The 54577-nt window shown below is 71.7% G+C and carries 51 protein-coding genes, 2 tRNA genes and 1 pseudogene (2 of these 54 only partly in view); 28 read left to right on the top strand and 26 right to left on the bottom strand.

Annotated elements, in window-relative coordinates; translation table 11 throughout:
• Positions 1-1692, top strand: the 3' portion of a protein-coding gene (locus tag RISW2_RS04550; protein ID WP_051491798.1) for an endonuclease. Its footprint begins 477 nt before the window's first position; 1692 of the gene's 2169 nt are visible here — the last part of the coding sequence; its start codon lies beyond the left edge, outside the window; the stop codon is at positions 1690-1692.
• A 3-nt stretch (positions 1693-1695) separates the two neighbouring features.
• On the opposite strand, the gene RISW2_RS04545 is transcribed toward RISW2_RS04550, so the two are convergent.
• The 8 genes from RISW2_RS04545 to paaG all read right to left on the bottom strand — a co-directional run bounded on the left by RISW2_RS04545 (position 1696) and on the right by paaG (position 10132).
• On the bottom strand, positions 1696-2169 hold the full coding sequence (locus tag RISW2_RS04545) for a CYTH domain-containing protein (protein WP_043767218.1): 474 nt from the start codon (positions 2167-2169) through the stop codon (positions 1696-1698).
• Positions 2169-2912 carry a ParA family protein gene (locus tag RISW2_RS04540; RefSeq protein ID WP_043767216.1) on the bottom strand — a complete coding sequence of 248 codons (744 nt, stop codon included), beginning with the start codon at positions 2910-2912 and terminating at the stop codon, positions 2169-2171. Before RISW2_RS04540 ends, RISW2_RS04545 begins: the two co-directional genes overlap by 1 nt.
• Complete coding sequence (locus RISW2_RS04535) at positions 2909-4408, bottom strand: CHAD domain-containing protein (RefSeq protein ID WP_051491797.1); 1500 nt, start codon at positions 4406-4408, stop codon at positions 2909-2911. The genes RISW2_RS04540 and RISW2_RS04535 overlap by 4 nt, the downstream gene beginning before the upstream one ends.
• Positions 4409-4547: 139 nt before the next feature.
• On the bottom strand, positions 4548-6890 hold the full coding sequence (locus tag RISW2_RS04530; protein ID WP_043767214.1) for a Tex family protein: 2343 nt from the start codon (positions 6888-6890) through the stop codon (positions 4548-4550).
• A 67-nt stretch (positions 6891-6957) separates the two neighbouring features.
• Positions 6958-7557 (bottom strand): TetR/AcrR family transcriptional regulator, encoded by a 600-nt coding sequence (locus RISW2_RS04525; RefSeq protein WP_043767212.1) that lies wholly within the window; start codon positions 7555-7557, stop codon positions 6958-6960.
• Between the two features lie 6 nt (positions 7558-7563).
• Entirely contained in the window at positions 7564-8871 is a 1308-nt protein-coding gene (paaK, locus tag RISW2_RS04520; protein WP_043767210.1) for a phenylacetate--CoA ligase PaaK, read from the bottom strand.
• A gap of 26 nt (positions 8872-8897) precedes the next feature.
• A complete protein-coding gene (paaI, locus tag RISW2_RS04515; protein WP_051491796.1) occupies positions 8898-9287 on the bottom strand; it encodes a hydroxyphenylacetyl-CoA thioesterase PaaI in 390 nt (129 codons plus the stop codon).
• A 56-nt stretch (positions 9288-9343) separates the two neighbouring features.
• Positions 9344-10132 carry a 2-(1,2-epoxy-1,2-dihydrophenyl)acetyl-CoA isomerase PaaG gene (paaG, locus tag RISW2_RS04510; protein ID WP_043767206.1) on the bottom strand — a complete coding sequence of 263 codons (789 nt, stop codon included), beginning with the start codon at positions 10130-10132 and terminating at the stop codon, positions 9344-9346.
• A gap of 170 nt (positions 10133-10302) precedes the next feature.
• On the opposite strand from paaG, the gene RISW2_RS04505 reads away from it, so the two are divergent.
• The gene (locus tag RISW2_RS04505; RefSeq protein ID WP_043767205.1) at positions 10303-11976 is read left to right on the top strand and encodes a thiamine pyrophosphate-dependent enzyme; all 1674 of its coding nucleotides are present in this window, start codon (positions 10303-10305) and stop codon (positions 11974-11976) included.
• Here RISW2_RS04505 and RISW2_RS04500 read toward each other — a convergent pair.
• Positions 11973-12692 (bottom strand): Hint domain-containing protein, encoded by a 720-nt coding sequence (locus tag RISW2_RS04500; protein WP_162164310.1) that lies wholly within the window; start codon positions 12690-12692, stop codon positions 11973-11975. The two genes, RISW2_RS04505 and RISW2_RS04500, sit on opposite strands and share 4 nt — an antisense overlap.
• Positions 12693-13030: 338 nt before the next feature.
• On the opposite strand from RISW2_RS04500, the gene RISW2_RS04495 reads away from it, so the two are divergent.
• Entirely contained in the window at positions 13031-14995 is a 1965-nt protein-coding gene (locus tag RISW2_RS04495; RefSeq protein WP_043767203.1) for a bifunctional 2',3'-cyclic-nucleotide 2'-phosphodiesterase/3'-nucleotidase, read from the top strand.
• A gap of 65 nt (positions 14996-15060) precedes the next feature.
• Positions 15061-15137, top strand: a tRNA-Arg gene (locus RISW2_RS04490).
• A gap of 473 nt (positions 15138-15610) precedes the next feature.
• Here the strand turns inward: RISW2_RS04490 and RISW2_RS25605 are convergent.
• Both RISW2_RS25605 and RISW2_RS04475 read right to left on the bottom strand, forming a co-directional pair.
• Positions 15611-15724: pseudogene (locus RISW2_RS25605) on the bottom strand (winged helix-turn-helix transcriptional regulator); the annotation flags it as partial.
• A 411-nt stretch (positions 15725-16135) separates the two neighbouring features.
• A complete protein-coding gene (locus RISW2_RS04475; protein WP_043767199.1) occupies positions 16136-17014 on the bottom strand; it encodes a LysR family transcriptional regulator in 879 nt (292 codons plus the stop codon).
• 241 nt (positions 17015-17255) lie between these two features.
• Between RISW2_RS04475 and bla the strand changes: the two genes are divergently transcribed.
• A complete protein-coding gene (bla, locus tag RISW2_RS04470; RefSeq protein WP_244437507.1) occupies positions 17256-18086 on the top strand; it encodes a class A beta-lactamase in 831 nt (276 codons plus the stop codon).
• A gap of 9 nt (positions 18087-18095) precedes the next feature.
• Here the strand turns inward: bla and RISW2_RS04465 are convergent, their stop codons facing one another.
• Positions 18096-18299 (bottom strand): SlyX family protein, encoded by a 204-nt coding sequence (locus RISW2_RS04465; RefSeq protein ID WP_043767195.1) that lies wholly within the window; start codon positions 18297-18299, stop codon positions 18096-18098.
• A gap of 132 nt (positions 18300-18431) precedes the next feature.
• On the opposite strand from RISW2_RS04465, the gene hisS reads away from it, so the two are divergent.
• The 3 genes from hisS to hisG are packed head-to-tail and all read left to right on the top strand — an operon-like array spanning position 18432 to position 21687.
• Complete coding sequence (gene hisS, locus RISW2_RS04460; protein WP_043767193.1) at positions 18432-19916, top strand: histidine--tRNA ligase; 1485 nt, start codon at positions 18432-18434, stop codon at positions 19914-19916.
• Entirely contained in the window at positions 19913-20998 is a 1086-nt protein-coding gene (locus tag RISW2_RS04455) for an ATP phosphoribosyltransferase regulatory subunit (protein ID WP_043767190.1), read from the top strand. The genes hisS and RISW2_RS04455 overlap by 4 nt, the downstream gene beginning before the upstream one ends.
• Complete coding sequence (gene hisG, locus RISW2_RS04450; RefSeq protein ID WP_043767188.1) at positions 20995-21687, top strand: ATP phosphoribosyltransferase; 693 nt, start codon at positions 20995-20997, stop codon at positions 21685-21687. Before RISW2_RS04455 ends, hisG begins: the two co-directional genes overlap by 4 nt.
• Before the next feature lie 10 nt (positions 21688-21697).
• Here hisG and RISW2_RS04445 read toward each other — a convergent pair whose 3' ends face one another.
• On the bottom strand, positions 21698-22564 hold the full coding sequence (locus RISW2_RS04445; RefSeq protein WP_043767187.1) for a glutathione S-transferase: 867 nt from the start codon (positions 22562-22564) through the stop codon (positions 21698-21700).
• A gap of 227 nt (positions 22565-22791) precedes the next feature.
• Here RISW2_RS04445 and RISW2_RS04440 point away from each other — a divergent pair, with 227 nt between their 5' ends.
• The 6 genes from RISW2_RS04440 to RISW2_RS04415 all read left to right on the top strand — a co-directional run bounded on the left by RISW2_RS04440 (position 22792) and on the right by RISW2_RS04415 (position 29378).
• A complete protein-coding gene (locus RISW2_RS04440) occupies positions 22792-23670 on the top strand; it encodes an RNA polymerase factor sigma-32 (protein WP_043767185.1) in 879 nt (292 codons plus the stop codon).
• 80 nt (positions 23671-23750) lie between these two features.
• Complete coding sequence (locus RISW2_RS04435; protein WP_084615249.1) at positions 23751-24482, top strand: ChaN family lipoprotein; 732 nt, start codon at positions 23751-23753, stop codon at positions 24480-24482.
• 92 nt (positions 24483-24574) lie between these two features.
• Positions 24575-25774, top strand: coding sequence for a bifunctional phosphopantothenoylcysteine decarboxylase/phosphopantothenate--cysteine ligase CoaBC (gene coaBC, locus RISW2_RS04430; RefSeq protein WP_043767183.1), 1200 nt, complete (start codon positions 24575-24577; stop codon positions 25772-25774).
• The gene (gene dut, locus RISW2_RS04425) at positions 25771-26232 is read left to right on the top strand and encodes a dUTP diphosphatase (protein WP_043767182.1); all 462 of its coding nucleotides are present in this window, start codon (positions 25771-25773) and stop codon (positions 26230-26232) included. Before coaBC ends, dut begins: the two co-directional genes overlap by 4 nt.
• Before the next feature lie 18 nt (positions 26233-26250).
• Entirely contained in the window at positions 26251-27342 is a 1092-nt protein-coding gene (locus tag RISW2_RS04420; RefSeq protein ID WP_043767180.1) for a HesA/MoeB/ThiF family protein, read from the top strand.
• A gap of 14 nt (positions 27343-27356) precedes the next feature.
• Positions 27357-29378, top strand: coding sequence for a M3 family metallopeptidase (locus RISW2_RS04415; RefSeq protein ID WP_043767394.1), 2022 nt, complete (start codon positions 27357-27359; stop codon positions 29376-29378).
• Between the two features lie 10 nt (positions 29379-29388).
• On the opposite strand, the gene RISW2_RS04410 is transcribed toward RISW2_RS04415, so the two are convergent.
• Positions 29389-30372 carry a TraB/GumN family protein gene (locus tag RISW2_RS04410; protein WP_043767178.1) on the bottom strand — a complete coding sequence of 328 codons (984 nt, stop codon included), beginning with the start codon at positions 30370-30372 and terminating at the stop codon, positions 29389-29391.
• 87 nt (positions 30373-30459) lie between these two features.
• Between RISW2_RS04410 and RISW2_RS04405 the strand changes: the two genes are divergently transcribed.
• The 6 genes from RISW2_RS04405 (at position 30460) to RISW2_RS04380 (ending at position 35972) form a co-directional block, all read left to right on the top strand.
• Positions 30460-31131: a DUF2161 domain-containing phosphodiesterase gene (locus RISW2_RS04405; RefSeq protein WP_043767177.1), complete on the top strand. Its 672-nt coding sequence runs from the start codon at positions 30460-30462 to the stop codon at positions 31129-31131.
• A gap of 208 nt (positions 31132-31339) precedes the next feature.
• Positions 31340-31651, top strand: coding sequence for a co-chaperone GroES (locus tag RISW2_RS04400; RefSeq protein ID WP_043767175.1), 312 nt, complete (start codon positions 31340-31342; stop codon positions 31649-31651).
• A gap of 57 nt (positions 31652-31708) precedes the next feature.
• A complete protein-coding gene (groL, locus tag RISW2_RS04395; RefSeq protein ID WP_043767173.1) occupies positions 31709-33346 on the top strand; it encodes a chaperonin GroEL in 1638 nt (545 codons plus the stop codon).
• Between the two features lie 153 nt (positions 33347-33499).
• Entirely contained in the window at positions 33500-33982 is a 483-nt protein-coding gene (locus RISW2_RS04390; RefSeq protein WP_043767172.1) for a GNAT family N-acetyltransferase, read from the top strand.
• A complete protein-coding gene (locus tag RISW2_RS04385) occupies positions 33982-34833 on the top strand; it encodes a DMT family transporter (RefSeq protein WP_043767170.1) in 852 nt (283 codons plus the stop codon). Before RISW2_RS04390 ends, RISW2_RS04385 begins: the two co-directional genes overlap by 1 nt.
• On the top strand, positions 34830-35972 hold the full coding sequence (locus RISW2_RS04380; protein WP_043767168.1) for an alpha-D-ribose 1-methylphosphonate 5-triphosphate diphosphatase: 1143 nt from the start codon (positions 34830-34832) through the stop codon (positions 35970-35972). The genes RISW2_RS04385 and RISW2_RS04380 overlap by 4 nt, the downstream gene beginning before the upstream one ends.
• An 8-nt stretch (positions 35973-35980) precedes the next feature.
• Here RISW2_RS04380 and RISW2_RS04375 read toward each other — a convergent pair whose 3' ends face one another.
• The 3 genes from RISW2_RS04375 to RISW2_RS04365 form a co-directional block, all read right to left on the bottom strand.
• Positions 35981-37048 carry a 5-(carboxyamino)imidazole ribonucleotide synthase gene (locus RISW2_RS04375; protein WP_043767166.1) on the bottom strand — a complete coding sequence of 356 codons (1068 nt, stop codon included), beginning with the start codon at positions 37046-37048 and terminating at the stop codon, positions 35981-35983.
• A 50-nt stretch (positions 37049-37098) separates the two neighbouring features.
• Positions 37099-37596, bottom strand: coding sequence for a 5-(carboxyamino)imidazole ribonucleotide mutase (gene purE, locus RISW2_RS04370; RefSeq protein ID WP_043767164.1), 498 nt, complete (start codon positions 37594-37596; stop codon positions 37099-37101).
• A 75-nt stretch (positions 37597-37671) separates the two neighbouring features.
• Positions 37672-37896, bottom strand: coding sequence for a YdcH family protein (locus RISW2_RS04365; RefSeq protein WP_043767162.1), 225 nt, complete (start codon positions 37894-37896; stop codon positions 37672-37674).
• Positions 37897-38063: 167 nt separating this feature from the next.
• Between RISW2_RS04365 and RISW2_RS04360 the strand changes: the two genes are divergently transcribed.
• Both RISW2_RS04360 and RISW2_RS04355 read left to right on the top strand, forming a co-directional pair.
• Positions 38064-38477 (top strand): Hsp20 family protein, encoded by a 414-nt coding sequence (locus RISW2_RS04360; protein ID WP_043767160.1) that lies wholly within the window; start codon positions 38064-38066, stop codon positions 38475-38477.
• Positions 38478-38482: 5 nt separating this feature from the next.
• On the top strand, positions 38483-38710 hold the full coding sequence (locus RISW2_RS04355) for a DUF1150 family protein (protein ID WP_043767159.1): 228 nt from the start codon (positions 38483-38485) through the stop codon (positions 38708-38710).
• Between the two features lie 158 nt (positions 38711-38868).
• Here the strand turns inward: RISW2_RS04355 and RISW2_RS04350 are convergent, their stop codons facing one another.
• A complete protein-coding gene (locus tag RISW2_RS04350; protein WP_043767157.1) occupies positions 38869-40584 on the bottom strand; it encodes a bifunctional sulfate adenylyltransferase/adenylylsulfate kinase in 1716 nt (571 codons plus the stop codon).
• 179 nt (positions 40585-40763) lie between these two features.
• Entirely contained in the window at positions 40764-41771 is a 1008-nt protein-coding gene (gene trxB, locus RISW2_RS04345; RefSeq protein ID WP_043767155.1) for a thioredoxin-disulfide reductase, read from the bottom strand.
• A gap of 221 nt (positions 41772-41992) precedes the next feature.
• Between trxB and RISW2_RS04340 the strand changes: the two genes are divergently transcribed.
• Positions 41993-42493 carry an Lrp/AsnC family transcriptional regulator gene (locus RISW2_RS04340; RefSeq protein WP_043767153.1) on the top strand — a complete coding sequence of 167 codons (501 nt, stop codon included), beginning with the start codon at positions 41993-41995 and terminating at the stop codon, positions 42491-42493.
• A 15-nt stretch (positions 42494-42508) separates the two neighbouring features.
• Here RISW2_RS04340 and RISW2_RS04335 read toward each other — a convergent pair whose 3' ends face one another.
• The 4 genes from RISW2_RS04335 to lgt all read right to left on the bottom strand — a co-directional run bounded on the left by RISW2_RS04335 (position 42509) and on the right by lgt (position 46301).
• Positions 42509-43189 carry a Hint domain-containing protein gene (locus RISW2_RS04335; RefSeq protein ID WP_043767151.1) on the bottom strand — a complete coding sequence of 227 codons (681 nt, stop codon included), beginning with the start codon at positions 43187-43189 and terminating at the stop codon, positions 42509-42511.
• A 396-nt stretch (positions 43190-43585) separates the two neighbouring features.
• Positions 43586-44341: a peptidoglycan editing factor PgeF gene (pgeF, locus tag RISW2_RS04330; protein WP_043767149.1), complete on the bottom strand. Its 756-nt coding sequence runs from the start codon at positions 44339-44341 to the stop codon at positions 43586-43588.
• Complete coding sequence (locus tag RISW2_RS04325) at positions 44338-45402, bottom strand: class I SAM-dependent methyltransferase (protein WP_043767147.1); 1065 nt, start codon at positions 45400-45402, stop codon at positions 44338-44340. Before RISW2_RS04325 ends, pgeF begins: the two co-directional genes overlap by 4 nt.
• A complete protein-coding gene (gene lgt / locus RISW2_RS04320) occupies positions 45399-46301 on the bottom strand; it encodes a prolipoprotein diacylglyceryl transferase (RefSeq protein WP_043767392.1) in 903 nt (300 codons plus the stop codon). Before lgt ends, RISW2_RS04325 begins: the two co-directional genes overlap by 4 nt.
• Before the next feature lie 95 nt (positions 46302-46396).
• On the opposite strand from lgt, the gene RISW2_RS04315 reads away from it, so the two are divergent.
• Positions 46397-46642, top strand: coding sequence for an accessory factor UbiK family protein (locus RISW2_RS04315; protein WP_043767145.1), 246 nt, complete (start codon positions 46397-46399; stop codon positions 46640-46642).
• A gap of 77 nt (positions 46643-46719) precedes the next feature.
• Here RISW2_RS04315 and RISW2_RS04310 read toward each other — a convergent pair whose 3' ends face one another.
• On the bottom strand, positions 46720-47820 hold the full coding sequence (locus RISW2_RS04310; RefSeq protein ID WP_043767143.1) for an AbrB family transcriptional regulator: 1101 nt from the start codon (positions 47818-47820) through the stop codon (positions 46720-46722).
• 84 nt (positions 47821-47904) lie between these two features.
• Here RISW2_RS04310 and RISW2_RS04305 point away from each other — a divergent pair, with 84 nt between their 5' ends.
• Positions 47905-49023 (top strand): acetoin utilization protein AcuC, encoded by a 1119-nt coding sequence (locus RISW2_RS04305; RefSeq protein WP_043767141.1) that lies wholly within the window; start codon positions 47905-47907, stop codon positions 49021-49023.
• Between the two features lie 5 nt (positions 49024-49028).
• On the opposite strand, the gene RISW2_RS04300 is transcribed toward RISW2_RS04305, so the two are convergent.
• The gene (locus tag RISW2_RS04300; protein ID WP_051491794.1) at positions 49029-49649 is read right to left on the bottom strand and encodes a hypothetical protein; all 621 of its coding nucleotides are present in this window, start codon (positions 49647-49649) and stop codon (positions 49029-49031) included.
• 192 nt (positions 49650-49841) lie between these two features.
• Here RISW2_RS04300 and RISW2_RS25445 point away from each other — a divergent pair, with 192 nt between their 5' ends.
• Positions 49842-51755 carry a hypothetical protein gene (locus RISW2_RS25445; protein ID WP_043767139.1) on the top strand — a complete coding sequence of 638 codons (1914 nt, stop codon included), beginning with the start codon at positions 49842-49844 and terminating at the stop codon, positions 51753-51755.
• Positions 51756-51765: 10 nt separating this feature from the next.
• On the opposite strand, the gene RISW2_RS04290 is transcribed toward RISW2_RS25445, so the two are convergent.
• Positions 51766-51839, bottom strand: a tRNA-Gly gene (locus RISW2_RS04290).
• 150 nt (positions 51840-51989) lie between these two features.
• Between RISW2_RS04290 and RISW2_RS04285 the strand changes: the two genes are divergently transcribed.
• A complete protein-coding gene (locus tag RISW2_RS04285; RefSeq protein WP_043767137.1) occupies positions 51990-52205 on the top strand; it encodes a hypothetical protein in 216 nt (71 codons plus the stop codon).
• Between the two features lie 137 nt (positions 52206-52342).
• On the top strand, positions 52343-54577 hold the 5' portion of the coding sequence (locus tag RISW2_RS04280) for a transglutaminase family protein (protein WP_043767136.1). It continues 1104 nt past the right edge of the window; 2235 of the gene's 3339 nt are visible here — the first part of the coding sequence; the start codon lies at positions 52343-52345; its stop codon lies beyond the right edge, outside the window.

Below are 54577 nucleotides of genomic sequence, written 5' to 3'. Positions count from 1 at the left end.
CTGGGTCTCGACGGCCAGCCGATGCCGAGCCTGCGGTTCCGGTTCCAGCCCGGGCGGTTCTTCGAGACGGCCAGAACGCTCGATTTCACGCTCGTCGCGGTCGAGCCGGTGAACGATGACGGCGTCGCGCTAGCCTCGCGCGGGTGGATCCACCTCATCGCGGAATCGGGCAAGGCGATCGTCGGCGAGCCCATCAACATCATCCAGCATCCGGGCGGCGAGCGGCAGCAGATCGCCATCCGCGAGAACCGCGTGGTGCGGGCCGAGGACGATTTCCTGGTCTACTCGACCGACACGCGGCGTGGATCGTCCGGGGCGCCCGCGCTCAACGACCAGTGGCAGCTTGCCGCGCTGCACCATGCCGGCGTGGCCGAGATGCGCGACGGCGTCGAGGTGCGCCGCGACGGGCAGCTCTACCGCGAGGGCATCGACGATCCCGAGTCCATCCGCTACGTCGCCAACCGCGGCATCCGCGTCAGCAGGATCGTCGCAGAGATGGAGGCGCGCGACCTTCCGGCCGGACACCGCGCCATGTTCGAGGCGGCCAAGCGCCCCGCTCCGCTCGCCGAGCTCCTGTCGGGCGTGCTGGGCGGCGTCGCGCCGGCGTCGCTGTCGGGTGTCCCCGCGGGCGGCCTCGCGCCGGTCGTGGGCGGGTCACCCGCGATCGGCCCCGACGGTGCCGTGCGCTGGACGCTGGAAGTGCGCCTCGGCCCCGCGTCCGGCGTCCCCGCCGCGCCGTTGCCGCCCGCGCGCGCGCCGGAGCCATCCGCGGAGAGCCTGTTCGATCCGCGCGGCCCCTACCTCGACGAGGGGGCCGACGCCGCGGCGGCTGCGGCCTACTATGCCGGCATCGATCCCGAGGCGGGCCCGTCCGCGCTGTTCGCGGCGCTGCACGACCGGCTGCGGCAGACGCACACCCACGTCCTGTCCTACGCCGCGGCGCGACATGACCACCTCTACCCGTGGATCGACCGGCACGAGGACCGGGCGTTGCGTTCGGTCTATTCCGACGCGCCGATGCCCGAGGAGCTGTTCGTGGCCGAGCGCATGGCGCTGCGCGCGGCGCTTGTCCGCACGGCACGGGCGGAAGGCACGCAGGTCGAGGCGCTGGGCGCAGCCTCGCTCGAGGCCGCGGATGCCGCGCTCGAGGCGACGATGACCTTCAACGCCGAACACGTGGTGCCGCAATCGTGGTTCGAGGGCGCCGCCGAGGCGCGGGCGCAGAAATCCGACCTGCACCACCTCTTCGCCTGCGAGCCCGAGTGCAACAGCTTCCGCTCGAACATCCCCTATTCCGAGTTCACCGAGGAAGAGGAGCGCAGGATCGCCACCTCGGCCGCGGGGGCCCTCGAGGCGCTGCGCGATCCGACCGTCGAGGCCGTCCGCCCGATGTGCGGACTGAGGGACGGGCGGAGGTTCGAGCCTGCGGCGGGCAAGGGCGCGGTGGCGCGCGCGACACTCTACTTCGTGCTGCGCTATCCGGGCATCGTCGGCGACGTGAAGTCCGGCAGCCGGCGGGAATTCCTGAAATCCGACCTGCCGATCCTGCTCGACTGGGCGCGGGCCGAGCCGCCCTCGCGGCACGAGCGGCACCGGAACTTCTGGATCGCCGAGGTGCAGGGCAACCGCAACCCGCTGATCGACCGGCCGGACTGGCTCGACCGGATCGCGTTCGCGGACGGCTTCGCCTGACGTTCAGCCCTGCGGCGGGCCGTCGAGCGCCATGACGCGGTTGCCGTAGGCCGCGTCCTCGGTGACGTCGGCGCCGAACCAGTCGGGCGGGACGAAGGCGCGCGCGGCGTCGAGGTCGTCGAACTCGACCTCGACCAGCACGAGCGGTGCGTGACGGCCCTCGAACACGTCGAGCTCGAAGGTCGTCCCGCAGGGCAGCGTGCCGGTCCAGCGCGTCTTCTCGATCCGCCGGCCCTCGGTCGCGGGCCAGAGCGTGTCGAAGGCCTGCGCGTCGATCAGGGTCTCGCGTTCCTCGCGGGCGAGCCCCGCGCCGCCGCGCTTCAGCGTCAGGAGCCGCTTGTCGCCCTTGGCCCTGAGCCTCAGGTCGACCGAATCCGTGGGCAGCGTCAGGTAGCCCTGCCGGATCGGCACCGCTCTCGCGCCGGAGAGGTCGGGCATCCGGGCCACGCGGAACTTGCGCTCGATCTCCACGGCCATCAGAGCCGCTCCGCCACCGCGCGCCAGAGCGCGTCGTAGGCCTCGGTCGCGGGCGAGGACTTGGCGAAGGTCGCCACCGGGGCGCGGTGCACGCCCATCTTCTCGACCTCGGTCGAGAACGGCACCGTGACGTCGACGAAGCGCTTGGGATGCGCCTTGCGCAGCCGTTCCGCGGTCTCGGCGTGCAGCTTCTTGGTCGCCTGCGCCATGGAGAAGAAGGCGACGATCTTCTTGCGCGGCAGCTTCTCGTCGCGGAAGAAGTCGACGAGCTGCTCGAAGGTGCGCTCGGACAGGGTCGTCGGGATCACCGGCACGACGACGGCATCCGAGGCGCGGAACACGTTCTCTGACAGCGCCGAGATGTTGGGCGGGCAGTCGAGCAGGACGACGTCGTAATCGCCCTGCGCCGCCTTCAGCGCCTTCTTGAGGCGCGAGCGCGAGTTCTTCATCCGCGACAGGAAGATGTCGAAGTCGCGGAAGCTCATGTTCGCGGGCAGGATGTCGAGGCCGTCGAAATCGCTGCCCCGGATCGCGTCGGTGAAGCGTTTCACGTCGGTGAAGAAGCGGTCGTCGCCGAGCTTCTTCGACGGCTTCACGCGGAAGTAGAAGCCCGACGCGCCTTGGGGGTCGAGGTCGCACAGGAGCACCCGCCGCCCGGCGCGCGCCAGCGCGTGCGCGAGGTTGACCGAGGTCGCCGTCTTGCCGACGCCGCCCTTGTTCGAATAGCAGGCCACGATCTTCATGCTGCTTCCTTTCCGCGGTGGAACAGGTCGGCAAAGCCCGCCCGGGTCTCGGGGCTGTCGAAGGCGGCGAAACTCGACGCGACGCGCGCGCGCCCTTCGGCCTGACGCTGGGCGAGGACGGTCAGAAGCGCGCCGATGCTGGTCGCGATCTCGATCCGCGCCGCGCCGCGGCGGGGAAGCCTCTCGAGGACCGCCCGCAGCGCGTCCTGCTGGACCGCGGCGTCGTTGAAGGCGCCGAGCGTGTCCTGCAGCCCCTTCAGCGCCTTGACCAGCGGCTTGACCTCGGACGGGCCGAAGACGGGCGCGAAGAATTCCATGAGGTAGCGCAGCTTCTTGCAGTGGATGCGCAGCGCGTGCACCTCTTCGTCCGGCGTCGCGTCGTCGATGCGCGCGGCGCGCTTGCAGACCTTGCGGTAGCGGCTCCAGATCAGGTCCTGCGCGAAGGGCGCGACGGGCACATCTGCCGCCGGGCCGGGCTTCAGCCGCTTCGCGCTCGCGAGGAGCGCCTCGAGCGCCGCCGCCTCGCGCGCGTAGTCGTCGCTCTCGAGGTGGCGGGCGAGCGCCGCCTGCGCCGCCGCGCGTTCCTTGGCGAAGTCGTCGAAGAGCGCGACGATCCCCGGGCGCAGCGCCTCGGGCACCATCTCCATGTACCGGTCGCGGTCGAGGAGGTGCACGTCCAGGTCCCTGAGCGGGCCCGTCGGCGCCATCAGGGCGCGGAAGCGGTCCTTGAGCCGCGTGGTGTCCTTCTCGGACCAGACGCCCGTGAAGAGCGACACGACCGAGCGGACCTTGCGCAGGTTCACCCGGTAATCGTGCAGGAACTCGGTGTCATGGTCGGCCACGATGCCGCGCTCGTTGGCGCGGGCCACGGACAGGTGGGTGCGGGCGAGAAGCGTCGCCGCCTTGCGCGCGGGCATGTCGGCGGCGATGTCGACCGGAGGCTTGGCGGTGTAGCGCATCGCGGGAGGCCGCAGCGCCGTCAGCGCCGCCTCGGGATCGCCCAGAGGGTCGAGTGCCGCGCGCAGCCGGGCATGGGGGCGGTCGTAGCCGCGCAGCGGCGACAGCGTCAGGACGGTCGCGCTGCCATGCCCGGTGGAGACGGCGCAGACCGCGACGCGGACCAGCGTCTTTCCCTCGTCGTCGATCAGCGCCATGGCCTGCCGCGCGAGCGTCGCGTCGGCCACTGGGATCAGCCGGCGCAGTGCCGGCACCCGGGGTCTGAGCGCGGCGGTGACCGGACCCTCGTTCATGTCCTGCACGAAGCCCGGCTCCGCGTCCGCCTGGTGCACCGGCCCTTCGGGCAGGCCCACGAGCCAGAGCCCGTCGCCGGCTGCGACGAGCAGGAGGCCGGCCGCCGCCAGCGCCCCGTCAAACGTGTCGTGCAGCGTGGCCGGCGCGCGCTCCTCGTCGCCGCGCGGCACCACCCGCGCCTTGCCGACGCCGACGCGGCGGAGCGCCGCGCCCCCGGCGCCATCGGTGATGAACGTCTCGCTCATGTGGCGATCCCGTGAAACATGTCCCGCGTGGTCCCTTGCCCGGAATCCGCGCTCCGACGGAGGCGGTTCAGAACGCCGCAAAATTCCAGAAAACGCCGCAAAGTGCAACGGTTCCGCAGCGAAACGTCCCGCGAGAGGCTCAGCGCCGGCGTTCCATCGCCGCCCGCAGGGCGTCCGCCATGGCGCCGCCGCCGGTGTCGTCCTTCTTCGGGGTGCGCCCGGGCGTGCCGCCGCCCTTGGGGCCATTCGGCGGCGGGCGGGTGTCCTTGCCGGGCGCCGCGCGGGCGCCGGCCTCGCGCGGGGCGGACTGCGCCGCGCCCCCGTCCTTGCGCATGCTGAGCCCGATGCGCTTGCGCGGCACGTCGACTTCGGTCACGCGGACGCGCACCACGTCGCCGGCCTTCACCACCTCGTGGGGGTCCTTCACGAAGCGGTCGGCGAGCTGGCTGATGTGCACGAGCCCGTCCTGGTGCACGCCGATGTCGACGAAGGCGCCGAAGGCCGCGACGTTCGTCACCGTGCCCTCGAGCGACATGCCGGGTCGCAGGTCCTTGATGTCCTCGACCCCGTCCGAGAACTTCGCGGTGACGAAGTCGGGCCGCGGGTCGCGGCCGGGCTTTTCCAGTTCCGACAGGATGTCGCGCACGGTGGGCAGGCCGAACGTGTCGTCGACGAAGTCCTCGGCCGAAAGGCCGCGCAACGCCTCGGGGGCTCCCATGAGGGCGCGGATGTCGCGCCCGCAGGCCGACACGATGCGGCGCGCCAGCCCGTAGGCCTCGGGGTGCACCGCCGAGGCGTCGAGCGGTTCCGACCCGTCGCGGATGCGCAGGAAGCCCGCGCACTGCTCGAATGCCTTGGGACCGAGCCCCGGCACCTTGAGCAGCGCCTTGCGCGTGGCATAGGCGCCCGCGGCGTCGCGGTGGGTCACGATGGCCTGCGCGAGCGCTGGCCCGAGCCCCGCCACGTGCGCCAGAAGCGGCGCCGAGGCGGTGTTGAGGTCGACGCCCACGGCGTTCACCGCGTCCTCGACCACGCCCTCGAGCGCCTTGGCGAGCCGCTTCTGGTCGACGTCGTGCTGGTACTGGCCGACGCCGATGGACTTGGGCTCGATCTTCACCAGCTCGGCGAGCGGGTCCTGCAGGCGGCGCGCGATCGAGACGGCTCCGCGCAGGCTCACGTCGAGGTCGGGGAACTCCCGCGCGGCCAGTTCGGAGGCGGAATAGACCGAGGCGCCGGCCTCGGACACGATGACCTTGGTCGGCGTCGTCGCCGAGGCCGGCAGCCGTTTCAGCGCCTCGGCGACGAAGCGCTCGGTCTCGCGGCTCGCCGTGCCGTTGCCGATGGCGATAAGCGTGACGTCGTGGCGCGTGATCAGGTGCAGGAGCGCGGCCTCCGCCCCCTGCACGTCGCGCCGCGGCGGGAAGGGGTAGAGCGTGTCGGTGGCGACCAGCTTGCCGGTGGCGTCGACGACTGCGGCCTTCACGCCCGTGCGCAGTCCCGGATCGAGGCCGAGCGTCGCCTTGGCCCCGGCGGGCGCGGCCAGAAGCAGGTCGCGCAGGTTCCGGGCGAAGACCTTGATCGCCTCCTCGTGGGCGCGGGCCCGCAGCTCGGACATGAGATCGACATACATGCTGAGCGACAGCTTGACCCGCCAGGTCCAGCTTGCCACGTCGCGCAGCCACCTGTCGCCCGGCGCGTCGCCGGTCGCGCCGAGCGCCGCGCGCACCATGCCCTCGGCCTGCGGCGCGCCGGTCTCGGGATCGGGCGCGATGTCGATGGTCACGACCTCTTCCTTGGAGGCGCGCAGGATGGCGAGCGCGCGGTGCGCGGGCATGTCCTTCCACGCCTCGCGGTGGTCGAAATAGTCAGAGAACTTAGCGCCCGCCTCCTCCTTGCCGGGCGCCACGCGCGCGGTCACGAAGGCCTCGCGCTGCATGAAGCCGCGCAGCCGGCCGAGGAGGTCCGCATTCTCGGCCAGTTCCTCGGCCAGGATGTCGCGGGCGCCGTCGAGTGCTTCCTTCGTGCCCGGAACCGCCGCGCCGACATAGGCCTCGGCCAGCCGCGCGGGCTCGGCGGACCGGTCGGCGAGGATCGCGCGCGCGAGCGGCTCGAGACCGTTCTCGCGCGCGATGGTCGCCTTGGTGCGGCGCTTGGGCTTGTAGGGCAGGTAGATGTCCTCGAGCGTCGCCTTGGTCTCGGCGCCCGCGATGGCCCGCTCGAGTTCGGGCGTCAGCCGGTCCTGGTCGCGGATCGACTTGAGGATCGCGGCGCGGCGCGCCTCGAGCTCCCGCAGGTAGCCCAGCCGGTCGGCGAGCGTGCGCAGCTGCGTGTCGTCGAGCCCGCCCGTCACCTCCTTGCGGTAGCGCGCCACGAAGGGAACCGTGGCGCCGCCGTCGAGGAGCTCGGTCGCGGCGGTGACCTGCCGGGGCGTCGCCGCGATCTCTGCGGCGATGGTGCGGGCGATCCTCTGTTCGGTGTCCAAGCGCGCGTCTCCTTCTGTCCCGGAGACGCCGTGATAACGCCCGCCGCGCCATGCGCCAAGGGGGCGGTCAGCCGACGCCGCCCACCCCGTCGAGGATGAGCGCGGTGGCGAGGTCGGCATAGTCCTCGCGGCTGACCGGGCCGTCGTCGCGGAACCACATGTAGACCCAGTTCAGCATGCCGAACAGCGACATGGTCACGGGCATCAGGAGGTGCCGGCTGTCCGCGCCGAGTGCCGGCCGGATCGTGCCGATGCAGTCGGCGAAGCGGCGCACGATGCGCCGCTCGATCGCGGTCAGCGCGGCCTGCTGGGCGTCGGTCAGCGCGGTCCCGGCGTTCAGCTGGACCTTGTGCTGGTCGTCGGCTCCCCGGTACGCGTCGAGCACGGTCATGACGAGCGCCCGCAGCCGCTGCCGCGGCGGCAGGTCCGGGTCGTCGGCCCGCACCAGCGCGGTGTCTAGCGCCTCGAGATGGGTCGCGATGACCGCGTAGATCAGCGCGTCCTTCGACGGGTAGTAGTGGTAGAGAAGCGACTTCGACACGCCCGCCGCCGCCGCGATCTGGGACATGGACGCCTTGTCCATGCCTTGCGTGGCAAAGACGCGGGCCGCATCGAGCAGGAGCCCGTGGCGCTTTGTCTCGAAATCCGAGGCGCGGGTGCGGGCCATGGGCCGTCAGCTGCCGCGGTTGTCGACGACGCGCCTGGCCTTGCCCTCGGACCGCGCGACTCCGCCCGGGTCGTGAACCACCACGCGCGTCGTGACGCCCACCACGGATTTCACGTGGTGCGCGAGCTCGCGCGCAGACGCCGCACGGGCATCCTCCGCGCCGTGCGTCCCAAGGCACTCGACATGCACGCACATCGCGTCCATGCGGCCCTCGCGCGTGAGCTCGATCTGGAAATGCGGCGCCAGTCCCGCGCATTTCAGCAGCTGCTCCTCGATCTGGGTCGGAAAGACGTTCACGCCGCGCAGGATGATCATGTCGTCCGACCGCCCGGTGACCTTCTCCATCCGCCGCATGGAGCGTGCGGTGCCCGGATGCAGGCGCGTCAGGTCGCGGGTGCGGTAACGCACGACCGGCATGCCTTCCTTGGTGAGCGTGGTGAACACGAGCTCGCCCAGTTCGCCGTCGGGCAGCACGGCGCCGGTCTCGGGGTCGATCACCTCGGGGTAGAAGTGGTCTTCCCAGATGTGCAGGCCGTCCTTCGTCTCGACGCATTCGTTGGCGACGCCGGGGCCCATGACCTCGGACAGGCCGTAGATGTCGACCGCGTGCATGTCGAAGGCCTGCTCGATCTCGGACCGCATGGCGTTGGTCCAGGGCTCGGCGCCGAAAATGCCGACCTTCAGCGAGCTGGCGCGCGGGTTGCGGCCCTGTCGGCGGTACTCGTCGAGGATCGACAGCATGTAGGAGGGCGTCACCATGATGATGTCGGGGCGGAAGTCCTCGATCAGGGTGACCTGCCGCTCGGTCATGCCGCCCGAGACCGGCACCACGGTGCAGCCGAGCTTCTCGGCGCCGTAATGCGCGCCGAGCCCCCCGGTGAAGAGCCCGTAGCCGTAGGAGACGTGCACGATGTCGCCGGGGCGACCGCCGCTCGCGCGGATCGAGCGCGCGACCATGCTCGCCCACATCTCGACATCGGCGGCGGTGTAGCCCACGACCGTCGGCTTGCCGGTCGTGCCGGACGAGGCATGGATCCGCGCGATGCGCTCGCGCGGGACCGCGAACATGCCGAACGGATAACTGTCGCGCAGGTCCTGCTTGGTGGTGAAGGGGAACTTCGCGAGATCTGACAGCGTCGTCAGGTGGTCCGGGTGCACGCCCGCCGCGTCGAAGCTGTCGCGGTAGAACGGCACGTTGTCGTAGGCGTGGCGCAGCGAGCGCTGCATGCGCTCGAGCTGCAGCGCCGCGATCTCGTCCCGGCTCGCGACCTCGATCGGGTCGAGGCTGTCGCGCGGCGGCGTCAGGTCCTTCATGCTGTCTCCTCCCTTGCGAACCCGGCTCAGCCTCCGGGCAGGATGTCCTTGTCGAGGCTGCGCGACTGCCCGCGGAACTCCGCCAGCGGGGTTCCGTCCTCCCGGGAGACGCGCACGTCGTAGAGGCCCGACCGGCCCGCGCGCGCGACCTCGCGCGCCGTCGCCGTCAGGATGTCGCCCACCGCACCGGGGCGCAGGTAGGTGATGCTGTTCGACTGCGCGACCGTCACCTTGCCGTAGGTGTTGCAGGCGAACGCGAAGGCCGAATCGGCCAGCGTGAAGATGTATCCGCCGTGGCACATGCCGTGCCCGTTCGCCATGTCGGGCCCGACCGCCATGGTCAGCACCGCCTGACCGGGCGTCACCGAAACGAGGGCCATCCCGAGCGCGCGGCTGGCGCGGTCGTCGGCCCACATGGCGGCGGCGCACGCCTCGGCCAGCGCCTGAGGGTCGTCTGCCGGCCGGTCCACGCTCAGCGCCCGACAAAGCGCGCCGGGCGCTTCTCGAGGAAGGCGGTCACGCCCTCGGCATAGTCGGCGCTGCGCCCGGCGCGCGCCTGCGCGTCCCGCTCGGCGTCGAGCTGCGCCTCTAGGCTGCGGCCCGGTGCCTCCTGGATCAGTTTCTTGGTCAGGCCGAGCCCGAGCGTCGGGCCGGCGGCGAGCCGCGCGGCGAGCGCGCGCGCCTCGTCCATGAGCGCGTCGTCGTCCACGACCTTCCAGATCAGGCCCCACCGGGCCGCATCCTCGGCCGAGATCGGCTCGCCCGTCAGCGCCAGCGCCTTGGCGCGCGCCTCGCCCACGAGGTGGGGCAGCGTCCAGGTGCCGCCCGCGTCGGGCACGAGGCCGATCTTGGCGAACGCCTCGATGAACCGCGCCGACCGCGCCGCGAGCACGAGGTCGCAGGCGATGGCGACGTTGGCGCCCGCACCGGCGGCCACTCCGTTCACCGCGCAGATGACGGGCTTCGCCAGGCCGCGGATGCGTTTCAGGAGCGGGTTGTAGTAGGTGTCGAGTGTCCGGCCGAGGTTCGGCGGCTCGGTCCACTTTCGCGGGTCGCGGTTGCCGAGGTCCTGCCCGGCACAGAAGCCGCGCCCGGCGCCGGTCACCAGGACCGCGCGCACGCCGTCGTCGGTGGCCGCGCGGTCGAACCCGGCACGCAGCGCGACGTGCATGTCCTCGTCGAAGGCGTTGAGCTTTTCGGGGCGGTTGAGCGTCAGCGTCAGGACGCCGTCCGCGAACGCGCATAGAACCGTGTCGGTCATTGTCTCCTCCCGTTCCGGTGCCGGAACGGGAATTGGATCGCATAGACCGTCCGGTCGGTCAATGAATTTGCAACCTTTGCGCGTCCGCCCGCGCAGGACAGGTTCCTGTCCGGCGGCGGAGCGTCTAGGCTGGCGCGGCACTGCGCAGGACAGAGACGGGAGCGATCGAGATGGACGGATCGAAGACGGCGGCGACCAGAAGCGGCGGACGCATCCTCGTGGACCAGCTGCTGGTCCATGGCGCGCGCTGCGGCTACTGCGTGCCGGGCGAGAGCTATCTCGAGGTGCTCGACGCGCTCTACGACGTCTCGGACCGCTTCCGGCTCTACAACGCGCGGCACGAGGCGGGTGCCGCCGACATGGCCGAGGCCTACGGCAAGCTGACCGGGCAGCCCGGCATCGCCTTCGTCACGCGGGGGCCCGGGGCCTGCCATGCGGCCATCGGCGTGCACATCGCGCAGCAGGATTCGACGCCCATGATCCTCTTCGTGGGGCAGGTCGGGCGCGACACCCGCGACCGCGAGAGCTTTCAGGAGATCGACTACCGGGCGATGTTCGGGTCCATCGCCAAGTGGGTGGCCGAGATCGACGATGCGCGGCGCGTCCCCGAATACATCGCGCGGGCGTTCCGCGTCGCCATGTCGGGCCGGCCGGGCCCGGTGGTGCTGGCGCTGCCCGAGGACATGCTGACCGACCGCGTGGCGGTGGCCGACGCGGCGCCGGCGGTTCCCGCGCGGCCCGCCATGGATGCGGCGCAGGCCAAGGCCGTCGCGGCGGCGCTGCGCGACGCCCGGCGCCCGCTCGTCATCGCGGGCGGGCCCGGCTGGGCGGATGCCGACGCCGAGGCGCTGCGCGCGCTGGCCGAGGCGAACGGCCTGCCGGTGGCGGTGTCGTTCCGGCGGCAGGACGCGATGGACCACCGGTCGGACAGTTACGTGGGCGAGTTCGGCACCGGCGTCGCGCCCTCGCTCGTGGCCGCGGTGGCCGAGGCCGACGTGCTGCTGGTCCTCGGCGCGCGGCTGGGCGAGATCACGACGCGCACCTACACGACCCTCTCGGCGCCGACGCCCGCCCAGCGGATCGTGCACGTGCACGCCGACGCCGACGAGATCGGCCGCGTCTACGCGCCGGCGCTGGGCGTCGCGGCACATGCGCCGTCGGCGGTGGCGGCGCTGTCGGCGCACCGGCTCGCCCCCGATGCCGAGCCCGACTGGTGCGCCCGGCTGCGCGACGCGCATCTCGAGGACATCCGCCCGCCCGAGCATGATTTCCCGCTCGACATGGGCGCCGCGATGGCGTGGCTGCGCGAGGCGCTGCCGCGCGACGCGGTGGTGACGCTCGATGCCGGCAACCATACCGGCTGGCCACAGCGCTTCCTCGCCTTCGGGCGGCCGGGTCGGCAGCTCGGCTCGACCTGCGGGGCCATGGGCTACGCGGTGCCGGCGGCGGTCGCGGCCTCGCTCGAGGACCCCGCGCGCACCGTCATCGCCTGCGTGGGCGACGGCGGCTTCATGATGAGCGGGGCGGAGCTCGCCACCGCGGCGCAACACGGCGCGCGGCCCATCGTGCTCGTCTTCAACAACGCGACCTACGGCACGATCCGCATGCACCAGGAGCGCGAGCACCCTGGCCGCGTCTCGGGCACCGCCCTGCGCAACCCGGATTTCGGCGCGCTCGCCGCGGGCTACGGGGCGGCCTATGCGCGGGTCGCCGCGACGGCGGAGTTCGCGCCGGCCCTCGAGGCGGCGATGGCCGAGGATCGCCCGACGCTGATCGAGCTCGTCACCGACCCCGAGCGGATCTCGACGCGCGCGACCATCGCGAAGCTGCGCGGCGGCAGCTAGGCGCGGGCACCGGGCGCGGCGAGCAGCCGCGCCTCGTGCCGCCGCAGCGTGGGCCGCGCGCTGGCATGCGCGGCGCGGCCCGCCGCTGTGGCAAGCTCGGGAAAGATCGCGAGGAGCTCGCGCCGCTGCGCATCCGCGAGCGCGCCGAGCGCGCGGTCGCCCGGCTGGAAGCTCTCGGTCCAGAGGTCGTCGCTCATCACCACCTCGTGGCGCTCGAACATGAAGTGCACGTAGCGCACCGGCCCGGCGGGCGCGCGGCTCACGCCCCGCCGGCCGACGAGGTGCAGCGCCGGCACCAGCATCTCGGTCTCGCCGAAGAGGAGCTGCGTGTCCGCGCCGCCGACGAGCACCCGGTGCTGCGGCGAGACCTGCATGTCGCGGCTGGGCCTTCCCGGGCCGAAGGCGTCGCGGGCGATGTGCACGGGGCGGAGATCCGGCTCGGCCACCGTCGCGGCGGCATCGAGACGGCGCGCGCCCGTCCATCGCACCGCCTGGAAGCCGTGGTCGCGGGTCAGGACGCGGTCGTCCGCGGCGATGTCCTCGACCGGGACCGTGCCGCGCGCGGTCTTGATGCCCGTGCCGGGGGTGAAGCACATGATCCGCGTGCGCGGTGCCACGCCGCGCGTGGCTGTCCCCTCGGCCGTCGTCTCGGTGAACGTGATCGCGGACCCGTCGCGGGCGACCTCGCCCCCGGACCCGGCCGGCCGGTCGTCCATCCCGTCAAGTTCCTGCGCCGCACACATCGGCATCCCCCGAACACACACCACGCGCGGCCCAGTTCCGGACCGTCACGCACCCGGGTGACACCCACGAGGAAGGCGTCCGCCCCTTGCACCCACTGGCGGCTCCGGTCCCACATGGCCGGCCGCCCGTCCGCACACCATCGCGGACGCCGTCATCCTCGCGCGTCAGCGCGGCCGATCTGGGGTGTCTCCGTGGTGGAACTGCGGCGTTTCGCGGCCGCGAACGGTCGATGCCCGGGGCAGGGGGAACCGCGGCGTTGACACCGCCCGGCGGGCGGTATCGGAATGGCCCCACCACAAGGAGGTCCGAGATGTCCCGGTTCACCCGACGCACGTTCCTTGGCACCGGCGCAGGCACGGCGGCGCTTGCCCTGCTGCATCCCTATTCGGCCCGCGCGCAGGCCGGGCAGGTGCACCTGCGCCTGATGGAGACCACGGACCTGCACGTGCACGTCTACCCCTACGACTACTACGCCGACCGGCCGCTCGACACGGTGGGTCTCGCGCGGACGGCGGCGCACGTGGCGGCGATCCGGTCCGAGGCGACGAACGCGCTGCTCTTCGACAACGGCGATTTCCTGCAGGGCAACCCGATGGGCGACTACATCGCCTACGAGCGGGGGATGGACACCGGCGAGATGCACCCGGTCGTCGCGGCCATGAACGCCGTGGGCTACGACGCGGGCACGCTCGGCAACCACGAGTTCAACTACGGGCTCGACTTCCTCGAGCGCACGCTGGCCGGCGCGGAGTTCCCGGTCGTGTCGGCCAATGTGGTGACCGACAGGGGCGCCGATCCCACCGCCGACACGACCCTGGTGCCGCCCTACGTGATCCTCGAGCGCGACCTGACCGACGGCGCGGGCGAGACGCACCGGATCCGAATCGGCGTCATCGGCTTCGTGCCGCCGCAGATCATGAACTGGGACCGTCAGCACCTCGAGGGCCGGGTCGTGACGCGCGACATCCTCAAGGCCGCGCGCGCCCTCGTGCCGCAGATGCGCGCCGAGGGCGCCGACATCGTCCTCGCGCTGTCCCATTCAGGCATCGGCGCGGCCGGGCACGAGGAGGGGATGGAGAACGCCTCCGTCCCGCTCGCGGGTCTCGACGGGATCGACGCGATCATGACCGGGCACAGCCACCTCGTCTTTCCCTCGGCCGATTTCGAGGGGTTACAGGGCGTCGATGTCGCGGCCGGCACGCTGCTCGGCACGCCGGCGGTCATGGCAGGCTTCTGGGGCAGCCATCTGGGCGTCATCGACCTGATGCTCGAGCGCGACGGCGAGGGATGGCGCGTGGCCTCGAGCGAGAGCAGCGTGCGCCCGATCTACGAGCGCGGCGAGGACCGGGCCGTGACACCGCTCGTCGACGGCGTGCCGGAGGTGCTGGTAAGCGCCGAGGAGGCGCACGCGGCGACGCTCGCCTATGTGCGCCGGCCGGTGGGGCAGAGCACCGCGCCGCTCCATTCCTATTTCGCGCTGGTGGCGGACGACCCCTCGGTGCAGATCGTGGCGAACGCGCAGCGCTGGTACATCGACCGGATGATGCAGGGCACGGAACATGCGGGCCTGCCGATCCTGTCGGCGGCGGCCCCGTTCAAGGCCGGCGGCCGCGGCGGCCCGGACTACTACACCGACGTGCCCGCGGGGGACGTGGCGATCCGCAACGTCGCAGACCTCTACCTCTATCCCAACACGGTGCGGGCGGTGCGCATCACCGGCGCGCAGGTGCGCGAGTGGCTCGAACGGTCGGCCGGCATGTTCAACCGCATCGCGCCCGGCGCGGTGGACGCGACGCTCGTCAACCCGGACTTCCCGTCCTACAATTTCGACGTGATGGACGGCGTCGCCTACCGCATCGACCTGTCGCAGGCCGCCCGCTACGATTCGGACGGCGCGCTGGTCGCGCCCGAGGCGCACCGGATCGTCGACCTCACCTTCGACGGCGCGCCGATCGATCCCGCGCAGGACTTCGTCGTGGCCACCAACAACTACCGCGCGGGCGGCGGCGGCAGCTTTCCCGGCGCGTCGCCCGAGACCACGATCTTCGAGGCGCCGGACACCAACCGCGACGTGATCGTGCGCTACATCGTCGAGCAGGGGACGATCACGCCCTCGGCCGACGCGAACTGGCGCTTCGCCCCGATGCCGGACACCACCGTCCTCTTCGACACCGGCCCCGCCGCGGCGGGCTACCTTTCCGACGTGAAGGGCGTCGACATCGAGGAGACCGGCGAGACGATCGACGGCTTCGCCCGCTTCCGCATCCGGCTCTGAGCGGGACCCGCGCGGGCGATTTTCCCGAGACATCCCCGCGCGGCTTTGCTAGGACCCGGCTCGGCGGCCCCGTGGCTCAACTGGATAGAGCAGCCCCCTCCTAAGGGGCAGGTTGCAGGTTCGAATCCTGCCGGGGTCACCATTTCCTGCGCAGCATCCCCGTTCGACCCTAGGCCTCGTGCTTTTCCGGAAGGTGGAAGAGGCCAAGGAAGGTGCGGAGCGCCTGGTGCTCGCCGGTGACGCGCACGCCTGCGGCCTCCGGCTCGGCGCCGCCGTAGAGCAGGGCGGCGAGCGGCGGAGCGCACGGGGCGTCGAAGGCGAGGTCCGGGGCCTCGGGGGGATGCCGCGCGTGACGGTGAGGACGCCGTCGGAAACGCCTGCGGCGAAGCGTGCGGTGCCGATGGCGAAGGCCGCGTCGCAGCGCAGGGCGCGTGTCCCTGCGGCGTCGAGCATCGTGCGCAGGGACAGCATGAACGAGACCGCCGACAGCGGCAGCGTCGGGTCGTGGCGTGGTAACGCGGCCGCCCAGCGGCCGATCTCGAGGGGATGGGTTCGGCCGCGTAGCCCCCACTCCGTCAGCCCGTAGAGCTGCGCGAGCGCGGGCTCCGGCGCGGTCGAGCGGTGCACCACGCCGCGCGCCTCGAGAACGCCGAGCCGCTCGGTCAGCAACTTCGCGCTGATCCCGGGCAGGCTCGTGCGGATTTCGGAGAAGCGGCGCGGCCCGAACATCAGCTCGCGCACGACCAGCAGCGACCAGCGCTCGCCCACGACCTCGAGGCCGGCGTGTCGTGGTCCGCGCTGCGCCTGCCCGCCGTCGAGGCGCGGGTCGCCGAGGCGTCGGCGCGTCTGGGGGATGCCGAGTGGTTCACCGGCAGCTTCACCGCGGGCGACCTGATGATGATCTCGGTCCTGCTGGCGATCGAGGGGTCGGCACTGCTCGCCGCGCATCCGAACCTCGTATCCTGCGTGTCCTACGTCTCCCGCGGGACGGCGCGCCCGGCATTCCGGCAGGCGCTCGCCGACCAGATGGCGGGTTTCACTGGGCATCCGCCGCCGGGCGTCGCGGTCGCGGCGGCGGGGGCGGGCGAGGTCCGGGACGGGACCGCACGCCTATCGTGAGCCCGACTTGCCGCGGGGGTCTCACGCCGCGGCGGCGGCCACCCTGAGCCAGTCCAGGAAATCCGCCTGGGCGGACGTCGGCGGCCGGTCCGCGGGCCAGGTCGCGTGGTAGCCGCCCGCGTCGACCGCGGTGTCGAAGGGCGCGACCAGCCGGCCCGCGCGGATCCGCGATCCGAACATGGCGACGGGCAGGAGCGCCACGCCGAGGCCGTCCGCCGCGACCTCGGCCAGCGCGATCGAGGAATCGAAGACCGGACCGGCGAGGCGCGGGCAGGCGGCGCCGGCCTCCGCGAACCAGCGCGGCCACTCGTCCGAGCGGTAGCTGCGCAGGAGCTCCTCGCCCGCGAGGTCGTCGGGGCGTCCGAGCCGCGCCGCGACAGACGGTGCGCAGAGCGGGGCCAGCGGCGCCTCGGTCAGCGGTTCCGAGGCGAGCCCGTCCCAGCGGCCGCGCCCGAACCGGATCGCCATGTCGAGCCCCTCGCGCAGGATCTCGACCCGGTTGTTGTTGGTCGAGATCCGGAGGTCGACCAGGGGGAACCGGCGGCGGAAATCGTCGAGGCGCGGCAGCAGCCAGCCCACGGCGAAGGTCGTGACGACGCCCACGTGCAGGACCTCGACCTGCCGGCGGCCGGTCACCGCGTCGAGCGTGCGCGCCATCGCGTCGAAGCCCGCCTCGAGCACCGGGAAGAGCGCCTTGCCCTCGTCGGTGGGCACGAGCCCGCCCGAGGTCCTGAGGAACAGCTTCGTGCCGAGCAGGTCCTCGAGCCGGCCGATCTGGTGGCTGACCGCGGCCTGCGTGACGCGCAGCTCGATCGCCGCGCGGGTGAAGCTGCCCTGCCGCATGGCGACCTCGAAGACACGCAGCGCGTTCAAGGGGATGTCCGGTCGATCCACGCTCATTACCCTGGCTGATGGCCCGCCTGAGGATTTCTCGTTTGTGCGGCCCGCGTCCAGTATCTAGGTCTCTGGGGCGCATCCTCCGATGCGTGTCCCGCAGGAAATCGCCGGGCCGGCCAGGGTCCGCGGCGGCGCAGACGGCGCCGCCCGGCCCGTGCCGTGCCGCGCGCCCAAGACCGAGGTATCCCGAATGCTTTTCCACCTGTCCGTCCTGCCGCGTGTCGCGGCAGGTCTCGCCCTTTGCATGCTTGCGATCACCCCCGCCCGCGCCGACGACGCCGCCGACCGGCTCGCCCTGACGGTCCGGCAGATCGAGGACAGGCTCGATGCGCGCGTGGGCGTGGTCGTCCGCGACAGTGCCACCGGCTGGTCCTGGGGCCACAGGGCGGACGAGCGGTTCCTGATGAACAGCACGTTCAAGGCGCCGCTCTGCGGGGCGCTCCTCGCCCGCGTGGATGCGGGCGAGACGACGCTCGACACGGCGCTGCCGGTGACGGCCGCGGACATGGTCGACCACGCGCCCGTCACCGAGACGCGGATCGGCGCGACCATGACGCTCGACGCCCTCTGCCGCGCGGCGGTGGACATGAGCGACAACCCGGCCGCGAACATCGTGCTCGACCACGTCGGCGGGCCGGAGGGCTTCACGTCCTTCCTGCGCGGCATCGGTGACGGCACCACCCGGCTCGACCGGACCGAGCCCGGGCTGAACACCTATGCCGCGGGAGATCCGCGCGACACCACGACGCCCGCGGCGATGGTCGCAACGCTGGAGCGGCTGCTGCTGGGCGATGCGCTGTCCGCCGCCGCGCGGGCGCGCCTGACCGGGTGGATGACACCCGGCAGCGTGACCGGGGCCCTGCTGCGCGCGCACACGCCCGAGGGATGGCACGTGGCCGACAAGTCCGGCGCCGGCCGCGTGACGCGCAACATCGTCGGGATGGTCACGCCGCCGGGGGCCGCGCCCCACCTCGTCGCGATCTACCTGTCCGAGGCGGAGGTCGACTTCGCCACCCGCAACGCCGCGTTGTCCGAGCTTTCCGCCGCGGTCGTTGCGGTCATCGCGGCGCGCTGAGGCGCGTGCCTAGTAGTGGGGCGGGCGTTCGTCGCCGTAGACGTGGCCGCCCGACCCATCAGCCTCGCGTTCGGCCTCCCGCTGCATCAGACGGGCGACCCGTGCGGTCAGGCGCGCGATCTCGGTGTCCTGCCGCGCGACCACGTCCGACAGGTCGTCGACCTGGCGGATCAGGTGCGCGAGGCGTTCCTCGAGGTCGGGGGTGTCGGGCATGGGCGGGCTCCCGCGGCTGGGTCGTTCCGGCTTACCGCGGGGGCGGGGCGCACGCAACGGCCGCGCCCGCCTTGCCCCGCCCCGGCGGAGCGGCTAAAGGGGCCGCGCATTCCGCCGCAGACGGGTCCGACGATGGCCAAGCCGAAGAAACAGCCCCGGCCGCGTGCCGAGACGCCGAAGGGCTTCCGCGACTATTTCGGCGCGGAGGTGACGCGGCGCGCTGAGATGCTCGCCGTCATCGCGCGGGTCTACCATCGCTACGGCTTCGACGCGCTGGAAAGCTCGGCGGTCGAGACGGTCGAGGCACTGGGCAAGTTCCTGCCCGACGTGGACCGCCCGAACGAGGGCGTCTTTGCCTGGCAGGAGGGCGAGGAGGACGGACGCGGCGACTGGCTGGCGCTGCGCTACGACCTGACCGCGCCGCTCGCGCGGGTCTACGCGCAGCACCGCAACGACCTGCCCACGCCCTATCGCCGCTACGCCATGGGTCCCGTCTGGCGCAACGAGAAGCCCGGACCGGGGCGTTTCCGCCAGTTCTACCAGTGCGACGCGGACACCGTCGGCGCGCCCTCGGTCGCCGCCGATGCCGAGATCTGCGCGATGCTCGCCGACACGCTCGAGGCGGTCGGCATCGCGCGCGGCGACTACGTGATCCGGGTCAACAACCGCAAGGTCCTGAACGGCGTGCTCGAGGCGATGGGCCTCCCGGACGACGCGCAGCGCGACGCGGTCCTGCGGACCATCGACAAGTTCGACAAGGTCGGCGAGGCGGGCGTGCGCGCGCTTCTGGGCAAGGGCCGGCTCGACGCGTCGGGCGCCTATATCGACGGGGTGGGGCTGTCGGACGGTCAGGCGGAGCCGGTGCTCGCCTTCCTGACCTCGAAGGGTGCGGACAATGCCGCGACGCTCTCGAACCTGCGCGGGGCGGTGGGCGCGTCCGCCACCGGGGCCGAAGGGGCGGACGAGCTGGCCGAGATCGCAACGCTGCTCGAGGCGCAGGGCTACGGGCCCGACCGCGTGGTGATCGACCCCTCCGTGGTGCGCGGCCTCGGCTACTATACCGGCCCGGTCTTCGAGGCCGAGCTGACCTTCGAGATCACCGACGAGAAGGGGCGGCCGCGGCAGTTCGGAAGCGTCGCGGGCGGCGGGCGCTACGACGACCTCGTCAAGCGCTTCACGGGACAGGCTGTTCCGGCGACGGGCGTCTCGATCGGGGTCGATCGGCTGCTGGCTGCGCTCGCGGCCAAGGGGCAGGCGGGCGCCGAGGCGCAGGGCCCGGTGGTGGTGACGGTCATGGATCGCGCCCGCATGGCCGACTACCAGGCGATGGTGGGCGAACTGCGCGCCGCGGGCATCCGCGCCGAGGTCTACCTCGGCAATCCCAAGAACTTCGGCAACCAGCTGAAATACGCCGACCGGCGGGGATCCCCCGCGGCGGTGATCGCGGGCGAGGACGAGTTCCAGCGCGGCATGGTCCAGGTCAAGGACCTGATCCTCGGCGCGAAGATCGCCGAGAACGCGACGCTCGAGGAGTGGAAGGAACGCCCGAGCCAGGTCGAGGTGCCGCGCGGCGACCTCGTCGCGACCCTCAGAGAGATCCTGGACGGCACGCCATGAGCCGGGCCGAGGCGCGCGCGCTTGCCGCACGCTACGCCGCGGCGTTCGAGGAGGCGGGTGCCATGCCGCTCGACTGCGCGATCCTGCAATCCGCGGGAACGCTGCTCGATCTCTACGGCGAGGACATCCGCGCGCGCGCCTACGTCACGCAGGACCCGGCGCTGGGCGAACGGATGCTGCGGCCGGACTTCACCGTCCCGGTCGTGCAGATGCACATGGAAAACGGCGCCGAGCCCGCGCGCTACACCTATCACGGCGAGGTCTTTCGCCGTCAGGAGGACCGGCCGGAGCGGGCGTCGGAATACCTGCAGGTGGGTTACGAGGTGTTCGACCGCGCGGATCCCGAGGCGGCGGATGCCGAGGTTTTCGCGCTCTTCTCGGACGTCCTCGCGCCCGAAGGGCTGCGCGCGGCCACGGGTGACATCGGCATCCTGACGGCGGCGGTGCAGGCGCTCGACACCTCGGAACGCCGGCGCGCGGCGCTCCTTCGGCACATCTGGCGGCCGCGGCGGTTCAAGGCGCTGATCGACCGCTTTTCCGGGCGCACGCCGGTGCCGCCGACACGTGCGGCGCTGCTCGCCGCCGCCGACCCGATGGCCGCCGCGGGACCCCTGATCGGCCTGCGCGACGCGGACGAGATCCGCGCGCGCATCGCCGCCCTGCGCGAGGACGCTGCGGAACCGCCGCTGTCGGCAGGCCAGGTCGCGCTGATCGACGCGGTGCTCAGGGTGTCCGAGACCTGCCCTTTCGCGCTCGAGCGGCTGCGTGACATCTCGATGGACCTGCCGGGCATGGACGCGGCCGTCGACCGCTTCGCCCGGCGCTGCGACCGGCTCGAGGCGCGCGGCATCGATGTGGCGGCGCTCGATTTCGAGGCCTCCTACGGGCGCACGTCCATGGAATATTACGACGGCTTCGTCTTCGGCTTCTACGCCGAGGCGCGGCCCGACCTGCCGGCGGTGGCCACGGGCGGGCGCTACGACGCCCTGACCGCGCGTCTCGGCGACGGGGCGAGCATCCCGGCAGTGGGCGGCGTTATCCGGCCCGACGTCCTCCTGGCGGTGCGGGAGGGCGCGGCATGAGCGTGAAGCTGGGCGTGCCCTCGAAGGGCCGGCTGATGGAAAAGACCTTCGACTGGTTCGGCGCGCGGGGCGTGTCGCTATCACGCACCGGGTCGGACCGCGAATATGCCGGCCGGGTCGACGGCGTCGAGGGCGTGTCGCTCGTCCTGCTGTCGGCGGGCGAGATCCCGCGAGAGCTGGCGGCGGGGCGCATCCATCTCGGCGTCACCGGCACGGACCTCGTGCAGGAAAAGCTCGTCCAGTGGGACCAGAAGGTCGAGCCGCTGGCAGAGCTGGGCTTCGGCCATGCGGACCTGATCGTGGCGGTGCCCATGGCCTGGGTCGATGTCGACACGCTCGACGATCTCGACGCGGCGGCGGCGGCGTTCCGGGCGCGGCACGGCCACCGGCTCCGGATCGCGACCAAGTATCACCGGCTGGTGCGCGACTACCTGCGGATGGGCGGCGTCGCCGACTACCAGCTCGTGGACAGCCAGGGCGCGACCGAGGGCACCGTGAAGAACCTGACCGCCGAGGCCATCGCCGACATCACCTCGACGGGCGAGACGCTGCGCGCGAACCACCTCAAGGTGCTGGACGAGCCGCCGGTCCTGCGCAGCCAGGCGACGCTCTACCGCGCGCGCGGCGCGGCGCGGGACGAGGCGACGCGCGCGGCACTCTCGGCACTGGTGGCGCGGCTCGGCCTCTGATCCCCGGCGCTCAGCGCAGGAGCGCCGCGACCTCCGGCCAGGCCTCGGGATCGGCCACCGCCTTGTCGCGCGCGACGGCGTCGGCGAAGCCCAGGGTGCGCCCCCCGATCTCGGCCAGATGCACGGGCGCGGCCCCGGTGAACGGGCAGGCGGCGTTCTCGGGCGTGCCCTCCGCCAGCGCGTGTGCCGGGAGCGGGGCGGGTCCCGGCCAGTCCACCAGCGGCAGGTCGCGGTCGTAGGGCGAGGCCGCGCGCGTCTCCGCCATCGCCATGGCGCGCCATTGCCGGAACGGCGCGTGCGCAAGATGCGCGGCGACGTAGGCCGCGGCCTCCCCTCCCACAGGCAGGCCGTAGGTGGCGATGCGCGTGGCCACGGGCGCGAAGAACGCGTCGGCCAGCGAGTATGCGCCGCAGAGCCAAGGGCCGTTCCCGCCGAACCGCGCGCGCGCCGCGGACCAGATCAGGTCGAGCCGCGCGAGATCGGCCAGCACCCCCTCGGGCGGCTCGAACCCCGCGTAGGCGCGCGAGACGTCCATGGGACAGGCGCCCCGCAAGGCGCCGAAGCCCGCATGCATCTCGGACACGAGCCAGCGCGCCCGCATCCGCGCGGCCGGGTCCCGGGGCCAGTGCCCGGCCTCGGGGTGCCGCTCGGCCATGGTCTCGGCGATGGCCAGCGTCTCGCCCAGCGGCTCGCCCTCCGCCGTCAGGAGAGCGGGCACGAGGCGGGCCGGCGCCACCGGGGCGAGCCCCGCGGCGATGTCGCCGTCGTAGATGCGTACCGGCACCAGCTCGACCGGCAGGCCGAAGGCGGCGAAAATCAGCCAGCCGCGCAGCGACCAGCTCGAATAGGTAAAATCCCCGACAAAAAGCCTGTCCATGACGCCCCTTCCGGCATGCGATCGTCGACGATCCTAAGTGCTTTCCCGTGCGGAAATAAATCGCGATTGGTGCGCCGGGCCATCGCGGGCCCTTATGTTTTTCTGGCGAAAAGTCGAGGCTGGCCGAAATTTTTATGCAACCCCGGGTGATCCACAGGCGTTCAAGCACCGTAGAGAGGTACGAGGGCCAAACACGAAGACCAGCGTACCTGACACGGGGAGCGATTATGGCACTTGAGACTTTCAACGACCAAAGCCTGTCCCGCCGGGCCATGAAGGCCGAGCTTCTGGATGCCGAAACCGAACTCAAACTGGCCTATGCCTGGCGCGATGATCGCGACGAGGCAGCGCTCCACCGGCTGATCACCGCCTACATGCGGCTCGCCATCTCGATGGCGTCCAAGTTCAAGCGTTACGGCGCGCCCATGAACGACCTGATCCAGGAGGCCGGGCTCGGCCTCATGAAGGCGGCCGACAAGTTCGATCCCGACCGCGGGGTCCGCTTCTCGACCTATGCGGTCTGGTGGATCAAGGCGTCGATCCAGGACTACGTGATGCGCAACTGGTCGATGGTGCGGACCGGGTCCACGTCCTCGCAGAAATCGCTCTTCTTCAACATGCGCCGCGTCCAGGCGCGGCTGGAACGCGAAGCCGCGGCATCGGGCCAGTCGCTCGACCGTCACCAGCTGCGCCAGCTCATCTCGACCGAGATCGGCGTGCCGCTGCACGACGTCGAGATGATGGAGGGCCGGCTGTCGGGGTCCGACTATTCGCTGAACGCGACCCAGTCGGTCGAGGACGAGGGCCGCGAGTGGATCGACGCCCTCGAGGACGAGGGCGCGCAGGCCTCCGAACTGGTCGAGAACAGCCACGACACCGCGCAATTGCGGGAATGGCTGCTGGCGGCCATGGCGGCGCTCAACGACCGCGAGAGGTTCATCGTGCGCGAGCGCAAGCTGCGCGACGACGCCCGCACCCTCGAGAGCCTCGGCAACGAGCTCGGGCTGTCGAAGGAGCGCGTGCGCCAGCTCGAGGCGGCGGCCTTCACCAAGATGCGCAAGTCGCTCGAATCGCAGTCGCGCGAGGTGCACGCATTCCTGTCCTGAGAGCGCTCGCCGCCGTTCTGCTCTGCGCCCCCGCGGCTTTCGCCGACGGGGGCGAACTGCATCCGGCCGAGACCCTGCGCATGCTCGAAGACGCCCGGATCGTGTTCCTGGGCGAACAGCACGACAATCCCGCGCACCATGCCCGGCAGGCGGAACTGGTGGCGGACCTTGCGCCCGCGGCACTCGTCTTCGAGATGCTGACCGAGGCGCAGGCGGGCGCGGTCACGCCGGCCCTCGTCGCGGACCGCGCCGCGCTCGAGGCGGCGCTCGGCTGGGCCGACAGCGGCTGGCCGGACTTCGCGATGTACCATCCCATCTTTGCCGCGGCTCCCGGCGCCGCGGTCTACGGCGCGGCGCTGCCCCGTGCCGAGGCGCGGCAGGTGATGGAAGGTGCGGCCGCCGACGTGTTCGGCGCGGAGGCGGACCGCTACGGCCTGACCGTGCCCCTGCCCGCCGACCAGCAGGAGGCGCGCGAGGCGCTGCAGGCCGCCGCCCATTGCGACGTCCTGCCGGTCGAGATGCTGCCCGGCATGGTGGAGGTCCAGCGCTTGCGCGACGCCTTCCTCGCGCGCGCCGCGCTTGCGGCGCTGGACGAGACCGGCGGTCCGGTCGTCGTCATCACCGGCAACGGCCACGCGCGCCGCGACTGGGGCGCGCCCGCGTTCCTCGCGCGCGTCGCACCCGACGTTCCCGTGGCGACGCTCGGGCAGGGCGAGGCCTCGCACGGCGCGCCCAAGGGCGGGTTCGACGCGGTCGAGATCGGCCCGGACGTGGACCGCGGCGACCCCTGCGACAGCTTCGCCACCCGCTGAGGGGGCTGCTTGTCCTCCCCCGGCGCGCGGCCTAGGCTCTGGTCCGACAGGGCCGCGGCGCAGGTGCGCGGCCGAGGTACGGACGGCAGGTCATGCTGGCGGGCAAGCGCATCCTTCTGATCATCGGCGGCGGCATCGCCGCCTACAAGGCGCTGGAGCTGATCCGGCGGCTGCGCGAGCGCGGCGTCGCGGTGACCCCGGTCATGACGCGCGCGGCGGCGGAATTCGTGACGCCCCTGTCGGTGGCGGCGCTGGCGGGCGAGGAGGTGCATGCCGATCTCTTCGACCTCACCAAGGAGGCCCGGATGGGCCACATCCAGCTGTCGCGGGTTGCCGACCTCGTCGTGGTCGCGCCCGCGACGGCGGACCTGATGGCGAAGATGGCGCAGGGCCATGCGGACGACCTCGCCTCGACGCTGCTCATGGCGACCGACACGCCGGTGCTGGTCGCGCCCGCGATGAACGTGCGGATGTGGACGCATCCCGCGACGCGGCGCAACGCTGACACGCTCCGGGCGGACGGCGTGCGGGTCGTGGGGCCCAACGACGGCGACATGGCGTGCGGCGAGTTCGGGCCGGGCCGCATGGCCGAGCCGGCCGAGATCGTCGCGGCGATCGAGGGCGCGCTTGGCGGCGGCAGGCTGTCGGGGCGGCGGATCGTGATGACCTCGGGCCCGACGCACGAGCCGATCGACCCCGTGCGCTACATCGCCAACCGGTCCTCGGGCGCGCAGGGCAACGCCATCGGCCGCGCCCTCGCCGATCTTGGCGCCGAGGTGGTGTTCGTGACCGGGCCCGCCGCCGTGCCGCCGCCCTTGGGTGTGCAGGTGCACCGGGTCGAGACCGCGCGCGAGATGCGTGCCGCCGTCCTCGCGGCGCTGCCGGCGGACGCGGCGATCTTTGCCGCGGCGGTCGCCGACTGGCGCGTGACGCACGAGAGCGCGTCGAAGCTCAAGAAGACAGCGGGCACCCTGCCGGCGCTGGCCTTCGAGGAAAACCCGGACATCCTGGCCGAGATCGCGCAGCTCGACTCGGGGCGCCCGCGCCTCGTCGTCGGCTTTGCCGCCGAGACCGACGACGTCATCGCCAACGCGACGGCCAAGCGCGCGCGCAAGGGCTGCGACTGGATCCTCGCCAACGACGTGTCGCCCGCGACCGGCATCATGGGCGGGACCGAGAACGCCGTGACGCTGATCACCGCAGAGGGATCCGAGACCTGGGACCGCGCCGGCAAGGACGCCGTGGCCGCGCGCCTCGCGCACCGCCTCGCCGACGCGCTGGAGGCGGAATGACCCCCGTGACTGTCGCCTTCGCGTGGGAGGAGGACGCGGACCGCGCGTTGGGCCTGCCCGCCTATGCGAGCGCGGGCGCCGCGGGCGCGGACCTGCGCGCGAACTTCGCCGACCGGGGCGGCATCGACCTCTCCCCCGGCGCGCGGGCACTGGTGCCGACCGGCCTCAGGCTCGCCATCCCCGACGGCTACGAGGTGCAGCTGCGCGCGCGGTCGGGGCTCGCGCTGCGGCACGGGATCATGCTGCCCAACGCGCCTGCGACGATCGACAGCGACTACCGCGGTCCGCTCGGCGTGATCGTCATGAACTCGGGCGACGCGGCGTTCCGCATCGACCACGGCGACCGGATCGCGCAGCTCGTGGTGGCGCCGGTGGTGCGCGCGGCCTTCGCCGAGGTTGCCACGCTCGACGACACCGCGCGCGGCGCGGGCGGCTTCGGGTCCACCGGCCGGTCCTGACAGGAAAGGGGAGCGCGCATGATCCTCGTGCTGCTCATCGCGGCGACGCTCTGGGGGCTCGGCCACCTGATGGGGGCCCCGCGGGCCGCGCGCGCCTACATGCTGGGGCTTCTCTTCGTGGCCGTGCTCATGCTGCAGGTGGTGCTGCCCGCGGGCCACCCGCTGCGCGAGGCCACGGGCGGCAGCGCCGCGCTCTGGCTGGTGCTGGCGGGTCTCGTGGCACTGGTGCTGGCCTACCGGGCGGCCCTCGGACGCGTGCGGCGCCGCGCGGAGCGGAACGAGGCGGCCGTGGCCCGGGAACGGGCCGACGCGGCGCCGACCGCGGCCCCCGGATCCCTGAGCGACACCGAGCTCGAACGCTATGCCCGCCACATCGTCCTGCGCGAGATCGGCGGACCGGGGCAGAAGGCCCTGCGCGAGGGCCGCGTGCTGGTGATCGGTGCGGGCGGGCTCGGCGCGCCGGCGCTGCAATACCTCGCGGCCTGCGGCACGGGCACGATCGGCGTGATCGACGACGACGTGGTGGACAACGCGAACCTGCAGCGGCAGGTGATCCACCGCGACGCCGATATCGGCATGCCCAAGGTGTTCTCGGCCGAGGCGGCGATGCGCGCGCAGAACCCCTTCGTCACCGTGCGGCCCTACAACCGGCGCCTGACCGACGACATCGCGGCCGATCTCTTCGCCGATTTCGACGTGATCCTCGACGGTTCGGACAACTTCGCCACGCGCTACGCCGCGAACGCCGCCGCGGTGGCGACCGGAAAGCCGCTCGTGTCGGGCGCGCTCAGCCAGTGGGAGGGGCAGCTGTCGGTGTTCGATCCCGCGCGGGGTGCGCCCTGCTATGCCTGCATCTTCCCGGAGGCGCCCGCCGCGGGCCTCGCGCCGTCCTGTGCCGAGGCGGGGGTCCTCGGGCCGCTGCCCGGCGTCGTGGGGTCGATGATGGCGGTCGAGGCGGTCAAGGTCCTGACCGGCGCGGGACAGGCGCTGCGCGGGCAGATGATGATCTACGACGCGCTCTGGGGCGAGACGCGGACCATCGCGCTCGCCCGCAGGGAAGGTTGTCCGGTCTGCGGCGGGCACGCGCCCGCGCCGCGGTCGGACCAGTGATGGAGACGCGAGAGATGACCAATCCGCTTCTGGCGCCGTGGGACACGCCGTTCGGCCTGCCGCCCTTCGACGCCATCGACGACGCGCATTTCGCGCCCGCCTTCGAGGCCGCGCGCGCCGAGCACCTGGCCGAGATCGAGGCGATCGCGCGGAACCCAGCGCCCGCCGATTTCGAGAACACCATCGTCGCGCTCGAGGGCGCGGGCCGGGCGCTCGACCGCGTCCTGTCGGTGTTCTTCTCGCTTGCCGGGGCGCACACCAACGACCGCCGGCAGGCGCTGCAGCGAGAGTTCTCGCCCAAGCTCGCCGACCATTCCTCGGCGATCTTCGCGAACCGCGCGCTCTTCGACCGCATCCGGACGCTGTGGGAGGCCCGCGCCGACCTCGACCTGTCGAAAGAGGAGGCGCGCGTCCTGATGCTGACGCACCGGTCGTTCGTCCGGGCAGGCGCGGCGCTCGAGGGGGCGGAGGCTGAACGCATGCGCGCGATCAAGTCGCGCCTGTCGGTCCTCGGCACGCAGTTCACCCAGAACCTGCTCGCCGACGAGGCCGGCTGGCAGATGGACCTCGCAGAGGCCGATCTCGAGGGGCTGCCCGATTTCCTCGCCGATGCGGCCCGCGCGGCGGGCGAGGAGCGCGGTGCCGGCGGTCCCGTGGTGACGCTGTCGCGGTCGCTGATCGTGCCGTTCCTGCAGTTCTCGCCGCGCCGGGACCTGCGGGAGCGGGCGTGGCGGGCCTGGACCGCGCGTGGGGCGAATGGCGGCGAGACCGACAACCGTGCCATCGCGGGCGAGGTGCTGGAACTCCGCGCGGAGCGCGCGCAGCTCCTCGGATACGCGAATTTCGCCGCCTACAAGCTCGAGACCGAGATGGCGGGCAGCCCGGACCGGGTGCGCGACCTCCTGATGGACGTCTGGACACCGGCGCGCGCCCGCGCGCTTGAGGATGCCGCGGCGCTCGAGGCGCGGATGCAGGCGGACGGGGTGAACGGCCCGCTCATGCCGTGGGACTGGCACTACTATTCCGAGGCGCGTCGGCGCGAGGAGCAGGATCTCGACGAGACGGCGCTGAAGCCGTACCTGCAGCTCGACCGCATGATCGAGGCGGCGATGGATTGCGCGCACCGGCTGTTCGGGCTCGACTTCGCGCCGCTCGACGTGGCGCTCTACCACCCCGATTGCCGCGCGTGGGAGGTGATGCGAGACGGCGCGCATGTGGGCGTCTTCATCGGCGACTACTTTGCCCGGGCGTCGAAGCGGTCGGGCGCGTGGTGCTCGGCGCTCCGCAGCCAGGCGCGGCGACCCGAGGCGCGCTCGCCCGTGACCGTGAACGTCTGCAACTTCTCGAAACCGCCGGCGGGGCAGGCGGCGCTCCTGTCCTACGACGACGCGCGCACGCTCTTCCACGAGTTCGGGCACGCGCTGCACAACCTCCTGTCCGACGTGGACTTCGCGTCGGTGGCGGGCACCAGCGTCGCCCGCGACTTCGTCGAGCTGCCGTCCCAGCTCTTCGAGCACTGGCTCGAGGTGCCGGAGGTGCTGCGGCGGCATGCGACGCACGTGCAGACCGGCGAGCCCATGCCGCCCGCGATGCTGGAGCGGGTGCTCGCGGCCGCGACCTTCGACCAGGGATTCCAGACGGTGGAATACGTGGCCTCGGCGCTGGTCGACCTCGAGTTCCACGACGGCCCGCCGCCCGCCGATCCGATGGCGCGGCAGGCCGAGGTGCTGGCCTCGATCGGCATGCCCGAGGCGATCGCCATGCGCCACGCCACGCCGCATTTCGCCCATGTCTTCGCCGGCGACGGCTATTCCTCGGGCTATTACAGCTACATGTGGTCCGAGGTCATGGATGCCGACGCCTTCGCCGCGTTCGAGGAGGCGGGCAACGCCTTCGATCCCGAGGTGGCGCGGCGGCTCTCCGACAATGTGCTGTCGCGCGGCGGCTCGGCCGAGGCGGAGGACCTCTACACCGCGTTCCGCGGGCGGATGCCGGGCATCGAGGCGCTGTTGCGCGGGCGCGGCCTCGCGGCCTGAACGGGGCGCGTCAGAACGGCGCCCGCTCCAGCGTGAAGCCCTCGTCCGCGAGCATGCGGGCGAGGCCGTCGGCGCCCTGCAGATGCGCGGCGCCGGCGGCGACCACGATCGGATCGGACCCCGCGGCGGCAAGGATCACCGGCAGCCAGTCGCGGTTGCGGCGCACGAGCAGGGTCGCCTCCATCTGGTCGAAGGCGGTGTCGGCGATGCTGGGCGGCAGCGGCGACATGCGGCGCGACAGGATGCGCGTGGCCTCCCAGCTCTCGGCGGGCTTCTCGTCGAAATAGGCGGCGAGGAGCGTCGCGAACATGTCCTCGCTGTCCTCGGGGTCGATCAGCGAGGATTCGAGCATGCGCACCTGCGTGGCCAGCGAGGCGCTGCCGAAGAGCCGGAAGATCGTGTCGAAATCCTCGAGCGGCGCCATCGGCACGCCGGCCTCCTCTGCCGCCGCCTGCAGCTGCGCGTCGAGCCCGTTGCCGTCGCGCAGGCCCGCGACCGCGCAGGGCGGCAGGGCGAGGATGGTCGAGAGATACCAGGGCTTCATCTTGGCCGCGACGATCGCCGGGATGCCGCGCGCCTCGGCGGCCGCGGCGAGCGTCTGCCAGCTGTCCTCGTCCATCAGCTCCGGCAGCGAGGTGTCCTCGAGCACGAGAAGGTCCGGGTCGTCGCCGATCCGCGCCTCGAGTTCCGCGCGGTCGCGCGGCGTCATCTCGAGCAGGAGCTTTCCCGCCCTCTCGACGATCGGGCGCAGCGTCTCGGCCACGCTCTCGAGCCGCGGATCGGGAAGATGCACGGTGCCCACGAGGTGGATGACCGTGTCGTCGCGCCGCGCGATCCAGTGGTTGCCCTCGGCATAGGGCGTGTCCGCCAGCACCTCGTCGAGTTCGGCGCGTTCGGCCGCGTTCATGGTGGCGCGGAGGTCGCGGCCGGCACATTCGGAAAGGGCCGGGACCGCCGACAGGGCAAGGACGACGAGAGAGGCGATGAGGCGCATGGGGGGAGGCTTTCCGCGTTGCGGGATCGCACCGGAGGGTAGGGGACCGGCTTGCCAAGCTCAAGCGCCGGGGCGAAAAGCGCGGCCATGACCCGCGAAAGCGACCTCTATCTGCCCGTCAAGGCGCTGTTCGAGCGGCAGGGCTACGTCGTGAAGGGCGAGGTGGGCGCGGCGGATCTCGTGGCGCGGCGCGGCGACGAGCCGCCCGTGGTGGTCGAGCTGAAGCTCGTGCCGTCGCTCAGGCTCTACCTGCAGGCGGTGGCGCGGCTGTCGGTCGCCGATCACGTCTACGTCGCCATTCTGCGGCCCGGAGGACGCAGCGGGCGTCGGCGGCTGACCGAGAACCTGCATCTCTGCCGGCGGATCGGGCTCGGCCTGATCGTCGTCGATGCTGAGGGGAGGCCCGAGGTGCTCTGCGATCCGGGGGCGGGCGCCCCGCGGCGCAATGCGCGCGGTGCCGCCCGGCTCCTGCGGGAATTCGAGACGCTGCGGGGCGATCCGAACGCCGGGGGCGCCACGCGGCGCGGCATCGTCACCGCCTACCGGCAGGACGCGCTTGCCTGTGCCGCGCACCTGGCGGAGACCGGCACCGCCAGTCCCCGGGACGTCCGCGCCGCGACGGGCATCGCCCGCGCGGGCGGCATCCTGTCCGACAACCATTACGGCTGGTTCGAGCGCGTCAGCCGCGGGGTCTACGCGCTGACCGATGCGGGACATGCGGGGCTCGCCGACTGGACCGCGCGCGCCGGGGTCCGCTGATCCGGCAGCGGTCGGCAGGTCGTTGCCGGGATGTGGCGCCTCGGGTCGCAAGACGGCACGGCAGCCCCCAGATTTACCCCACAAGAGCGTTGACAGCCGCGTGAGCTTTTCCTAAATCCCGAGCGTTAGCACTCGACCAAGGTGAGTGCTAACGTGTCCGCCCGATGGGGGGACATCGACGGAACACTTTGAGCTAGGAGACTCGAAGATGGCATTCAAACCGCTTCATGACCGCGTCCTGGTCCGCCGCGTCGAGAGTGACGAGAAGACCAAGGGCGGTCTGATCATTCCCGACAGCGCGAAGGAAAAGCCGGCTGAGGGCGTGGTCGTTGCGTGTGGCGATGGCGCGCGCAAGGATTCGGGCGAGCTGATCGACATGGCCGTGAAGGCCGGTGATCGCATCCTCTTCGGCAAGTGGTCGGGCACGGAAGTGACGATCGACGGCGAAGAGCTGCTGATCATGAAGGAATCCGACATCCTCGGCATCATCGAGGACGCGAAGGCCGCAAAGGCCGCCTGAGCGCCGCCGCCTTCCCGATCATCCCGAAATTTTTCCTGAAGCAGGAGTGAATAGACTATGGCTGCCAAGGACGTGAAATTCGATACCGACGCCCGCAACCGCATGCTGCGCGGCGTCAACATCCTCGCCGACGCCGTCAAGGTGACGCTGGGCCCCAAGGGCCGCAACGTCGTCCTCGACAAGTCGTTCGGCGCCCCCCGCATCACCAAGGACGGTGTGTCGGTGGCCAAGGAAATCGAGCTTGAGGACAAGTTCGAGAACATGGGCGCCCAGATGGTGAAGGAAGTCGCTTCCCGCACCAACGACGAGGCGGGTGACGGCACCACCACCGCGACCGTGCTCGCACAGGCGATCGTCCGCGAGGGCGTCAAGGCCGTGTCCGCCGGCATGAACCCGATGGACCTCAAGCGCGGCATCGACCTCGCGACCTCGAAGGTCGTCGAGCAGATCAAGTCGGCATCGCGCAAGGTCGAGAACTCCGACGAGGTCGCACAGGTCGGCACCATCTCGGCGAACGGCGAAGCGTCGATCGGCAAGATGATCGCCGAGGCGATGCAGAAGGTCGGCAACGAGGGTGTCATCACCGTCGAAGAGAACAAGGGCATGGAGACCGACGTCGAAGTCGTCGAGGGCATGCAGTTCGATCGCGGCTACCTCTCGCCCTACTTCGTGACCAACTCCGAGAAGATGATCGCGGAACTCGACGACTGCATGATCCTTCTCCACGAGAAGAAACTGTCGTCGCTGCAGCCGATGGTTCCGCTGCTCGAGCAGGTGATCCAGTCGCAGAAGCCGCTCCTCATCATCGCCGAGGACGTGGAAGGCGAAGCGCTCGCCACCCTCGTGGTGAACAAGCTGCGCGGCGGCCTCAAGATCGCGGCCGTGAAGGCACCGGGCTTCGGTGACCGTCGCAAGGCCATGCTGCAGGACATCGCGATCCTGACCGGCGGCCAGGTGATCTCCGAGGACCTCGGCATGAAGCTCGAGAACGTCGGCATGGAAATGCTGGGTTCCGCGAAGCGCGTGTCGATCACCAAGGACGAGACCACCATCGTCGACGGTGCCGGCGAGAAGTCCGAGATCGAGGCACGGGTCAGCCAGATTCGTACCCAGATCGAGGAAACCACGTCGGACTACGACCGCGAGAAGCTGCAGGAGCGTGTTGCCAAGCTCGCAGGCGGCGTCGCGGTGATCCGCGTCGGCGGTGCGACCGAGGTCGAGGTGAAGGAGCGCAAGGACCGCGTCGACGACGCGCTCAACGCGACCCGCGCCGCGGTCCAGGAAGGCATCGTGGTCGGCGGCGGCGTCAGCCTCGTCCAGGGCGCGAAGTCGCTCGAAGGCCTGACCGGCGAGAACTCGGACCAGACCGCGGGCATCGCGATCGTGCGCCGGGCGCTCGAAGCGCCGCTGCGCCAGATCGCCGAGAACGCGGGCGTCGACGGCTCGGTCGTCGCGGGCAAGATCCGCGAATCCTCCGACCTCAAGTTCGGCTACAACGCGCAGACCGACGAATATGGCGACATGTTCAAGTTCGGCGTCATCGACCCGGCGAAGGTCGTGCGCACCGCGCTCGAGGACGCATCCTCGATCGCCGGCCTGCTCATCACCACCGAGGCGATGGTGGCCGAAAAGCCGAAGAAGGAAGAAGCCGGCGGCGGCATGCCCGACATGGGCGGCATGGGCGGCATGATGTAATCATCCGCCTGACCGACGGTCAGACAGGGAACGGCCCGCGCATCCGCGCGGGCCGTTTTCCGTTGCGGGGGCGCGGCGTGCGGGGATGCACCCGGCCACGCCGCGTGCTAGTCCGGCATCGGCCGCGGCCTGCGCGGCAAGAGAGGGAAGCCCATGTTCCAGAGCCGGTTCCTGCGGGAAATGCGCGCGGGCGAGGAGGACGCGGTCGACGCGCTCCTGCGCCGGGCCTTCGGGGGCGCCGACGAGGCGACGCTGGTGCGGCGCCTGCGCCGCGCGGGCGACATCGCGGGCGAATGCGTGGTGCCGGGCGAGACCGCGCCGCTTGCCTATCTCGCGCTGTCGTCCATGCGCGCGCCCTCGGGCTGGCTCTGCCTCGCGCCGGTGGCGGTGGAACCCGACAGCCAGCGGCGGGGCATCGGCCGCCGCGCCGTGGGCCTCGTCACCGCCTGGGCGGTCGCGGCCGGACAGACGGTGGTCGTGCTGGGCGACCCGGCCTTCTACCGCCGCGCGGGGTTCTCGGGCGCGCGGGCACAGGGGCTGGTCTCGCCCTATCCGATCAGCCACACGCTGATCGCGCGGCCGGGCGAGGACACGCCGACCGACACGCTGGTCTACCCTGAGGCATTCGCGGGCTGATGCGCGTCGTCCTGCTGACCGTGCTGACGATGACCGCCTTCGCGGCGAACTCCGTGCTGAACCGCATGGCGCTGGCCGACGGTGCCATCGACGCGGCGACCTTCGGCACCGTCCGGCTGGTCGCGGGCGCGGCGATGCTGGCGATCCTCTGCCTCGTGCTGCGCGGCGGACTGGCGCTGGGCGGGCCGCGGCGCGCCATGGGCGTGCTGTCGCTGCTCGTCTACATCTACGGCTTCTCCGCCGCCTACCTGTCGCTCGACGCGGGCCTCGGGGCGCTGATCCTCTTCGGTGTGGTGCAGATCACCATGTTCGGCGGCGCGCTCGCCGCGGGCGAGGCGCTGCCCGTCCGGCGCTGGACCGGAGCCGCGCTGGCGCTCGGCGGCCTCGCGTGGCTGCTCTGGCCCGGCGCAGGGGCGCAGGTGAGCCTGCCGCACGGCGCGCTGATGGCGGCGGCGGGCGTCGGCTGGGGCGTCTACTCGCTGGCGGGACGCGGCGCGGGCGACCCGCTGGTGACGACGGCCGCGAATTTCCTCCTCGCCGCGCCGCTCGGCCTCGTCGCGGGGCTCCTGATGGCCGGCAGCGGCGGCGGCGTGGCGGTGCCGGACGCCTATGGCGTGGCGCTTGCGATCCTGTCGGGCGCGGTGACATCGGGGCTCGGCTACGCGCTCTGGTACAGCGTGCTGCCGCGGCTCGAGGCCAGCGTTGCGGCCGTGGCGCAGCTGACCGTCCCGGTGATCGCCATGGCGGGCGGGATGCTGTTCCTGGGCGAGGCCCTGACGCCGACCTTCGCGGGCGCCGCGGCGCTGGTGCTGGGCGGCGTCGCGCTGTCGGTCACGGGGCGCCGGAGATGAGGCCGTCCCTGACCCTGACCGGCGCCCGTGTGCTGGGACCCGACGGCTGGACGGACATGCCCGTGCACCTGGCCGGGGGCCGGATCGCGGACGCGCCCGCCGGCCGCAGTGTCGACCTCGACGGCTTCCGCGTGCTTCCCGGAATCGTGGACCTGCACGGCGACGGGTTCGAGCGGCACGTTGCGCCGCGGCGCGGCATCCTCGACGACGTGCGGCCGGGCCTTCTGAACACCGACGCCGAGCTCGCCGCGAACGGCATCACCACCGCCGTCCTTGCCCAGTTCTGGAGCTGGGAGGGCGGCCTGCGCGGCCCGGATTTCGCCGAGCGGGTGATCGCCGGCATCGCCGAGCTGCAGCCCCGGGTGGCGACGGACCTGCGTGTGCAGCTGCGCATCGAGACGCACCTCCTCGACGAACACGCCCGGGCCGAGGCGCTCGTCGCACGGCACGGGATCGGCTACGTGGTCTGGAACGACCATCTCGACCATGCGCGGCTCGCGGCGGGGCGGGCGCCCAGGCAATATACCGGCCAGGCGCTGAAGAGCGGCCGCAGCCCCGAGTCGCATCTGGCGTTCATGCGCGGGCTGCACGCACGCGACGCCGAGGTGCCGGGGGCGGTCGCGGCCCTGTCGGAACGGCTCGTCTCGGCGGGCGTGCGGCTCGGGAGCCACGACGACCGCGACACCGACACCCGCGCCGCGTGGCGTGCCCGCGGTGCCGCCATCGCCGAGTTCCCCGAAACCCGCGTCGCGGCCGAGGCGGCGCGCGCGGCGGGCGACGCGGTGGTCATGGGTGCACCGAACGTGGTGCGGGGCAATTCGCACAAGGGCAACGTGTCGGCGCGCGACCTCGTGGCGGCCGGTCTCTGCGACGCGCTGGCCTCCGACTACCACTACCCCGCGCTCCTCTGGGCGGTGCGGCGGCTGGTGGCGGACGGCGTCCTCGACTGGCAGGCCGCGTGGCGGCTCGTGTCCGAGGGGCCGGCGCGGGTGCTGGGGCTCGCGGACCGGGGTCGGATCGCGCCGGGCCTGCGCGCCGACCTCGTCGTGCTCGACTCGGACGACCGGATCGGCGCGACGATCGCGGGCGGCGTCGTCAGCCACATGCAGGGCGCCGTCGCGGCGCGCTTCCTCGCCTGAGAGGCGCGTCAGCGCAGGATGCGGTTCACGTGGCCCATCTTGCGGCCCGGGCGCGCGGCATCCTTGCCGTAGAGGTGGATCGCGGTGTCCGCCTCGCGGGCGATCTCGGGCACGCGGTCCACGTCATCGCCGATGAGGTTCTCCATGACCACGTCCGCGTGTCGCGCGCCGTCGCCGAGCGGCCAGCCCGCCACCGCGCGCACGTGCTGTTCGAACTGGTCGACGGCGCAGCCGTTCTGCGTCCAGTGGCCGGAATTGTGGACCCGGGGCGCGATCTCGTTCACCACGAGGCCCGCGTCGGTCACGAAGAGCTCGACCCCCAGGACGCCCACGTAGTCGAGCGCGTTGAGGATGCGCGCCGCCAGGAGGACCGCGTCGGTGCGCTGCGTCGCGGTCAGTCGCGCCGGCACCGAGGTGGTGCGCAGGATACCGTCCTCGTGCACGTTCTCGCCCGGGTCGAAGCAGGCCACCGACCCGTCGAGCCCGCGCGCGGCGATCACCGACACCTCGCGGCGGAAAGCGACGAAGCCTTCGAGGATCGCGGGCGCTCCCTGCACCGCGTCGAGGGCGGCCTGGGCGTCGCCGGGGGCGGCGATGCGTGCCTGGCCCTTGCCGTCATAGCCGAACCGGCGGGTCTTGAGGATCGCGGGGGTGCCGATGCGGGCCATCGCCTCGGCCAGCGAGGCCGCGTCGTGGACTGCCGCGAAGGGCGCGACCGACAGGCCGAGCCCGGACAGGAATTCCTTTTCCGTCAGCCGGTCCTGGCTCACGCGCAGGGCCTCGCGGCCCGGGCGGATCGGGCGGCGCGCGCCGAGCAGGTCGAGCGACGCGGTCGGCACGTTCTCGAACTCGTAGGTGATGACGTCGACCGCGTCGGCGAAGGCGGCGAGGGCCGCCTCGTCGTCCCAGGCGGCGGTGGTGGTGCGCGCGGCGAGCTGACCCGCGGGCGGCGCCTCGGCCGGATCGTAGACATGGGCCTGCAGCCCGAGCCGCCCGGCCGCGACCGCGATCATGCGGCCGAGCTGGCCGCCGCCGAGAATGCCGAGGGTGCTGCCGGGGGGGAGGGGCGCTGTCATGGGTCCGGACCTTTCGCGGGCGGAGGCGTGCGTGCAGGGAAAGGGAGCGTTCAGTCCCGCTTGGGCGCGTCGGGGATCGCGTCGGAAAGCGCCTTGCGCCACGCCGCGATGCGGCCGTCGAGCGCGGGATCGGTGAGCGCGAGGATCTGCGCGGCCATGAGGCCCGCATTGGCCGCCCCGGCCGCGCCGATCGCCATCGTGGCCACGGGAAAGCCGCGCGGCATCTGCACGATGGAATAGAGGCTGTCGACCCCGCCGAGCGCCTTGGTCTGCACCGGCACGCCGATCACCGGGAGGCGGGTCTTGGACGCGACCATGCCGGGCAGGTGCGCGGCCCCGCCGGCCCCCGCCACGATGACCGACAGGCCGCGATCGGCGGCGGTCGTCGCATAGTCCCAGAGCCGGTCGGGTGTGCGGTGGGCCGACACGATACGGGTCTCGTGCGGCACCTCGAGCGCGTCGAGCATCGCCGCGGCCTCCTGCAGGGTGGGCCAGTCGGACTGGCTTCCCATGATGATGCCGACCCTCGGTGCGGTCGCCTCCGCCATGATCGTTATCCCTATCCCGTCGCGCCCGCGTTATACCCTGTCACCCGCGCGAGGCAATGGCGGCGCGACGCCGGCTCAGGCGATGATGTCGGGCAGGAGCCGGTCCTCGATCAGCGCGATGCGGTCCTTGAGCTGCAGCTTCTTCTTCTTGAGCCGCTGCATCGTCAGCGCGTCCGAGGTGCCGCGTTCCTGCAGGGCGCGGATCGCCTCGTCGAGGTCGCGGTGTTCGCGTCGGAAGACCTCGAGCTCGACCCTCAGAACCTCGTCGGTCTTCATCGAAAGGTCGGTGGGGGCGTTCATCGCGGGCGTCTCTCCGGCTGGGTGGCCCACGCAATATAGCGGCTTGCCGTGCCTGCGCAAAGACTTGCGGCACTTGCGCGGTGCTCGCGCGCGACCCATATTTGTCTCCGAACGGGTCGCCGCAACGGGACGCCGTGTCACGGTCGCTTGCATTAGAGGACGTGTCGATGACGAAGCTTACCCTGGGGTCGCATCCCCACCTGCTGGGGTTCGAACAGCTGGAGCGCCTTCTCGAGAGGACGGCGAAATCTGGCAACGAAGGCTACCCGCCCTACAATATCGAACAGACATCGGAAGTGTCGTACCGCATCACGCTGGCCGTGGCGGGGTTCTCCGAATCCGACCTTTCGATCACCGTCGAGGATCGCCAGCTGGTGATCCGCGGACGGCAGGCCGAGGACGGCGAGGAGCGGGTGTTCCTGCACCGCGGCATCGCGGCGCGCCAGTTCCAGCGCAGCTTCGTGCTGGCGGACGGGGTCGAGGTCAGCGAGGCGATGATGGAGAACGGACTTCTGCACGTCGACCTCAAGCTGAGCCGTCCCGAGACGGTGGTGCAGACGATCCAGATCAGGAAGGGGTAAGGACCATGCAGACCAAGGTTGATTTCAAGGTGCTCGACGAGGGCCGGACCGTCTATGTCCGTCCCGTTGCCGTGGCCGACCTGCCCGACGACGTCAGGACGCAGGCCGCGGGTCTCGACACGATCTACGCAGTGCACCGCGCGGACGGCGAGCGGCTCGCGCTCGTGAAGGATCGCAGCCTCGCCTTCGTGCTGGCGCGCCAGAACGACCTCGCGCCCGTCACGGTCCACTGACCTCCGGTGTGACCTTGGCCGTCTGACGGGCCGGCCGGGTCCCGCAGTTCACTGCCGACATGTCCGCCGCCGGACAGCACGGCGCCCCCGCAGCTGGCTGCGAGGGCGCACGATGCGTCGGGTTCGGGCTGGCTCGAAGCGATCCTGGCGGGCCGAGATCACATGCCGGCGATCAGACCCATCGATTCGAGCTTCAGCACCACCTGGTGGGCGCAGTTGTCGACCTCCTGGCCTTCGGTGTCGACGCTGAGCTCGGGGTTCTGCGGCACGTCGTAGGGGTCGGAGATGCCGGTGAACTCCTTGATCTTGCCCTCGCGGGCGAGCTTGTAGAGCCCCTTGCGATCGCGGCGCTCGCATTCCTCGAGCGAGGTCGCCACGTGCACTTCGACGAAGGCGCCGTACTGTTCGATCTCCTCGCGCACGGCGCGGCGGGTGGCCGCGTAGGGCGCGATCGGCGCGCAGATGGCGATGCCGCCGTTCTTGGTGATCTCGGACGCAACGTAGCCGATGCGCCGGATGTTGAGGTCGCGGTGCTCCTTCGAGAAGCCGAGCTCGGAGGACAGGTTCTTCCGGACGATGTCACCGTCGAGCAGCGTCACCGGGCGGCCGCCCATCTCCATCAGCTTGACCATCAGAGCGTTGGCGATGGTCGACTTGCCCGAGCCGGAAAAGCCGGTGAAGAACACGGTGAAGCCCTGCTGCGAGCGCGGCGGCTTGGTCTTGCGCAGTTCGGCGACCACCTCGGGGAACGAGAACCATTCGGGGATCTCGAGACCCTCCTGCAGGCGGCGGCGCAGCTCGGTGCCCGAGATGTTCAGGATGGTGACGTCATCCTTGTCGGCGATCTCGTCGTTGGGCTCGTACTGGGCGCGTTCCTGGACGTAGACCATGTGCTTGAAGGGCACCATCTCGATGCCGATCTCGTCCTGGTATTCCTTGAACAGGTCCTGCGCGTCGTAGGGACCGTAGAAATCCTCGCCCTGGCTGTTCTTGCCCGGGCCGGCATGGTCACGGCCGACGATGAAGTGCGTGCAGCCGTGGTTCTTGCGGATGAGGCCGTGCCAGACCGCCTCGCGCGGGCCCGCCATGCGCATGGCGAGGTTCAGCAGGCTCATGGTCGTGGTCGAGCCAGGGTACTTGTCGAGCACAGCCTCGTAGCAGCGCACGCGGGTGAAGTGATCCACGTCGCCGGGTTTCGTCATGCCGACCACGGGATGGATGAGCAGGTTCGCCTGGCTTTCGCGCGCGGCACGGAAGGTCAGTTCCTGGTGTGCGCGGTGCAGCGGGTTGCGGGTCTGGAAGGCCACGACCTTGCGCCAGCCGAGCTTGCGGAAGCGCGCGCGCAGCTCGTTCGGCGTATCGCGCCGGGCGCGGAAGTCGTAGTGGACCGGCTGCTGGATGCCCGTGATCGGGCCGCCGAGATAGACCTTGCCGGCGGTGTTGTGCAGGTAGTTCACAGCCGGGTGCGCGCTGTCGTCGGCGCCGAACACCTTCTCGGCCTCGCGCACCTTGTTCGGCACCCACTTGTCGGTGACCGTCATGGTGGCGAGGATGACGCCCTCCTGGTCGCGGAGCGCGATGTCCTGGCCGACCTCGATCCCCTCGGCGAACTTCTCGGTCACGTCGAGCGTGATCGGCATCGGCCAGAGCGTGCCGTCGGACAGCCGCATCTTCTCGACCACGCTGTCGTAGTCGGCTTCGGAGAGGAAGCCCTTCAGCGGGTGGAACCCGCCGTTCATCAGGAGCTCGAGGTCGCAGATCTGGCGCGGCGTCAGGTCATGCGAGGTCAGGTTCCCCGCCTCGACCTTCAGCTTCTGGGCGCTCTCGAACGAGACGAAGAGTTCCGGGATGGGCGCGAGGTTCTGGAAGGTCATGCAATGGCTCTCTACGCAAGGGGCAGCAGGACGGCGCAGGGCGCCGTTGTCGCGGCCTTTAGCCCCGCCGCGATACACGTTTCAAGGGAATAGCGGCGGGTCTGCCTTGTCGTGAGCGAATTGCTGCGTTGCAGCAACGGCAAGAGTCACCCGGTGCCGCATGCCCGGGCGCGGCGGGCCTACTCGGCCGCCGCGTCGACCGGGGCGCCGTAGCCCAAGGGCTCGGTCTCGTCCTTGCCCTCGTCGAGACCCTGTTCTGCGAGCCAGCGCTCGGCCTCGAGCGCGGCCATGCAGCCCATGCCGGCGCTGGTGACGGCCTGGCGGTACTTGTGGTCGGTGAGGTCGCCCGCGGCGAAGACGCCCGGGATCGACGTTTCGGTCGAATCGGGCTTCGTCTTGACGTAGCCGCCCATGTGGGTCTCGAGCTTGTCGGCGACGAGCTCGCTCGCCGGCGCGTGGCCGATCGCGATGAACACGCCCTTGGCGGCGATCTCGGTGATCTCGCCGGTGCGCACGTCCTTCACGCGCACGCCCTCGACCCCGAGCGGGCTCTCGGTGCCCACCACCTCCTCGAGCGCGTGGTGCCACAGCGTCTCGATCTTGGGGTTCTTGAACAGACGGTCCTGCAGGATCTTCTCGGCCCGCAGCTCGTCGCGGCGGTGGACCAGCGTCACCTTGGAGGCGAAGTTCGTCAGGAACAGCGCCTCCTCGACAGCGGTGTTGCCGCCGCCCACGACGACGATCTCCTGGCCGCGGTAGAAGAAGCCGTCGCAGGTCGCGCAGGCAGAGACGCCGAAACCCTTGAACTTCTCCTCGGACGGCAGTCCCAGCCACTTGGCGCGGGCGCCGGTGGCGAGGATGATCGCGTCGGCCTCGTAGGTCGTGCCGCTGTCGCCCTGCGCCTTGAAGGGGCGGCTGTCGAGGTCGAGCGAGGTGATGTAGTCGCCGATGATCTCGGTGCCCATGGCGCGGGCATGCGCCTCCATCCGGACCATGAGGTCGGGGCCCTGGACCTCGGTGTCGCCGGGCCAGTTCTCGACTTCGGTCGTGGTGGTCAGCTGTCCGCCGGGCTCGATCCCCTGCACGAGGATCGGTTCCAGCATGGCGCGGCTCGCGTAGATGCCCGCGGTGTAGCCCGCGGGGCCGGAGCCGATGATGAGAACCTTGGTGCGGCGCGTGTCGGACATGGGCGGCGTCCTCCGTTTCGGGTGTCGGACGCATATAGGCGACAAAGCGCGCAGGTGGAAGGGCCGTGCAGCCGGGGCAGGGCGGCCATGCGACCGCGGTGCGGCTGCACGTTGCTGCGCGATACGGCATCGTGCCGCAACATTGTTATATTGTGTTGAAACTTTATTGCGTCTCCCTGCGCTGCGAAGTAAGTATCCGAACGCATGCCAAGGAGACGCAGATGCCGGGACATCGCCTCGACCCGATCGATCGCAAGATTCTCGCCGAACTGCAAGAGGACGGTCGCATGACGAATGTCGAACTCGCAAAGCGGGTCGGCATCTCGGCGCCGCCCTGCCTGCGCCGCGTGCGCGCGCTCGAGGAGCAGGGTTTCATCCGCGGCTACCATGCGGACGTCGACCCGCGCGAACTGGGCTTCGAGGTGCAGGTCTTCGCCATGGTAGGCCTGCAGAGCCAGGCCGAGGCGGATCTCTCGGCCTTCGAGACCCGCTGCCGCAACTGGCCGCTCGTGCGCGAGTGCCACATGCTGAACGGCGAGGTCGACTTCATCCTGAAATGCGTGGCGCCCGATCTCTCGACGTTCCAGACCTTCCTCACGTCCGAGCTTTTGACCGCGCCGAATGTCGGCTCGGTCAAGACGTCGCTGGTGATCCGGGGCGCCAAGGACGAGCCGGGCGTGCCCTTCGAGGTGCTGGAGGAACGGCTGTCGCGGTCGGCCTGAGGGCTGCCGCGGGGATCAGCGCAGCGACAGGCCGTCCAGCACCTCGCGGGTGGTGCGCGGCAGGGACAGGTCGCCGAAATCGTCGAACCGCTCGACGTTCGGAAACATCGCAAGGAACCGGTCGGCCAGCGCGTCGCCCAGCTGCCGCTTGATGGCGGTGCCGGGATGGTAGGTCTCGACCTCGATGCCCGAGACGCGGATGGTGCCGTGCCGGCGCAGCATCAGGTGATAGAGCTGGACCGATCCCGCAGGAGTGATGGGCAGGAGCCGGTCGCCGTCGGCGTAATGCGACACCGGCACCAGCACGCGGCTCTGGCCGATCAGGGTCCTGAGGCGGCCGTTCTCGACCACCATGCGCGCGGCAGGGCCGAGCACGATGTCGGCCGCGGGCCGCGCCGCGCCGAAACCCTCGCTCAGGACCCGGGTGAGGCCGGTCAGCATGGTCTCGCCCGCGGGCGCGTTCGGCACGAAGGTGGTCGACCCGATCCAGATGACGGGTTCCGGGCCGCGGGCAGTCTCGACATAGTCGCCGGGCAGGAGGTCCTCGATCGCCACGGGGCCGCCCACCGTCTGGACGAGGGTGCCGCGCGCGAAGGCCGAGGTCGCCTCCTCGAAGGCGGGAATGGCGGGGGCGGTGTGGGTGCTCCAGGCCACGCCGAGGTCGGGCATGAGCGCGGCGGCCTCGTAGCGACGCATGAGAGAAGGTGCGCGACGAGGCCGCCCCTCCGGGCGACCAAGAAGGCCCGGCTGACCCGACGGAGACAGCGCGGCGCCGATATCCGACCGTACGGTTGCTGTGATGGTCATGTGATCCTCTCCCGAAGGTTTGGTCACATCCGTGTTGGCCCCCACCAACAACGACAGACGGACATTGCGGCTGCGTGATGCGAGAATTGGCGGCAAACCGTGGAGACTGTCAAAATCCGCGCGGGATTGGCGGCCGATGCCGGCCAATGCGGGCCTCGGGGGCGGCATTGTCGGCGGCGCGGCACCGATCCTGCCACATTCCGGCAGACGGCCCCGCCGAATCGAGGCGCCGGGCCTGCCGGGCTGTCACAATTCGCGGGGACGCGTGCGCAGCGGCCCGCGCGTTCAGAGCCGGATGGCGGAGATCAGGCGGCCGTAATCGGCCTCGCGCGCATGGGTCGCCCGGCGGTAGGAAAAGAACCGCCCGGCATCCTCGTAGGTGCAGTGGCGCGTCCATTCCGCGTGCACGCCCGCCCGCCTCAGCCGGTCGACGCCGAAGCCCGGAAGGTCGAAATGCAGCCGATCGCCACTGCCATTGGCGAAGAACCGGGCGTTCGCGGCATCCTCGGCGAGGAACGTGTCGAAGAATTCCGGGCCCACCTCGTAGGCGCGCTGGCTGATCGAGGGGCCGACCACCGCGCGGATGGCCTCGCGCCGCGCGCCGAGCCGGATCATCGCCTCGACGACCGCCTCGAGCACGCCGTCGAGCGCGCCGCGCCAGCCCGCATGGGCTGCCCCGATCACGCCCGCCTCGGCATCGGCGAAGAGGACCGGCTGGCAATCGGCGGTCAGCACGGCCAGCGCGATCTCGGGCGTCGCCGTCACGAGCCCGTCGGCCCGCGGACGCGCTCCGTTGAGGGGGGCGGACAGGGTCACGACCTCGGCAGAATGCACCTGGTGCAGCGTCACGAGGTTGTCGGGCGACACGCCCATGGCATCGGCCACGCGCGCGCGGTTGATCGACACCATCTCGCGCTGGTCGGTCGAGCCGGTGCCGCAGTTGAGCCCGGCGAAGACGCCCGAGGACGCCCCGCCGCGGCGGGTGAAGAACCCGTGGCGCAGCGGCTGCAGCGCGGTCGCGGTGATCACTTCGAGCGTCATGCGTCCAGTCCGGGCGGCGGTTCGGCGCCCTCGGGCACGAATCCGAGGACCTTGAAGAGCGTCCCCATTTCGTCCGGATGGGTCAACCGGCGATGCGCCGCCACATGCGCGTCGAGGGCGGAACCGTCCAGTCCGCGCGCAAGCGCCTGCGCGCGCTGGGTGATGCCCAGCCGTTCGAGGAACACGCCCTGCGGCGTGAGGCGGGTGTGTGTCGCGGGCCGGGCCGCGGCCGCGACCGGTTCGAAATCCACGTGGGCGGTCAGGTCGGCCGCGCCGGGCGCGGCGAAGGGATCGGCATAGGCGTGGCCCGCGAGCGCCTGCAGCGTGTCGCCGAGACTGCGCCAGTCGCCGTAGTCGATGAAGAGCGCGGCGCCGCCGTGCCGCGCGATCCGGGCGCCGATCGCGGCCGCGACGGCGGCGGCGGGCGCGCAGGTTTCGACCACGTCGCCGTCCCGCGTGTCCTGAAGCCTGTGCGCGAGCTCGGGTCGGGGCAGGGCGCCGGACAGCCCGGGCACCAGCCGGTCGCCGTCGAGGCCCACGACCCGTTCCCGCCAGCCTGCACCGTCGCGCTGGAACTGGCGCACGGGCAGCGCGTCGAGGAATTCGTTCGCCACGAGGAAGAGCGGACCGTCGGGCAGCGTGTCGACGCGGTCGTGCCAGGTGGGACCGGCCGCCGCGAGCGTGTCGGCCTGGACCGCGCGCAGGGCGGGTGACGCCTCGACGAGGTGCAGGCGGGCGGCCTCGGCGAAGCCCGGCGCGCGCGCGCCCGCGCGCAGCGCGTCGGCCATGAGCGTGCCGCGGCCGGGGCCGAGCTCGGCCAGCACGATTTCGCCGGGCGATCCCTGGTCGCGCCATGCCTGCGCGAGACAGAGGCCGATCAGCTCTCCGAACATCTGGCTGATCTCGGGCGCGGTCACGAAGTCGCCGGCGCGCCCAAGCGGATCGCGGGTTGCGTAATAACCGTGGTCGGGATGCAGGAGGCAGGCCGCCATGTAGTCGGCGACGCTGATGGGCCCGCTGGCGCGGATCTGTCGCGAGAGATGCGCGGCGAGCGCCGTCATGCCGCCTGCGGGCGCGACCCGCGGCGGGCCCGCAGGATCAGCCAGAGCCCGAGCGCGATCATCGGCAGCGACAGGATCTGGCCCATGGTCAGTCCCCAGCCGTTCACGTGCCAGGCCAGCCCCAGCGGGTTGCCCGGCTCCTGGAACTGCATGTCGGGCTGGCGCACGAACTCGACCAGGAACCGCGCGAGCCCGTAGCCCGCCGCGAAGACGCCGGTCACCAGCCCCGGCCGCTTCAGCGCGCCGCGGGCGAAGACGAGGTAGAGGATCACGCCCCCGAGCAGCAGCCCCTCGAGCGCCGCCTCGTAGAGCTGCGAGGGATGACGCGCGCAGAGCGTGCCCGCGGCCTGGCCGCAGGCCTGCGCGAGGTCGCCCGGAAAGATCACGCCCCAGGGCAGGTCGGTCGGCCGGCCCCAGAGCTCGGCGTTGACGAAGTTCGCGAGCCGCCCGAGCAGGAGCCCCGGCGGCGTTGCCAGCGCCATCATGTCGGCGGTCGGCAGGACCGGCGCGCCGATCCGGCGGCAGAACAGCAGGAAAGCGACCGTGACGCCGATGAGCCCGCCATGGAAGGCCATGCCGCCCTGCCAAATCATCGGGATTTGCCACGGATTGGCGAGGTAGTAGGCCGGCTGGTAGAACAGAACGAAGCCGAGCCGCCCGCCGACGATCACCCCGAGCACCACCCAGGTCATCAGCGCCTCGACATCCTCGGGGCGCATGGGCGCGGTGTCGTTCCGCCAGAGCGTCGGGCGGCGCACCGCGCGCACGGCCAGCGCCCAGCCGATCAGGATGCCGGCGATGTAGGCCAGCGCATACCAGCGCAGCGCGAACTCCAGGCCGCCGATCGAGACGGTGAAGAGCTCGGGAGAGAGGGGCGGGAACGGGATCGCGGCAAGCATCGACGGCATGTCTGTGGCGGTCGCGGGGGGAAGTCAACCTTGAGAGCGGCGGGCCGAGGGGCCATATAGACCGAGGTAACACAACGGAGACCGCCATGCAGACGCGCAACCGGGTATTCGACGACCTGAGCCAGCTCATGACCAACGCGATGGGCGTGGCGCAGGGGGCCCGCGCCGAGGCCGAGACGGCGATGAAGGGCATGATCGACCGCTGGCTCGCCGACCGCGACTTCGTCACGCGCGAGGAATTCGACGCGGTCCGCGCCATGGCCCAGAAGGCGCGCGAGGAGAACGACGCGCTGAAGGCGCGCCTCGACGCGCTGGAGAAGGGTCAGGGCTGAGCTTTCGGCCGGATCGGACGGAACAGGAACGCCCCCGCGGGTTGCCGCGGGGGCGTTTCCGCATCCGGGGGATAGTGTCAGTCGGCTTCTTCCCGGGCCTCGGGTCCGCGCAGGCCGAGAAGCCGCGAGGCGACGCTAAGCTCGGCCACGGTCATCAGGATCCGCAGCACGTGGTGCAGGCTGACGAGCGCGGGGCTGGCCGAGAGCCCGAGCGCGATCACCGACATCTCGGTCACGCCGCCCGGCGCGAAGCTCAGGAGCAGCTGCAGGAGCCCCATGCCGGTCAGCTGCCAGAGCGCCATCGCGAGCGCCGAGCCGAGCGCCAGCATGAACGCCACCGACAGGATCGACAGCCACAGGCAGCGGCCCACCATGCGCGCCGTCACCCCGGCGAACCGCATGCCGAGGCCGACGCCGATCACCGCCTGCGCGGTGGCGATCAGCCAGAACGGCAGGTGCAGGTCGACCCGGCCGGTGAGCGTGAGGACCGCGGACAGCAGGAGCGGCCCCATGATCTGCGCCGCCGGGAGGTGGATGAACCGCGCGATCCAGAGCCCGGCCGCCGCCGCCGCGACGATCACGGCGAGGTCCTGCACCTCGACCGGGCCGAGTTCGGCCCCCGGCACGACGCCCGCCGCGCTGCCCACGGGCCCGCCCGTCCAGATCGACACCGCCGTCGGCACGAGCGTGATGACGAGGATGATCCGCAGGAATTGCTGCATCGTCAGGAGCCGCACGTCGGCGCCCGCGCCCTCGCCGAAGGCGATGCTTTCCATGAGCCCGCCGGGCGTGCCCGAATAGAACGCGGTGGCGCGGTCATAGCCGCCGATCCGCTGGAAGATCAGCGTGTTTCCCGCATGGGCCAGCACCACGAAGAGGGCGAGCGCCACGAGCGTGTAAGGCAGCGTGGCGAGATCGCGGAACAGCTCCGGGGTCACCTGCGTGCCGATCATCACGCCGATGAGCGCGACGAAGGCCGCGCGGATTTCCTGCGGAAAGCGGTAGGCGGCGAGGGGCGGCGCCCGCAGCGTGCCGACGGCCACCGCGGTCACTGCGAGGCTGCCGAGGAGCCACGGCATCGGCAGCCTGGCAAGGTCGGCGAGCGCGCCGCCCGCGCCGCCCAGCGCGAGGAAGAACAGGGTGAGGGCGAGGCGGAGGAGATGTCCGTGCGACGACATGTCCCGCCCTCTACGACGCCGTCCCGGAAAGGGCAACGCGGGGGCGGGCTTGCGCAGGTGGCGGGCAGGCTTAGGTCCGCGCGCATGGATACAGGCGGCGCGCTCTTCATCGGCTCGACCATCTACCGTGGCTCGCGCTACGGCCGGCTGCACCCGCTGTCGATCGAGCGCGTGCCGGCGGTGATCGACCTCTGCCGGGCGATGGGCTGGCTGCCCGACGCGTCCTACCGCACGAGCCCGCGCGCCAAGCCCCGCGCGCTCGAGGCGTTCCACACGCCCGACTACGTGGCGGCGCTGCAGGCGGCCGAGGCGGCGCAGGCGGTCGACCCGGAGGTGCGGGCGCGCCACGGGCTCGGCACGCTGTCGAACCCGGTTTTCCCGGAGATGTTCCGCAGGCCCGCCACCGCCGCCGGCGGCGGGCTCCTGGCCGCGTCGCTCGTGCGCGGGGGCGGTGTCGTGTACAACCCGGGCGGCGGCACCCACCATGCGTTTCCCGACCGGGCGGCGGGCTTCTGCTTTCTCAACGAGCCGGTGCTAACGATCCGGCAGCTCCTGGCGCAGGGATGCCGGCGCGTCGCCTACGTGGACATCGACGCGCATCACGGCGACGGGGTCGAGGCGGCGTTCGACGGCTCGGACTCGGTGCGGCTCGTGTCGGTGCACGAGGCCGGGCGCTGGCCCTTCACCGGCCGGATCGACGAGACGGCGGGCGGCGCGGCCTTCAACCTGCCGGTGCCGAAGGGGTTTCACGACGACGAGTTCGCGCTGGTGCTCGAGGGCGTGATCCTTCCGGCGGTCGCTGCGTTCCGTCCCGACGCGATCTTCCTGCAATGCGGGGCCGACGCGGTGACCGAGGACCCGCTGTCGCGGCTCGCGCTCTCGAACCGCGCGCACTGGCGCGCCGTCGCGGCCCTGCGCCCGCTTGCGCCGCGGATGATCGTTTCGGGCGGCGGGGGCTACAACCCCTGGACGGTGGCGCGGCTCTGGTCCGGGGTCTGGGCGACGCTGTCGGGGCAGGAAATTCCCGACCGCCTGCCCGCGGAGGCGGCCGAGGTGCTGGGCCGGCTCGCCTGGGCCCGGAAGGGCCCGCCGGGGCCGGAGCTTCTGTCGACGCTGCGCGACGCGCCGCGCGAGGGGCGCATCCGTGCGGAGGTGCGGGCAGGCGTCGCGACGCTGGCGCGCCGCATCGCCGCCACGGCCTGACCGGCCTAGTTCACCACCTGCGGACCGCCGAACCCGGCCGCGGCCGCCTGCGCCTCGGTCTCGTAGATCAGCCGGCCGCTGCGCGCGAGCACGGTCTGGCGCGGCTCCCAGCGGTAGCGGTCGTCCTCGGCGGGCGGACCCCAGTAGAGGTCGCCGCCCCAGCGCCAGGGATCGAGCACGAGGCCGTCGAACATGTCCTCGCCGCGGGCGCTGACGATCACCGTGCTGTGCTCGATGCGGAAAGGGATGCCGGCATTGCCGATCGCGCGGTGCAGCTCGAGCGTGCGGAAGTTCTCGCGGTCGAGCCGCGCCTCCATGTCGTCGGCCCAGTGCCAGCACAGCCCGCGCGGCCGCGTGCCGTTGTTGACCTTGATGTTGTGCACGATGGCGCTGTCGGTGACGCCGTAGCTCTGCCGCAGCTGCAGCGGATAGGTATAGGCCACGCGCGCCGCGCGGTCGGCCTCCTCGGGGTCGATGTCGGGGCCGAGCGCCAGGATCGCCTGCCGCAGTTCCGCGATCTCGGCGGGGTCGGCGGCGGCAGGGGTCTCGCGCGGGGCGGCGCCGCAGGCCGAAAGGGCCATCGCGGCAAGCAGGATCAGCAGGCGGAGGGGGTGCGTCAGGGTCATCAAGGGGGCGGTCCGGTGGGGCTGTTGGGCGGTTCGCGGACAGCTATGCCGCCGGGCCCGGCCATGTCGACACCCGCGCCTGCCACGATTGCGCGAGACGTTGCGGAAATGCCGGGTCCGCCACAGGCTTGACCGGCGCGCCTGGCGGGGGCGAATGTCGTCGCGATTTCAGCAGCACCGGATTTGATTCCCATGATCCGCAGCGCGGCGCTCGCCACCGCCCTCGTCCTGGCGATCGTGCCGGGACCATCGCCGGCGCAGGCGCCGACAGATGCCTGGTCCTACGCGGCGCAGACCGAATTCCAGGACAACGTGGCCTGGGTCTACGGCACCGTCACCGGCGCGCAGAGCGAGTTCGGCGTCGACTGCAGCGGCGGCACCGCGATGGTCTACTTCGCCGACGGCCTGCTGCATGCGGGCGACACGCGGCAGGGCCGCGTCGCCCTGTCGGTAGATGGCCGCGACTTCTCGCGCGAGGGGACCTTCGAGCCGCTCGGGCACGTGGCGTGGTGGCGGATGGATGCGGGCGACGGCCTGCTCGAGGCGTTGCGGGCGGGACGGTCCGTCAGCGTCCGCGGCGACGTCAACGACCGCTTCTTCACCTTCGGGTTGCGCGGGTCGAGCGCCGCCATCGGCCAGGTTCTGGCCGCCTGCGGCGGCGCTGGGGCGGGCGCCCCGGTGGCAGCGGCAGATGCGTCGGGTCTCGGGCCCGCGGTGCCGCGCGCGCGGATCGAAGAGGCGTGCCGCGGGCCCTTCGACGCGGACGGCGCGATCGCTGAGGTGCGCATCGACGGCGACGATGCGCCCGATTTCGTGCTCGACTGGTCGCGTGTCACCTGTGCGAACCCGGCGGTGGGCCGCGGCGGCGGCTATTGCGGCATGCAGATGTGCACGCTCGACGTCTATGCCTCGTCCACGTGGCGGCCGGGCAGCTTTCCGCAGCCGATCCTCGCGCTCGGCTGGGCGGTGCCCGGTCCCGGCGCGGACCACGCGTTCGAGACCACCGTGCCGGGCGGCGCCTGCCCGGGGGGCGGTCCCTGCACGCGGCACTGGAACTGGACCGGCGGCGCCCTCGACGCGGTGCGGACGGTCGCCGCACAGGGCGTGGCGGCGCCTTCCGCCCCTCCCCAGCCGCCGGCTCCTGCCGCGGCCCCGGCTCCCGCGGCGCCGGCGGAGCCTGCCGCGCCCGCCGCGGCCCCCGCGCCCGAGGACGCAGACCCGCTGGCCTCGGCCGGCATCGTGCCGGGGCGCTGGACCTCCATCGTGCCCGAAAGCGCGATGGGTTTCGCCGCGGCGCTCTACATGGACCGCGACGGCGTCAGCATGACGCTCGCCTGCGGCCCGCAGCTGCCGGGGCTCGCGCTCGGGGTGACGGCACCGGCGCTGCAGGTCGGCGTGGCGGGCTTCGGGCCCGGCGACGACGTGCACGTGCGGCTGGACGGTGAGTCGTTCCGCACACGGTTCCACGAGGACCTCGCAAGCGGGGGCGACCCGATGCACCTTGCCGCGCGCTGGGACGGGCAGGAGCTGCTGCTCGACCTCCTGGCGGCGGGCGCGCCGGTCGACATCGTCGTGCATCCGGGCGGGCGGGCCGACGCGGCGCGGGTCGTCGCGACCATTCCCGGCAGCGCCGCGGATCCGGGTTATGCGCAGGTGCATCACATCTGCGGCACCGGCCCCGAGCCCGGCGGCCCGGTGCGGCCGCAGCCGGGCATGATCAACGACGGCCATGCGGGGGACTGGGGCCTGCGGCACCGGACCGAGCATTTCCTCGTGCCCGTGGCGCGCAGCGTCGATCGCCGCAACGGCATGGCGTTCGGGCTGCACTGTGCCGACGACGGCACGCCGTCGGGCCACCTGAACCCGGTCCTGCTGGAACCCGGCGCACCCCGGCGCGTGACCCTCGAGGCCGGCGGGCGGACCTTCGTGCTGGACGGTTACGGAGATCGCGGCGGCACGGTGTCGTTCCCGCTCGACCCGGCGCTCGGCGCGGCCATGGCGGCGGGCGGCGAGGTGCGCTGGATCGTCGACGGCGCCCCGATGAACGTCTTCCGGACGGGCGGGATGGAGGCCGCCATGCGGTTCGCGCTGTCGGGCTGTTCCTGAGGGGGGCATCTGGAGCGGGTGAAGGGAATCGAACCCTCGTCTTAAGCTTGGGAAGCTCCTGCTCTACCATTGAGCTACACCCGCGACGCCGATCATCTAGCATCGGCCCGCGCGCCCGTTCAAGCGCAAAGCGCAGCGCACGCGGCACCCTGCCACCCCGAGCAGATGTGAGTTGTCTGTAACACGGATTCCGGATAGTTTTGAACTGATCGGTTCAGTTTTCGGAGGCTGACGATGACGACCCGTTACACCCCGTATCTGCGCCACCCGGCGGTGCGGAACTTCACGCTGTGCAAGGCGGCGCTGCTCGCCGCGCTCATCGGGCTCGGCCACTGGGCGGGCTCGCTGGAACGCGCCGAGGCGCACGATCCGCTCGAAAGCGCGCAGACCGCGGACGCGACCGCGGGGCAGGTGCTGTTCGGGTGCGACGGACAGGTGCGGGACGCCTGATCGCCGCGCTGTGGCGAAAACGCCCATCCATGCGGCGCTCTGCCCGTCCGGCGGGCGCGCCGCCCGCAAAGTGGCGTGCATTGCGGGCGTTTCCCTGATTTGGTGCTGACGCAACCCGCGAAAGACCTGTCGGCACCATGGCCATCCACGCAAGCATCCATCACCTCACGCAGTACAGCTACGACCGCAACGTGACGCTCGGTCCGCAGATCGTGCGCCTGCGGCCGGCGCCGCACAGCCGGACGCGCGTCATCTCGCATTCGCTGAAGGTCGGGCCCGAGCCGCATTTCGTGAACCACCAGCAGGACCCCTACGGCAACTGGCTGGCGCGATTCGTCTTTCCGGAGCCCGTGCGCGAGTTCCGCATCGAGGTCGATCTCGTGGCCGACATGTCGGTCTACAACCCGTTCGACTTCTTCGTCGAGGACAGCGCCGAGACCTACCCGTTCGACTACCCTGCCGATCTCGCGGACGACCTCGCGATCTACAAGCGCCCGGTGGAGACCGGGCCGCGCTTTGCCGACTACGTGGGGGGCGTCAGCCGCGCGCGGCAGCGCACGGTCGACATGCTGGTGGGGCTGAACGCGCGCGTCGCCGCGGACGTCACCTACCTGATCCGGATGGAGCCCGGCGTGCAGACCCCCGAGGAGACGCTCGAGAAGGGGTCGGGGTCGTGCCGCGACAGCTCGTGGCTGCTCGTGAACCTGCTGCGGCATCTCGGGTTCGCCGCGCGGTTCGTGTCGGGCTACCTGATCCAGCTCAAGCCCGACCTGCAGGCGCTCGATGGGCCCTCTGGGACCGACCACGACTTCACCGACCTGCACGCCTGGGTCGAGGCCTACGTGCCGGGCGCGGGCTGGATCGGGCTCGACCCGACGAGCGGCCTCCTGGCCGGGGAAAGCCACATCCCGCTGGCCGCGACGCCGCATTACCGCAACGCCGCGCCGATCGCCGGAGGCTTCACCGCCGCGGGACCGGTGCAGACCACCTTCGACTTCGACATGAAGGTGACGCGGGTGGCGGAGCATCCGCGCATCACCAAGCCCTTCTCGGACGCGGCGTGGGAGGACCTCAACGCGCTCGGCCACAAGGTCGACGCGGCGCTGCAGGCGGGCGACGTGCGGCTGACCATGGGCGGCGAGCCGACCTTCGTGTCGATCGACGACTACGAGAGCGCGGAGTGGAACACCGCGGCCGTGGGGCCGATGAAGCGCGGGCTTGCCGACCGGCTGATCCGGCGGCTGCGCACGCGCTTCGCGCCCGGCGGTTTCCTGCATTACGGGCAGGGCAAGTGGTACCCGGGCGAGACGCTGCCGCGCTGGACCTTCTCGCTCTATTGGCGGCGCGACGGCGCACCGATCTGGTCCGACGAGAGCCTCGTCGCGCAGGAGGCGGGCAGCACCGAGCTGGGCGCGCAGGAGGCGGGCAGCTACCTCGCCACGCTCGCCGACGAGCTCGGGCTCGAACCCGACTTCGTGCTGCCCGCCTTCGAGGATCCGGCGGAATGGATCCTGAAGGAAGCGAACCTGCCCGAGAACGTGAGCCCCGAGAACTCGAAGCTGAAGGACCCCGAGCAACGGCACCGCATCGCGACCGTCTTCGACCGCGGCCTGACGGAGCCCACGGGCTACGTGCTGCCGATCCAGGCCTGGCAGTCCAAGGCCGAGGGCCGGCGCTGGCGGTCCGAGAAGTGGCGCCTGCGCCGTGGCCGCGTCTTCCTCGTGCCGGGGGACAGCCCGGTGGGCTACCGCATCCCGCTCGGGTCGCTGCCCTACATCCCGCCCGCGCAGTATCCCTACACCTATGTGACCGACCCCACGGTCGAGCGCGGGCCGCTGCCCGACTACGACCACGGGCCCGAGCAGGTCGGCGACCGTCCGCAGCCGGTCTCGGCGCCCGCGCCCGTGGGTCCGGTCCAGACCGTGATCGAGCAGGAACTGGCGCCGGTCGGCGGCGCCGTCCGCACGGCGCTGTCGGTCGAGCCGCGCGACGGCAAGCTCTGCGTCTTCATGCCGCCGGTCGAAAGCCTCGAGGACTACCTCGACCTCGTGGCGGCGGCAGAGCGGACCGCGAAGCGGCTGGACCTGCCCGTGCACATCGAGGGCTACGGGCCGCCGCAGGACCCGAGGCTCAACGTCATCCGCGTCGCGCCCGATCCAGGCGTGATCGAGGTGAACATCCACCCCGCCCACAGCTGGGAGGATTGCGTCGCCACCACCGAGGCGATCTACGAGGAGGCGCGCAAGACGCGGCTCGGCGCCGACAAGTTCATGATCGACGGCCGGCACACCGGCACGGGCGGGGGCAACCACGTGGTGGTGGGCGGCGCCACGCCGAACGATTCGCCGTTCCTGAGGCGGCCCGACCTGCTG

The organism is Roseivivax isoporae LMG 25204, from assembly GCF_000521865.1.
GTDB lineage: Bacteria > Pseudomonadota > Alphaproteobacteria > Rhodobacterales > Rhodobacteraceae > Roseivivax > Roseivivax isoporae.
The sequence above is the reverse complement of the archived record's forward strand: the minus strand, read 5'-3'. Positions and strand labels throughout refer to the sequence as shown.

Excerpts from the sequence above, each read along its gene's own strand:
- RISW2_RS04545 (WP_043767218.1), bottom strand. The coding sequence starts at position 2,169 with ATGGCCGTGGAGATCGAGCGCAAGTTCCGCGTGGCCCGGATGCCCGAC.
- RISW2_RS04540 (WP_043767216.1), bottom strand. The coding sequence starts at position 2,912 with ATGAAGATCGTGGCCTGCTATTCGAACAAGGGCGGCGTCGGCAAGACG.
- RISW2_RS04535 (WP_051491797.1), bottom strand. The coding sequence starts at position 4,408 with ATGAGCGAGACGTTCATCACCGATGGCGCCGGGGGCGCGGCGCTCCGC.
- RISW2_RS04525 (WP_043767212.1), bottom strand. The coding sequence starts at position 7,557 with ATGGCCCGCACCCGCGCCTCGGATTTCGAGACAAAGCGCCACGGGCTC.
- paaK (WP_043767210.1), bottom strand. The coding sequence starts at position 8,871 with ATGAAGGACCTGACGCCGCCGCGCGACAGCCTCGACCCGATCGAGGTC.
- paaI (WP_051491796.1), bottom strand. The coding sequence starts at position 9,287 with ATGTGGGCCGACGACCGCGCCAGCCGCGCGCTCGGGATGGCCCTCGTT.
- paaG (WP_043767206.1), bottom strand. The coding sequence starts at position 10,132 with ATGACCGACACGGTTCTATGCGCGTTCGCGGACGGCGTCCTGACGCTG.
- RISW2_RS04505 (WP_043767205.1), top strand. The coding sequence starts at position 10,303 with ATGGACGGATCGAAGACGGCGGCGACCAGAAGCGGCGGACGCATCCTC.
- RISW2_RS04500 (WP_162164310.1), bottom strand. The coding sequence starts at position 12,692 with ATGGACGACCGGCCGGCCGGGTCCGGGGGCGAGGTCGCCCGCGACGGG.
- RISW2_RS04495 (WP_043767203.1), top strand. The coding sequence starts at position 13,031 with ATGTCCCGGTTCACCCGACGCACGTTCCTTGGCACCGGCGCAGGCACG.
- RISW2_RS04475 (WP_043767199.1), bottom strand. The coding sequence starts at position 17,014 with ATGAGCGTGGATCGACCGGACATCCCCTTGAACGCGCTGCGTGTCTTC.
- bla (WP_244437507.1), top strand. The coding sequence starts at position 17,256 with ATGCTTGCGATCACCCCCGCCCGCGCCGACGACGCCGCCGACCGGCTC.
- RISW2_RS04465 (WP_043767195.1), bottom strand. The coding sequence starts at position 18,299 with ATGCCCGACACCCCCGACCTCGAGGAACGCCTCGCGCACCTGATCCGC.
- hisS (WP_043767193.1), top strand. The coding sequence starts at position 18,432 with ATGGCCAAGCCGAAGAAACAGCCCCGGCCGCGTGCCGAGACGCCGAAG.
- RISW2_RS04455 (WP_043767190.1), top strand. The coding sequence starts at position 19,913 with ATGAGCCGGGCCGAGGCGCGCGCGCTTGCCGCACGCTACGCCGCGGCG.
- hisG (WP_043767188.1), top strand. The coding sequence starts at position 20,995 with ATGAGCGTGAAGCTGGGCGTGCCCTCGAAGGGCCGGCTGATGGAAAAG.
- RISW2_RS04445 (WP_043767187.1), bottom strand. The coding sequence starts at position 22,564 with ATGGACAGGCTTTTTGTCGGGGATTTTACCTATTCGAGCTGGTCGCTG.
- RISW2_RS04440 (WP_043767185.1), top strand. The coding sequence starts at position 22,792 with ATGGCACTTGAGACTTTCAACGACCAAAGCCTGTCCCGCCGGGCCATG.
- RISW2_RS04435 (WP_084615249.1), top strand. The coding sequence starts at position 23,751 with ATGCTCGAAGACGCCCGGATCGTGTTCCTGGGCGAACAGCACGACAAT.
- coaBC (WP_043767183.1), top strand. The coding sequence starts at position 24,575 with ATGCTGGCGGGCAAGCGCATCCTTCTGATCATCGGCGGCGGCATCGCC.
- dut (WP_043767182.1), top strand. The coding sequence starts at position 25,771 with ATGACCCCCGTGACTGTCGCCTTCGCGTGGGAGGAGGACGCGGACCGC.
- RISW2_RS04420 (WP_043767180.1), top strand. The coding sequence starts at position 26,251 with ATGATCCTCGTGCTGCTCATCGCGGCGACGCTCTGGGGGCTCGGCCAC.
- RISW2_RS04415 (WP_043767394.1), top strand. The coding sequence starts at position 27,357 with ATGACCAATCCGCTTCTGGCGCCGTGGGACACGCCGTTCGGCCTGCCG.
- RISW2_RS04410 (WP_043767178.1), bottom strand. The coding sequence starts at position 30,372 with ATGCGCCTCATCGCCTCTCTCGTCGTCCTTGCCCTGTCGGCGGTCCCG.
- RISW2_RS04405 (WP_043767177.1), top strand. The coding sequence starts at position 30,460 with ATGACCCGCGAAAGCGACCTCTATCTGCCCGTCAAGGCGCTGTTCGAG.
- RISW2_RS04400 (WP_043767175.1), top strand. The coding sequence starts at position 31,340 with ATGGCATTCAAACCGCTTCATGACCGCGTCCTGGTCCGCCGCGTCGAG.
- groL (WP_043767173.1), top strand. The coding sequence starts at position 31,709 with ATGGCTGCCAAGGACGTGAAATTCGATACCGACGCCCGCAACCGCATG.
- RISW2_RS04390 (WP_043767172.1), top strand. The coding sequence starts at position 33,500 with ATGTTCCAGAGCCGGTTCCTGCGGGAAATGCGCGCGGGCGAGGAGGAC.
- RISW2_RS04385 (WP_043767170.1), top strand. The coding sequence starts at position 33,982 with ATGCGCGTCGTCCTGCTGACCGTGCTGACGATGACCGCCTTCGCGGCG.
- RISW2_RS04380 (WP_043767168.1), top strand. The coding sequence starts at position 34,830 with ATGAGGCCGTCCCTGACCCTGACCGGCGCCCGTGTGCTGGGACCCGAC.
- RISW2_RS04375 (WP_043767166.1), bottom strand. The coding sequence starts at position 37,048 with ATGACAGCGCCCCTCCCCCCCGGCAGCACCCTCGGCATTCTCGGCGGC.
- purE (WP_043767164.1), bottom strand. The coding sequence starts at position 37,596 with ATGGCGGAGGCGACCGCACCGAGGGTCGGCATCATCATGGGAAGCCAG.
- RISW2_RS04365 (WP_043767162.1), bottom strand. The coding sequence starts at position 37,896 with ATGAACGCCCCCACCGACCTTTCGATGAAGACCGACGAGGTTCTGAGG.
- RISW2_RS04360 (WP_043767160.1), top strand. The coding sequence starts at position 38,064 with ATGACGAAGCTTACCCTGGGGTCGCATCCCCACCTGCTGGGGTTCGAA.
- RISW2_RS04355 (WP_043767159.1), top strand. The coding sequence starts at position 38,483 with ATGCAGACCAAGGTTGATTTCAAGGTGCTCGACGAGGGCCGGACCGTC.
- RISW2_RS04350 (WP_043767157.1), bottom strand. The coding sequence starts at position 40,584 with ATGACCTTCCAGAACCTCGCGCCCATCCCGGAACTCTTCGTCTCGTTC.
- trxB (WP_043767155.1), bottom strand. The coding sequence starts at position 41,771 with ATGTCCGACACGCGCCGCACCAAGGTTCTCATCATCGGCTCCGGCCCC.
- RISW2_RS04340 (WP_043767153.1), top strand. The coding sequence starts at position 41,993 with ATGCCGGGACATCGCCTCGACCCGATCGATCGCAAGATTCTCGCCGAA.
- RISW2_RS04335 (WP_043767151.1), bottom strand. The coding sequence starts at position 43,189 with ATGCGTCGCTACGAGGCCGCCGCGCTCATGCCCGACCTCGGCGTGGCC.
- pgeF (WP_043767149.1), bottom strand. The coding sequence starts at position 44,341 with ATGACGCTCGAAGTGATCACCGCGACCGCGCTGCAGCCGCTGCGCCAC.
- RISW2_RS04325 (WP_043767147.1), bottom strand. The coding sequence starts at position 45,402 with ATGACGGCGCTCGCCGCGCATCTCTCGCGACAGATCCGCGCCAGCGGG.
- lgt (WP_043767392.1), bottom strand. The coding sequence starts at position 46,301 with ATGCTTGCCGCGATCCCGTTCCCGCCCCTCTCTCCCGAGCTCTTCACC.
- RISW2_RS04315 (WP_043767145.1), top strand. The coding sequence starts at position 46,397 with ATGCAGACGCGCAACCGGGTATTCGACGACCTGAGCCAGCTCATGACC.
- RISW2_RS04310 (WP_043767143.1), bottom strand. The coding sequence starts at position 47,820 with ATGTCGTCGCACGGACATCTCCTCCGCCTCGCCCTCACCCTGTTCTTC.
- RISW2_RS04305 (WP_043767141.1), top strand. The coding sequence starts at position 47,905 with ATGGATACAGGCGGCGCGCTCTTCATCGGCTCGACCATCTACCGTGGC.
- RISW2_RS04300 (WP_051491794.1), bottom strand. The coding sequence starts at position 49,649 with ATGACCCTGACGCACCCCCTCCGCCTGCTGATCCTGCTTGCCGCGATG.
- RISW2_RS25445 (WP_043767139.1), top strand. The coding sequence starts at position 49,842 with ATGATCCGCAGCGCGGCGCTCGCCACCGCCCTCGTCCTGGCGATCGTG.
- RISW2_RS04285 (WP_043767137.1), top strand. The coding sequence starts at position 51,990 with ATGACGACCCGTTACACCCCGTATCTGCGCCACCCGGCGGTGCGGAAC.